Source organism: Streptomyces sp. NPDC088812 (genome assembly GCF_044750285.1).
Classification (GTDB): domain Bacteria; phylum Actinomycetota; class Actinomycetes; order Streptomycetales; family Streptomycetaceae; genus Streptomyces.
Map to the genome: position 1 here is coordinate 296,283 of NZ_JBIVJP010000004.1, position 57,495 is coordinate 353,777.

The window sequence follows — 57,495 nt, forward strand, 5'->3', positions numbered from 1 at the left end:
CCACCGCCCGTGCGCTACGCCTCCGCGGCTGCCCGTGGCCTCCGGAACCCTCCCCGTCCCGGCACCCTCCTCGGCAGGGTGTGCGGCAGCGCCCCGTACCAGAGGCCCGCCACCGTGTAGCCGAAGGCGAGGCAGAGGACGCCGCCCACCGCGTCCAGCCAGAAGTGGTTGGCCGTGGCGACGATGACCACCAGGGTGGCCGCCGGGTAGAGCAGGCCGAGGATCCGCACCCAGGGGAGGGCGGCCAGCGCGAAGACCGTCAGCCCGCACCACAGGGACCAGCCGATGTGCATGGACGGCATCGCGGCGTACTGGTTCGACATGTTCTTCAGGTCGCCCGAGGCCATCGACCCCCAGGTCTGGTGGACCACGACCGTGTCGACGAAGCCGACGCCGTTCATCAGGCGGGGCGGCGCCAGGGGGTAGAGGTAGTACCCGACGAGCGCCACCCCCGTGGTGGCGAAGAGGACCAGGCGGGTGGCCGCGTACCGGCCGGGGTGGAAGCGGTAGAGCCACACCAGGACACCGAGCGTGACGACGAAGTGCAGGGTGGCGTAGTAGTAGTTCATGCCGACGACGAGCCAAGTCACCGAGTTCACGGCGTGGTTGACCGACTGCTCCACCGCGATGCCCACGGTGCGCTCGGCCTTCCAGATCCAGTCGGCGTTGCGCAGTGCCTCGTGCTTCTGTTCCGGGACGGCGTTGCGGATCAGGGAGTACGTCCAGTAACTGACCGCGATCAGCAGGATCTCGAACCAGAGGCGGGGGCGGCCGGGGGTCCGCAGACGTCGGAGCGGACCGGGAGGGGCCGATGCCGTGACGGTGTGTGGAAGGGCCTCTTCCCGGCCTTCCGGTGACGTCACGGTCGATTCACCCATGGACACAGAGTCTGCCAGAAAAGCCTTCTTCCCCGATCATCCTCTGGTCCCCTCCGACCCGCATGTTCTCCGCCGGGGGGACCCCTACGGGACACCGCGCGGGCACTGCCCGCGACGGCCCGTCCCCGGCGTGCGGACGACGGCGTTCACGCCCCCCTGCGGACGGTGGCGTGCCCTACCCGCGATGGCGCTCCCCGGGCGCCGAGGCCGTCGAGCCGCGGACGACGAGTTCCGGCATGAAGACGAACTCGCTGTGCGGGGCCGGGGTGCCGCCGATCTCCTCCAGGAGGGTCCGGACCGCCGCCTGGCCCATCGCCGGGACCGGCTTGCGGATCGTGGTCAGCGGCGGGTCGGTGAAGGCGATCAGCGGGGAGTCGTCGAAGCCGACGACCGAGATGTCCTGCGGGACCGCCAGCCCGCGCTGCCGCGCCGCCCGTATCGCGCCGAGGGCCATCATGTCGCTCGCGCAGACCACCGCCGTGCAGTCGCGGTCGATCAGGGCCGTCGCGGCCGCCTGACCGCCCTCCAGGGTGTAGAGGGAGTGCTGGACGAGGTCCGACTCGATCGTCTCCGGGCTCAGGCGCAGCTGTTCCTGCATCGCGCGGACGAAGCCCTCGATCTTGCGCTGGACCGGCACGAAGCGCTTCGGGCCGAGGGCCAGGCCGATCCGGGTGTGCCCCAGGGAGGCGAGGTGGGTGACCGCGAGGGCCATCGCCGCCCGGTCGTCGGGGGAGATGAAGGGCGCCTGGACCTTCGGGGAGAAGCCGTCCACCAGGACGAAGGGCACGCCCTGGGCGCGCAGCTGCTCGTAGCGCTGCATGTCGGCCGTGGTGTCGGCGTGCAGGCCGGAGACGTAGATGATGCCGGCGACCCCGCGGTCGACCAGCATCTCGGTCAGCTCGTCCTCCGTGGACCCGCCGGGGGTCTGGGTGGCGAGGACCGGGGTGTAGCCCTGGCGGGTCAGCGCCTGTCCGATGACCTGTGCCAGGGCCGGGAATATCGGGTTCTCCAGCTCGGGCGTGATCAGGCCGACCAGACCCGCGCTGCGCTGCCGCAGGCGGACCGGGCGCTCGTAGCCCAGTACGTCGAGGGCGGCGAGGACGGACTGGCGGGTGGTGGCGGCGACGCCGGGCTTCCCGTTGAGGACGCGGCTGACGGTCGCTTCGCTCACCCCCGCCTGCGCAGCGATGTCGGCAAGCCGTGTGGTCACAGGTGTGGACTGTACCGGCCAGGTGTCACCTTGCACACCAATCGGACGCCTTGGGCGACCTGTGATGCGGCCCGCCCGGGGCTGCTGCGTCATCGCACTCCCTCGTGAAATCGATGGCAAGAGTTTGCAGAGTCTTGCACAAGCGCCGTGCTCCTTGGGGCGCGGGCCCCCGACCATGGCAACAACGGTCTCACGGCGGTTGTCATCAGGTCACGCCCGGATAACTTCGGAGATCTCTTGCACTTTTTTTCTGCAAGGTCTTTCGCGCCGCTTACATCGCTGTTACGTTCACGTCGCCCGGCAGCCGCCGCAACGGCGCAGTCGGCAAGTCGACAGGGACGGTGGACGGGACCGCCCCCTGTAGCTACACGGGCTTTCACCCTCAAGGAGAACTCATGCGGCGTGGCATAGCGGCCACCGCGCTGGTGGCGTCCCTCGCCCTCGCGGCGACGGCCTGCGGCGGAAGCGACAGCGGCGACTCGGCCGACGGCCCGGTCACCATCACCTGGTGGGACACCTCCAACGCCACCAACGAGGCGCCGACGTACCAGGCCCTGGTCAAGGAGTTCGAGGCCGCCAACAAGGACATCAAGGTCAAGTACGTCAACGTCACCTTCGACCAGGCGCAGAACAAGTTCGACACCGCCGCCGGTTCCAAGGGTGCCCCCGACGTGCTGCGCTCCGAGGTCGGCTGGACTCCCGCCTTCGCCAAGAAGGGCTACTTCCTGCCGCTGGACGGCACCGAGGCCCTCGCGGACCAGGACAAGTTCAAGTCCAACCTGATCGAGCAGGCCCAGTACGAGGGCAAGACGTACGGCGTGCCGTTCGTCACCGACACCCTCGCGCTCGTCTACAACAAGGCGCTGTTCGCCAAGGCCGGCATCACCGAGGCGCCGAAGACCTGGGACGACCTGAAGACGGCCGCCGCCACGATCAAGGCCAAGACCGGCGTCGACGGCTACTGGGGCTCCACCCAGGCCTACTACGCCCAGTCCTTCCTGCACGGCGAGGGCACCGACACCGTCGACGCCGACGCCAAGAAGATCACCGTCAACTCGGCGGCGGCGAAGAAGGCGTACGGCACCTGGCTGAGCCTGTTCGACGGCAAGGGCCTGCACAAGGCGGACACCACCGCCGACGCCTACGCCCACATCCAGGACGCCTTCGTCAACGGCAAGGTCGCCGCGATCATCCAGGGCCCCTGGGAGATCACGAACTTCTACAAGGGTTCGGCGTTCACGGACAAGACCAACCTCGGTATCGCCACCGTCCCGGCCGGCTCCACCGGTAAGGCGGGCGCCCCGACCGGCGGCCACAACCTGTCGGTCTACGCCGGCTCCGACGCGGCGCACCAGAAGGCCGCGCTGAAGTTCGTCAACTTCATGACCTCCGCGACGACCCAGGCGACCATCGCGCAGAAGAACTCCACCCTGCCGACCCGCGACGACGCCTACACCGCCGCGGTCACGGCCGACCCGGGCATCGCCGGCTACCAGACCGTGCTGTCCGCCGCCCAGCCGCGCCCGGAGCTGCCGGAGTACAGCTCCCTGTGGAGCCCGCTCGACGACGAACTGCCCGAGATCGCCGGTGGCAAGGAGACCCTCGACGAGGGCCTGAGCAACGCCGAGACCGCCATCGCCAAGCTGGTTCCGGACTTCAGCAAGTGAGTCCCGGGTGGCCGCCGGATCACCCTGTCCCCGGGGGAGTGATCCGGCGGCCACCGGCCTGTGCCCGCCCGGCCCCGCCCTCCGAACCTCAGCTCCTCCAGAAGGTGTCGAACCATGACAGTCGCCATCGACCGCGCGACCGGCAAGCGCCGCGGTGACGCGCCGCGGCCCGGGCTGGGCCAGCGCCTGAAGCACTCGTACCGCAAGCACTGGTACGCCTACGCGATGATCACCCCGGTGGCCGTCGTCCTCGGCGTCCTCGTGCTGTACCCCCTGGGATACGGCCTCTACCTCACCCTCACCGACGCCAACAGCCTCAACACGGCCCGCACCATCGGCGTCAACGAGATCGAGGCCACCTACAAGTTCATCGGCCTCGACAACTACGCCGACATCCTGTGGGGCGAGACGGCCTACGACCGCTTCTGGTCGCACTTCATCTGGACCATCGTGTGGACGGCGGCCTGCGTCGGCCTGCACTACGGCTTCGGCCTGGGCCTCGCGCTGCTGCTCAACCAGAAGCTGCGCGGCCGCACCTTCTACCGGCTGGTCCTGGTCCTGCCCTGGGCCGTGCCCACCTTCGTCACCGTCTTCGGCTGGCGGTTCATGCTCGCCGACGGCGGCGTCATCAACACCGCCCTGGACGCGCTGCACCTGCCGGCGCCGCTGTGGCTGGAAGACACCTTCTGGCAGCGGTTCGCCGCGATCATGGTGAACACCTGGTGCGGTGTGCCGTTCATGATGGTCTCCCTGCTCGGCGGCCTCCAGTCCATCGACGCCTCCCTCTACGAGGCCGCGGAGATGGACGGCGCGAACGCCTGGCAGCGGTTCCGCTACGTCACCCTGCCGGGCCTGAGGTCCGTCAGCTCCACCGTCGTCCTGCTCGGCATCATCTGGACCTTCAACCAGTTCGCCGTGATCTTCCTGCTGTTCGGCGGCACCGCCCCCGAAGCCCAGATCCTCGTCACCTGGGCGTACTACCTCGGCTTCGGACAGCAGCCGCGTGACTTCGCTCAGTCGGCCGCCTACGGCATCCTGCTGCTGGCCATCCTGATCGTCTTCACCTCGTTCTACCGCCGCTGGCTGAACCGCAACGAGCAGCAGCTCGCGATCTGAGGCAGGAGTCCCCATGAGCACCACCACCGTCGAGACCCCCGCCGACGTGACCGGGCACGGTTCCGCGGACGCCCCCCGCACCACCCGCGGACGCGGAAGGCGCCGGCCCCTCGCCGCCCTCGCGTCCCACGGCGTCCTGACCGTCGCGTGCCTCGTCGCGCTCTTCCCGATCGCCTGGCTCGTCTTCCTCTCCCTCGGCCCGGACAAGGACGACTACCTCCACCCCGGACGCATCTGGTCGAAGATGACCTTCGACAACTACGCGTTCGTCCTCCAGCACACGAACTTCTTCGACTGGCTCAAGAGCTCACTGATCGTCTCGCTGGGCACCACGGTCATCGGCGTGCTGATCGCCGCCACGACCGGATACGCCGTGTCCCGCATGCGCTTTCCCGGCTACCGCAAGTTCATGTGGGTGCTGCTGGTCACCCAGATGTTCCCGATCGCCGTGCTGATCGTGCCGATGTACCAGATCCTGTCCGAGCTCCAGCTCATCGACACCTACCTCGGCCTGATCCTCGTCTACTGCTCGACCGCGGTGCCGTACTGCGCCTGGCTGCTCAAGGGCTACTTCGACACCATCCCGTTCGAGATCGACGAGGCCGGACGCGTCGACGGCCTGACCCCGTTCGGCACCTTCACGCGGCTGATCCTGCCGCTCGCCAAGCCGGGCCTGGCGGTCGCCGCGTTCTACAGCTTCATCACCGCCTTCGGCGAGGTCGCCTTCGCCACGACGTTCCTGCTGGACGACCAGAAGTACACGCTCGCCGTCGGCCTGCAGAGCTTCGTCAGCGAGCACGACGCCCAGCGCAACCTCATGGCCGCCACCGCGGTGCTGATCGCGATACCCGTCTCCGCGTTCTTCTACCTCGTGCAGAAGAACCTGGTGACCGGCCTGACCGCGGGCGGCACCAAGGGCTGAGCGCCCCGAGGCGCACCCGACCCCCGCGCGCATGCGCGCGGGTGGCGGCCGCGGTGTCCTTCCGACCCCGCCGGCACCGCGGCCGCCGCGTCACCCGCGCCGTCGTACCCATGACCCCATGACCGCACCTTTCTTACGTACAAGGACGCCATGAGCCAGCAGCACTCCGCCGCCCCGGCCCCCGCCTCCCGGCCCGACACGGCCCTCGCCACCGTCGCCCAGCGCCGCGACTGGTGGCGGGACGCGGTGATCTACCAGGTGTACCCGCGCAGCTTCGCCGACAGCAACGGCGACGGCATGGGCGACCTGGAGGGCGTACGCTCCCGCCTCCCGTACCTGCGCGACCTCGGCGTGGACGCCGTGTGGCTCAGCCCCTTCTACGCCTCCCCGCAGGCCGACGCCGGCTACGACGTGGCCGACTACCGGGCCGTCGACCCCATGTTCGGCAACCTCCTCGACGCCGACGCGCTCATCCGCGACGCCCACGGGCTGGGCCTGCGGATCATCGTCGACCTGGTGCCCAACCACTCCTCCGACCAGTACGAGTGGTTCAAGCGGGCCCTCGCGGAGGGCCCCGGCTCGCCCCTGCGGGAGCGGTACCACTTCCGCCCCGGCAAGGGCGAGGACGGCGAACTGCCGCCCAACGACTGGGAGTCCATCTTCGGCGGCCCCGCCTGGACCCGGGTCACCGAGCCCGACGGCACCCCGGGCGAGTGGTACCTGCACCTCTTCGCCCCCGAGCAGCCCGACTTCAACTGGGAGCACCCGGCCGTCGGCGACGAGTTCCGCTCCATCCTGCGGTTCTGGCTCGACATGGGCGTCGACGGCTTCCGCATCGACGTGGCGCACGGCCTGGTGAAGGCGGAGGGCCTGCCGGACCTCGGCTCCCACGAGCAGCTGAAGCTGCTGGGCAACGATGTCATGCCGTTCTTCGACCAGGACGGCGTCCACGACGTCTACCGGCAGTGGCGCCGGGTCCTCGACGAGTACGCCGGTGAGCGGATCTTCGTCGCCGAGGCGTGGACCCCGACCGTGGAGCGCACCGCCCACTACGTGCGCCCCGACGAGCTGCACCAGGCCTTCAACTTCCAGTACCTGGGCTCCGCGTGGAACGCCGAGGAGCTGCGCGAGGTCATCGACCGCACGCTGGAGGCGATGCGCCCCGTCGGCGCCCCCGCCACCTGGGTCCTGTCCAACCACGACGTCACCCGGCACGCCACCCGCTTCGCCAACCCACCCGGCCTCGGCACGCAGATCCGCACCGCCGGCGACCGCGCGCTGGGCCTGCGCCGGGCCCGGGCGGCCACCCTGCTGATGCTGGCGCTGCCCGGTTCGGCCTACGTCTACCAGGGCGAGGAACTGGGGCTCCCGGACGTCGTCGACCTCCCGGACGAGGTGCGCCAGGACCCGGCGTACTTCCGCGGCGAGGGCCAGGACGGCTTCCGCGACGGCTGCCGGGTGCCGATCCCGTGGACGCGCACGGGCTCGTCGTACGGCTTCGGCGGCGGGGGCAGCTGGCTGCCGCAGCCGGAGAACTGGGGCGACCTGAGCGTCGAGGCGCAGGACGGCGTGCCGGGCTCTACGCTGGAGCTGTACCGCTCGGCGCTGACGGTCCGCCGGGAGCGGCCGGACCTCGGCGCCGGCGACGCGGTGGAGTGGCTGCGCGCCCCCGAGGGCGTCCTGGCCTTCCGGCGCGGGGAGTTCGTGTGCGTCGCCAACACCACCGGCGAGTCGGTGACGGTCCCGGCGTACGGCCGGGTCCTGCTCGCCAGCGGTGAGCCGGCGGAGGCGGACGGCGAGGCGAAGGTCCCGGCGGACACCACCGTGTGGTTCGCCGGAGCCTGACGGCCCCTCACCCGGCTCCGGACGGCCCGCCTCCACACCAGGGGGCGGGCCGTCGCCGTGCCCGGAGCGGTCGCTGAAAATCCTTTCCGTGACTTGCAGGACTCTTGCTGTAAGCGTTTCGTCGGCGATACGGTCGCGCGGGCGCCCGGCGAAGCCGACCAGGCCGTGCCGCGGCGCAGGGGTCGGACCCACCTGAGCCGTAATCGCAAGGAGTTCCCGCCTGTGATACCGAGATGGCCGGCGCCGCGCACGCGCCGTACCGCCCACGCCGGAAGGGTCGCGGCCGTCACCGCCGCCGCCCTCGCCGCCGCCCTCCTGCCACCGCTCGCCGCGCGGGCGGACACCCCGCCCGCGCCCCCGTCGGACGCGGAGCTCGCCGCCGAGCCCGCCCGGAACGACGCCACCCGGGAGCAGTTCTACTTCGTCCTCCCGGACCGCTTCGCCAACGGCGACACCGCCAACGACCGGGGAGGGCTGACCGGCACCCGCCTGACGACCGGTTACGACCCCACCGACAAGGGCTTCTACCAGGGCGGCGACCTCAAGGGCCTGACGAAGCGCCTCGACTACATCAAGGGGCTCGGCACCACCGCGCTGTGGATGGCGCCGATCTTCAAGAACCAGGCCGTCCAGGGCACCGGCGCCAACGCCTCGGCCGGCTACCACGGCTACTGGATCACCGACTTCACCCAGGTCGACCCGCACTTCGGCACCAACGAGGACCTGGAGACCCTCATCTCCAAGGCGCACGCCAAGGGCATGAAGGTCTACTTCGACGTCATCACCAACCACACCGCCGACGTCGTCGACTACGAGGAGAAGTCCTACGGCTACCTGTCCAAGGGCGCCTTCCCGTACCTGACCGAGGACGGCGAGCCCTTCGACGACGCCGACTACGCCGCCGCGGAGGACTTCCCCGCCACCGACGCCGACTCCTTCGCGTACACGCCGACCGTCGCCGCGGACAAGAAGGACGCCAAGGTCCCGTCCTGGCTCAACGACCCGACGATGTACCACAACCGCGGCGACTCCACCTGGGCCGGCGAGTCGACCACCTACGGGGACTTCACCGGCCTCGACGACCTGTGGACCGAGCGTCCCGAGGTCGTCGAGGGCATGGAGAAGATCTACCGGCGGTGGGTGAAGGACTTCGACATCGACGGCTTCCGGATCGACACCGTGAAGCACGTCAACATGGAGTTCTGGACCCAGTGGGCGACGGCCCTGGACGCCTACGCCGCGAAGCAGGGCCGCGACGACTTCTTCATGTTCGGCGAGGTCTACTCCGCCGACACCGCCGTCACCTCCTCGTACGTCACCGAGGGCCGCCTGGACGCCACGCTCGACTTCCCGTTCCAGGACGCCGCCCGCGCCTACGCCTCGCAAGGAGGCAGCGCCCAGAGGCTGGCGGCGGTCTTCGGCGACGACTACACGTACACGACCGACAAGGCCAACGCCTACGAGCAGGTCACGTTCCTCGGCAACCACGACATGGGCCGCTTCGGGTACTTCCTGAACCAGGACAACCCGGACGCCACCGACGCCGAGCTGCTCGCCAAGGACGAGCTGGCCAACGAGCTGATGTTCCTCAGCCGCGGCAACCCGGTCGTCTACTCCGGCGACGAGCAGGGCTTCACCGGCTCCGGCGGCGACAAGGACGCCCGCGCGCCCCTGTTCGCCTCCCGCGCCGCCGACTACCTCGACGACGACCGGATCGGCACCGACGCGACCCACGCGAGTGACGCCTACGACACCAGCGCGCCGCTCTACCGGCAGATCAGCGCCCTCGCCAAGCTCCGCAAGGCCAACCCGGCCCTGACCGACGGCGTCCAGACCGAGCGGTACGCCGCTGACGGCGCCGGCGTCTACGCCTTCTCCCGCACGGACCCGACGACGAAGACCGAGTACGTCGTCGCCTTCAACAACGCCGACGAGGCGGAGACGGCGACCTTCGCGACCGGCTCGGCGAACATGACCTTCCGGGGCATCTACGGGACCACCGACTCGGTGAAGAGCGACGCCGGCCAGAAGGTCACCGTCACCGTCCCGGCCGGCTCGGCGATCGTCCTCAAGGCAGCCGGCAAGCTCCCCGCGCCCACCGCGAAGCCGTCCGTCACCCTCACGGCCCCCGCCGCCGGCGCCACCGGCACCGTCGAGCTGACGGCCGACGTCGACGGCGGACAGCTCAACCGGGTCGTCTTCGCCGCCCAGACCGGCGACGGCGCCTGGCAGACGCTCGGCTCCGCCGACCACGCCCCCTACAAGGTCACCCACACCGTCGGCGAGGACGTACCGGCCGGCACCGCCCTGCGCTACAAGGCCGTCGTGATCGACTCGGCCGGGCGGACCGCGAGCGCCACGGCCGCGAGCACCACCGGCACCCCGCCCGCCGAGGAGATCCCCACCGCCACCTCCCGCGACTACGCGATCGTCCACTACCAGCGCACCGACGGCGACTACGACGACTGGGGCCTGTACGCCTGGGGCGACCTCGCCGACGGCGAGTCCACCACCTGGCCCGACAGCCACCCCTTCACCGGCCGCGACGCCTACGGCGCCTTCGCCTACGTCAAGCTGAAACCCGGCGCGTCGAACGTGAACTTCCTGGTGATCGACGAGGACGGCGACAAGGACGTCTCCGCCGACCGCACCATCGACGTCACGAGCACCGGCGAGGTCTGGATCAAGCAGGGCGAGGCCGAGGTCCTGACCGAACGGCCCGAGTACCCGGCGCAGGACACCACCAAGGCGGTCGTGCACTTCCACCGCGCCGACGGCGACTACGACGGCTGGGGCCTGCACGTGTGGACCGGCGCCGCGAACCCCACCGAGTGGTCGAACCCCCTGGAGCCGGTGAAGACTGATCCGTATGGCGCGGTCTTCGAGGTACCGCTCACCGAGGGTGCCACCAGCCTCAGCTACATCGTCCACCGGGGCGACGAGAAGGACCTGTCCGCCGACCGGTCCCTCGACCTCACGGCCGACGGCCACGAGGTGTGGCTGATGAGCGGGGAGGCCAAGCACCTGCTGCCGCAGCCCGCGGGCTCCGCGGCGGCCCTGGACCTCACCACCTCCGAGGCCGTCTGGATCGACCGGGACACGGTCGCCTGGAACGGCTCCGAGGCGGCCGTCTCCACCCAGCTGCTGTCCTCCCGCAGCGGCTCGATCGCGGTGAGCGACGGCGTGCTGACCAGCGACGACGAGCGGTGGCTGCGGCTGACGAAGACCACCCTCACCGACGCCCAGAAGGCGCAGTTCCCGCACCTGAAGGACTACACCGCCTGGTCCGTCGACCCGCGCGACCGCGACCGGGTGCGCGAGGCGCTGCGCGGCCAGGTCGTCGCCTCCCAGCGGGCCGCGAACGGCGCCGTCCTCGCGGCGACGGGTGTGCAGACCGCCGGCGTCCTGGACGACCTGTACGCCGGCGCCACGAAGGCGGACCTCGGCCCGACCTTCCGCAACGGCCGCCCGACCCTGGCGGTCTGGGCACCGACCGCGCAGAGCGTCTCCCTGGACCTGGACGGCACCACCGTGCGGATGAAGCGCGACGACACCACCGGCGTCTGGTCCGTCACCGGCCCGAAGTCCTGGAAGGGCAAGCCCTACCGGTACGTGGTGAAGGTCTGGGCGCCCAGCGTCCGGAAGATCGTCACTAACGAGGTCACCGACCCGTACTCGGTCGCCCTCACCGCCGACTCCGAGCGCAGCCTGGTCGTCGACCTGGACGACGCCTCCCTCGCCCCGAGCGGCTGGACGTCACTGGAGAAGCCCGCGGCCGTACCGCTGAAGGACGCCCAGATCCAGGAACTGCACGTCCGGGACTTCTCCGTCGCGGACAGCACGGCCGACCACCCCGGCACCTACCTGGCCTTCGCCGACCAGGACAGCGACGGCTCCGAGCACCTGCGCGAGCTCGCCGCGTCGGGCACGTCGTACGTGCACCTGCTGCCCGTCTTCGACATCGCCACCGTCCCCGAGAAGAAGGCCGACCAGGCGACCGTCGACTGCGACCTCGCCTCCTACCCGGCCGACTCCGACCAGCAGCAGGCGTGCGTGGCGAAGACGGCCACGAAGGACGCCTACAACTGGGGCTACGACCCGTACCACTTCACGGTCCCCGAGGGCTCCTACGCCACCGACCCGGACGGCACCGCCCGCACGGTCGAGTTCCGTCAGATGGTCAAGGCGCTGAACGAGGACGGCCTCAGGGTCGTCATGGACGTCGTCTACAACCACACCACCACCAGCGGACAGGCGGCCACCAGCGTCCTCGACAAGGTCGTGCCGGGCTACTACCACCGGCTCCTCGCCGACGGCTCGGTCGCCAACAGCACCTGCTGCGCCAACACCGCCACCGAGAACGCCATGATGGGCAAGCTCGTCGTCGACTCGGTCGTCACCTGGGCCAAGGAGTACAAGGTCGACGGCTTCCGCTTCGACCTCATGGGCCACCACCCGAAGGCCAACATCCTCGCGGTGCGCAAGGCGCTCGACGCCCTGACCCTGGAGAAGGACGGCGTCGACGGCAAGAAGATCATCCTCTACGGCGAGGGCTGGAACTTCGGCGAGGTCGCCGACGACGCCCGCTTCGTGCAGGCCACCCAGAAGAACATGGCCGGCACCGGTGTCGCCACCTTCTCCGACCGGGCCCGCGACGCGGTGCGCGGCGGCGGCCCCTTCGACGAGGACCCCGGCGTCCAGGGCTTCGCCTCGGGGCTGTACACCGACCCCAACGGCTCGGAGAACAACGGCACCGAGGCCGAGCAGAAGGCCCGCCTGCTGCACTACCAGGACCTGATCAAGGTCGGTCTCTCCGGCAACCTCAAGGCGTACACCTTCACCGACACCAGCGGCGAGCAGGTCACCGGCGCCGGGGTCGACTACAACGGCGCCCCCGCCGGCTACGCGGACGCACCCGGCGACGCCCTCGCCTACACCGACGCGCACGACAACGAGTCGCTCTTCGACGCCCTCGCCTACAAGCTGCCGTCGTCGACGAGCGCCGCCGACCGGGCCCGCATGCAGGTCCTCGCCATGGCCACGGCCACCCTCTCCCAGGGCCCGGCGCTCTCCCAGGCCGGCACCGACCTGCTGCGCTCCAAGTCCCTGGACCGCAACTCCTTCGAGAGCGGCGACTGGTTCAACGCCATCCACTGGAACTGCGCCGACGGCAACGGCTTCGGGCGCGGACTGCCGCCGGCCGCCGACAACGCCGCCAAGTGGCCGTACGCCCAGCCGCTGCTGACCGGGATCAAGGCGGTGGGCTGCCCGCAGATCCAGGGCGCCTCGGCCGCCTACCAGGACCTGCTGAAGATCCGTACGACGGAGAAGGCGTTCTCCCTCGACACGGCGGCGCAGGTCCAGTCGGCGCTCTCCTTCCCGCTGTCCGGCACGGACGAGACACCCGGCGTGATCACCATGGAACTCGGTGACCTGGTCGTCGTGTTCAACGCGACGCCCGACGCGCAGGAGCAGCGGGTCGCCGCGCTCGCCGGGACGGGCTACCGCCTGCACCCGGTCCAGGCGGCCGGCGCCGACGCCACCGTCAAGAAGGCGGCGTACGCGACGGAGTCCGGCACCTTCGCCGTTCCGGCACGGACCGTCGCGGTGTTCACCCGCACCGCCTGACCCGCACGGCCCCCGGTGGAGCAGACCTGTCGCCCGGTCTGCTCCACCGGTGTGTCCGGCGCCACCGGCCACGCCACGCCGCCCGTGCTGCGACCAAGGCCTGTCCGGCGGATCAGGTTGCGGGATGTCGTCGGTGCCCAGCCCCGCGTCCGCGGCATGATCCGCCGGACAGGCCTTAAGGTGAAACCGTCCCCGCCGTAGAACAGGAGTGCCCATGCCGCAGATCACGGTCGACTACTCGGCCACCGTGGAGACCGCCTTCGACCGCGCCGGCTTCGCCCGGGCCCTGCACGAAGCCGTGGTGGAGATCGCCGCCGCCAAGCCGGAGGCCTGCAAGACCCTGTTCCGCCCGGCGAACCTCACCGCGTTCGCCTACGAGGAGGAGGGCCACGCGATCGTCCACGTCACCCTCGGCCTGCTCGCCGGACGCACCGAGGAGACGAAGGCGAAGCTGACCGAGGCCGTCCTGGAGCTGCTGCGCACCCACGTCGAGGACGGCGGACCCGCCCTGCACGCCTCCGCGGAGGTACGGGACCTCGACCCGTCGTACCGCAAGTTCGAGAGCTGAGAGCCGCTCCTTCAGGAGACCAGGGCGAGCAGCCGGGCCACCAGGTCGCCGAACGGGCCGTCGGCCGGTTCGGCGGCGAGCACGGGCCGCAAGCGCGCCCGCAGCTCCTCGTCGTGCGCCGCGCTCACGGCCGTCAGCGCGGCGAAGTCCTGCACGAGCTGCACCTCCAGCTCCGCGCGCGGAATCCGCCGCCCGTCCAGCCAGAGCAGCGCCGTCGACTCGGCGAGGGAGATCCAGGAGCGGACCACCAGCTCCAGCCGGGCCGGCGGGTCGGTGACCTCCAGGTGCGCCAGGATCTGCTCGTAGGCCGCCTGGCGCACGGAGTCGATGAGCGCGTTGGTGGTCGAGGAGCCCACCGCCGGGCCGCCGCGCATGAGGGCCGAGAAGCCGGGGCCGTGCTCGTCGACGAAGTCGAAGTACCGGTGCATCACCCGCAGCAGCCGCGCCCCCAGCGGCCCCTCGTGCGGCTCGGTGAACCGGCCCGCCAGATCCTCCGACGCCCGCTTCAGAGCGGCTTCGTACAGGCTGAGTTTGCCGGGGAAGTAGTGGTAGACGAGCGGCCGCGAGATGCCGGCGGCCGCCGCTATCTCGTCGATGGAGACCTCGTCGGGCGAGCGACGGGCGAACAGGTCGAGGGCGACGCCGATCAGCTGCTGCCGCCGTTCCTCGACTCCCATCCTGCGACGAACCCCGGTAGTCATACGAACACCTTACCGATCGAATCCGGACGTGAACGGACCGGATCGGTCACGGGGTTGGCTCAGCGGAGCCCGCCGATCGACCGGCCGTCCTCCAGGGTGCCCTTCAACTCCGCCCGGGCCCCCTGCTCGGTGCGCACGGCCAGCAGGTTGTCGTCGGCCGAGCCGCTCACCCCGCCCGTCGCCCGCACGGACCCGGTGTCCTTGTCCCCGGCGGCGAGCAGGTACCAGGAGCCGCCCTTCGACCTCCACAGCACCCCGGCCAGCACATGCGGATCGCGCGGACCGCACGCCGGGACGTCCCCGGCCTTCGCCACCGCCGCCCCGAACAGCCCGCCCGGCACCCGGAACTGCGCCAGCACCCGCGTCCCGTCGCCCCGCCAGGTCTCGGCCCGTGTGCACACCCACGACGCCGACCCGCTGTCGTCGGGCAGCGACTGCCGCGCGTACGCCCACGCGTTGACCGTACGGACCCCCTGGCCGCGCACGTCGCCCAGCGAGCAGGCGAACGGCGCCCAGGTGCGCAGCGCCTCCGCGCCCGTCGCCTCCTTCGGCCTGGTCGGCCGGCCCGCGGTGAGGCGGGCGGGGACCAGCTCGCCGAGGTCGCTCACCAGGTACGAGCCGGCGGCGTCGGTCAGCTCCAGCACGTTCCACGTGGTGCAGGCGCCGGGCCGGGTGGCGGGGCTGGCCAGCGGTGAGGTGATGCCGTCGGTCAGCGTCAGGTCCATCAGCCCGGCACCCGGCTTCGACAGGTCCCGCTCCGCCGCCTCCGTCACCCAGGGGGCGGTCAGGTAGCGGACGTTGCCGTCGGCCCGGTCCAGGACCACCGCGGCCGCCTCGGCGCCGGTCGCCCCGTCCACGCGCGCGAAGTCCAGGGCGGCCCCGGCGGTGCCCTCCCTCGGCTCGGCGTAACGGGCGATCCGCAGCCCGTCGTAGAGAATCACCACGCGCGCGGTGTCGGCGTCGCCCGCGAACAGCAGCTGGGGCGGGCCGGACGGACCGCCGGTCGGGGTGCCGGGGGTGGCCGAGACGCGGACGCTCGCGCCGGGCCGGGCCCAGACGGCGAGGGCGCGGCGCAGCAGCGCGCGGTCACCGGTGAGGTCGCCGCGCGCCGGCCAGACGGAGAAGTCGGTGCGGGCGGAGGTCTTCCAGGCGGCGGGGGAGGCCTTGACCAGCCGGCCCGGGTCGAGCGCCGCCTCCGCCGCCGGGTTCCGCGCGTACACCGGGGCGGCCGCGCCGTCGGCACCCCAGCCGCCGTCCGGCAGGGAGGCCAGGGCGCCGCAGACGGCGAGCGCGGCCGCGGCGGCCAGCGCGGCCCTGCCGTGCCGGCGGCGGCGCATCAGGTCGGTGGGGCGGGCCTGGAGCGCGCAGGGGTCGAACTCGGGGGAGTCGAGCAGCGCGTACCGCGCGCTGAGGGAGTCCGCCTCCCGCAGTGCCGCCTCCGCGTCGTCGACCCCGGCGCCGCCGAGCACCTCGCGCACATCGCCGTCGGGGAGCTTCTCCAGACCACGCAGGACACAGACGGCCCGGGCCGGTCCGGACAGGACGGCCAGCTCCTGGTCCAGGGCGAGCTCGTCGGCACCGCCGGCGTGGGGGAAGAGGCGCAGCCCCCACACCTGGGGCAGCAGCGCCGGCAGCTGCGCCCGCTTGGGCCACGCGCGGCGCCGCAGCGGCAGGCCCGCCTCCAGCGCCGTCCGCACCACCTGGAGACGGACGTAGGCGTAACCGGGGCCGCCGTCGCGGGCGGTGGACTGGGCCGGGATGACGGGCGCCGAGGAGCGGCCGCGGGGCAGGGCGCGCTGGACGAGGGCGTGGGCGGTCAGCACCCGGCGGTCCCGGCCGAGACCGGGCGGCAGCACCAGGTAGGCGAGCCGGACCAGACGCGGATAGTGCTCGACGAGCGCGGCCTCGGCCTGCTCGACGTCGACGGCCCGGTCGGCGGGGGAACCGGGTGCGGGGCGCGGGGCGACATCCTGTGACTGCACGCCCAGCCAAACGAGCCGACCGGCCGATGGTCACCGGCCCTGCGGCGGGGCGGTCCGCCGGAGCGGGGGGCGGGGCCCGTGATGCCGGAGAACACCGCGCTGTTTGAGCGGACCGGGCGCGGGAGCCGTATCCAGGACGAGGCTCTTGCAGGGAGGACAGATGAAGGTGACCCGACCCATGCTCGCGGTGGCCGGCGCCGCCGCGGTGCTCGTGCTGACCGGCTGCGGCTCCGACGGGGGCACGCGGGCCGTCCCGGAGACGGCCACCGGCAGCCTGGAGCACCTCGCCGCCGAGGTGGAGTGCACCCCCGACATGCAGATCGACGCCGACGAGATCCGCCAGGCCGTCTGCAAGGACGCCGACGGCAGGTTCATCCTCGCCACCTTCGCCACCGACCGCGGCCAGCGCGAGTGGATCAACGGGGCGAAGGACTACGGCGGCCACTACCTCGTCGGCCGCAAGTGGGTGGCCGTCGGCGAGACCGGCACGGTGACCGCGCTCCAGCGGACGCTCGGCGGCGACATCGAGGAGGGCACGGACCACTCGGCGCACACCGCGCACGAGTCGTCGGACAGCACCAGCACCGCGCACTCCGGTCACTGAAGCCCGCCGCACCCGGACGGCACGAAGGCCGGCGGTGAGGACCCCTCGGGGATCCCTCACCGCCGGCCTTCGGTCGTCGGGGCGGGCCGGGCCGGGCCCGCCCCGACAGCCCGTCACTTGCAGCGCTTGCCGGTGTTGATGCAGTTGACCATCTTGTTCATCAGGTTCGTCGAGAAGAAGTTGATGAAGTCGTTGTGGTCGGTGATCGGCTTGTGCAGCTGCTCGGGGAAGGTGTCCACCGCGTACGGGTTCACCACCTGGCCGTTCTCGATCGTCGGCGCGGGGACGTCGTAGACGAGACGGACCTGGAGCTGGGGGATCGCCTTGAAGCCGCCCGCGCAGGTGCCGTCGGCCTGGACGAACGCCACGTGGGTGCGGTGGTTGGCGCTGTCGATGTTCTGGCCGTCCCAGCAGCTCTGGAAGTTGGCCGTGCGGACCACCTTGCTGCCCTCGGGGCAGATCGGGTACTGCTCCTTCAGCTGCACCTTGTTCTCGAAGCCGGTGCAGCTCCAGTTCACGTTGGCGTTGGCGGTGCCGTTGACGAAGGCCTTGGCGTCACCGGTGATGATGCGCAGGGCGGTCGGCATCGCGACGACCGGGCCCGCCTTGTTGCCGACGAACGTCAGCTGCGCCTGGGCGGGCTGGAGGATCCGGCCGACGTTGCCCTCGGTGCCGCCGCCGGCGTTGTTCTGGTCGAAGTCCTGCGTGCCGTCCTGGAGACGCAGCACCGGCCAGAAGTACGACGACTTGTCGCCCTGGTTGCGGCAGCTGGTCTCGGCGGCCGCGAGCTCCTCGTCGCTGGCGAAGGCGTCGTTGTTCTGGTTGCCGACGTAGTCGTGCAGGTGGTGGGCGCCGTTGGTGACACCGGGGGCGACGATCACGTTGTCCGTGTTGTGGTTGTCGTTGCCGTTGGTGCCGCAGCTCGTGGTGAAGGTGCCCCGGGAGCCCGACCGGCCGTTCGCGGCGAGACCGTTCGCGCCCACGCCCAGCTGGGCGTTGGACTGGACCGTGGTGATGTCCACGAAGTCCGCCGCCACCGGGCCGTTGCCGCCCTGGCCGCCGTTGCCCTGCTCCTGGCCGTCGTCGCCCGTCTGGCCGTCGTCGCCCTGCTCCTGGCCGTCGTCGTTCTGCTGGTCGTCGTCGTTCTGACCGCCGTTGTTCTGACCGCCGTTGTCGCGGCCGCCGTTGCCGTCGCCGGCGTTGGTCTGCGGGTCGGCGGTCTGCGGGGTGCAGGTGGCGAGCTGGCTCAGGTTCTGCGCCTGGCCGCCGACGCGCTGGATGCTGATGCGGATGCGGTCGATGGTGGCCGACCGCTTCTCCGTGAGCGGGCCGAGGATCGCGTTCTGGACGAAGTTGGTGTCCTGGGCCTGTGCCTGACGCGTCGAGGCGAGCCGGGCGTAGGCCTCGGTGATCTGCTTGTCGAGGTTCGCCAGCTCCTTGTCGACACCCGAGCGCGCCCGGTCGGGCACGTCGGTCAGCTGCTGCCCGACGTCCGGGCACGAGATGGTCGCCACCTGTGTGGCGGCGGCCTTGGTCCGGTTCTGCGCCGAGTTCTTCGACTCGTGCGCCGAAGCGTAGAAGTTCGCCCAGATCAGCCCGCCCCCACCGAGCGCTAGGGCCGCCGATGCGGCTATGGCCTTGGTGGCCATCGACGAACGGCGTTTACGTGTGTTGCGTCCCATGGAACTCCTCTGACTTCCTTGCGGGGCAGCATCGAGGCGCCCGACAGGAGTGAAGCGGCTCCCTCCCATACGCACGCCGCCCCGGAGGTGTTCAGCCGTCCCGGGAATCGATGAGGGTTCCGTGGAGCAATTCGGCCCCAACGCCCACACACGTGACCCGCATGGCAACCGCCATGTGTCGCAAGGGAGTTGAGTGGATCACCGGTCGCGGTCCAGGGAGGCGAGCACCCTGGCCTCGACCTCGGGGGCCACGCCCTTGCGGGTCCGGTCGGGCCGCTGCGGCGCCGTGCCCCCGAGGCCCCGGAGCCACCGCCAGGTGTCGGTGACGGTGTCCTCGACGGGCCGGCAGGACAGCCCGGCCGCCACCGCCCGGGAGACGTCCGCGGAGTGCAGCGCGTCGTGCAGGTCGCTGTCCGGCGGCACCCACACGGGCAGCTGCGTCCACGGCTCGATGCCCGCGTCGAGGATCACCCGCGGCGCGGCCCAGCGCAGCTCGGCAGCCGAGCCGGTGGCCCGTACGCACGCGTCCAGCAGCCCGCCCATGGTGGCGTGCCCCTGGGGGCTCATCAGGTTGTACGGTCCGCTCGCCCCGCGCTCCACCGCCCCGAGGATCCACTCGGCCAGGTCGCGCACGTCGACGTACTGGAGGGGGAGGTCGCGCGGGCCGGGTGCCAGGACGGGACCGCCGCGGGCGATCCGGTTCAGCCACCAGGGCAGCCGGCCGACGTTCTCGTACGGGCCGAGGATCAGCCCGGAGCGGACGAGGAGGGAGCCGTCCGTGCCGAAGGCACCGACGGCGGCCAGCTCGCCGCCCCGCTTGTCGCGCGGGTAGTCGGTCTGCTCGCCGTCGGCCTCGGCGCCCTCGACCACGGGCGCGTCCTCGGTGTACCCGGCGGGCGGGGCCCAGGTGTAGACCGAGCAGCTCGACACGTACACGTACCGGCCGGCGCGGCCCCGCAGCAGCCGCGCCGCCTCGTGCACCGCGCGCGGGGCCGACGACCAGGTGTCGACGACGGCGTCCCACTCGCCCCCGGCGAGGGCGGCGAGCCCGTCCGGCGCGGTGCGGTCGCCGGCCAGCGACCGCGTGCCGGGGACGGCCGCCTGCCGCCTCCCCCGGTTGAAGACCGTCACCTGCCAGCCGCGTCCGAGGGCCGCCTCGACGACGGCCCGCCCCGCGAACTCCGTACCGCCCAGCACCAGAAGTCTCATGCCGGTGACTGTGCCCGGTCGGGGCGGGAGAGGGAAGCGTCCTCTGCCGTCGGCAGAGGACGTCCCTCCCGCTGCCGGCGGTGCAGGCCGGCCGGGGGTCAGCGGGCGGTCGGCGGGATGTACTTGTAGCCCACCCGGCGCACCGTCTGGATGCTCTGGCGGTGGCCCGCGCCCAGCTTGCGCCGCAGCCGGGCGATGTGGACGTCGACCGTACGGCCGTCGCCCACGTGGCCGTAGCCCCAGACGGTGGTGACGAGCTGGTCGCGGGTGTGCACCCGGTGCGGGTGTCCCACCAGGTGCGCGAGCAGCTCGAACTCCAGGTACGTCAGGTCGAGTTCGCGCTCGCCGACCCAGGCGGTGCGCTGCACGGTGTCGATCCGTACGAGCGGTTCGCCGGCGTCGTCGGAGGCGTCGGCGACCTCGTCGTCGGGCCGGTCGACCACCGCCACCGGCGGGAACGGCGGCTGCTGGTCGGCCGGGACCAGCACCAGGTAGCCGATCATGGGCGGCTGTCCCGGGAGGGTGGGCAGGGTGTGCGGGGGAGCGGGCAGCCAGGTGGCGCCCGGCGGCAGGAAGTCCGCGACGTCCACCACCTCGTCCCGGTCCACGGCCCGCAGTCGGTGGCGGGCCGGGGTGGAAGGGGCGGTGCGGGGGGCGGCGGAGAGGGAGCGAGTGGTCGCCATGGAAGGTCAGCTCTTTCGCGCGAGGAGTTCGTCGGACGGGACACGACGGCCGCGAAGGGTGGGCGGGCTCGTCGAGGGACGTACGTCGTTCGCGCCGGCCGAAGGCCGGGGTGGGGCTTTAGAGGGCCGGCGCGTTCATCGCGCGGCAACACACACGGTCGAAGTCGTGGTGCTGACGGGAAGGCCAGAAGGGCTCGAGGTCATGGCGACCCGTCGCGAGGTACTTCCGGAAGCTGGCCATGCTCCCATTGAAGCAGACACCCGCTCGGCACAGGAGAGTTCTCTCACTGCTTGGACGCTTCCGGGGGGTCGGGGACGCCCCGGAGCAGGGGGTGGGAGCCGCCCCGACGGGGCGTCAGGGGGTCGTTTGCGGTACACGGAAAGGCGTCGGGGACACCCCCTCCGAAACACGGAAAGGGGCGCCCGCCGAGTCGGCGGGCGCCCCTTCACGGGACCGTGGGGGATCAGACCTGGCCGGCCTTCTCCAGCGCGGAGCAGCAGGTGTCCACCAGCAGGCGGGTCACCACGTACGGGTCGACGTTGGCGTTCGGACGGCGGTCCTCGATGTAGCCCTTGCCGTCCTTCTCGACCTGCCACGGGATACGGACCGAGGCGCCGCGGTTGGAGACACCGTAGGAGTACTCGTTCCACGGGGCGGTCTCGTGCAGACCGGTCAGGCGGTCGTCGATGCCGGCGCCGTAGTTCTTGACGTGGTCGAGCGGCTTGGAGCCCTCACCGAGCGACTCGGCGGCGGTGATGATCGCCTCGTAGGTCTCGCGCATCGCCTTGGTGGAGAAGTTGGTGTGCGCGCCGGCGCCGTTCCAGTCGCCCTTGACCGGCTTGGGGTCCAGGGTGGCGGTGATGCCGAAGTCCTCGGCAGTGCGGTAGAGCAGCCAGCGGGCCACCCACAGGTGGTCGGAGACCTCCAGCGGGGAGACCGGACCGACCTGGAACTCCCACTGGCCGGGCATGACCTCGGCGTTGATGCCGGAGATGGCGAGACCCGCCTCCAGGCAGTTCTCCAGGTGCGCCTCGACGACGTCACGGCCGAAGATCTCGTCGGCGCCGACACCGCAGTAGTAGCCGCCCTGCGGGGCGGGGAAGCCGCCCTTGGGGAAGCCGAGCGGGTAGCCGTCCTGGAAGAAGGTGTACTCCTGCTCGATGCCGAAGATCGGCTCCTGGGCGGCGAACTTCTCGGCGACCTCGGCCAGCGCGGCACGGGTGTTGGACTCGTGCGGCGTCATGTCGATGTTGAGGACCTCGCACAGGACGAGGACGTCGTTGCCGCCGCGGATCGGGTCGGGGCAGGTGAAGACCGGCTTGAGGACACGGTCCGAGGAGTGGCCCTCGGCCTGGTTCGTGGAGGACCCGTCGAAGCCCCAGATCGGCAGCGCGTCGAGCCCGGCGGGCTCGCCTGCGATGATCTTCGTCTTGGAACGGAGCTTCGCCGTCGGCTGGGTGCCGTCGATCCAGATGTACTCAGCCTTGAAGGTCACGGGCCACTTCCTTCGGGGGTGTGTCTGACGCACTGCGGGTGCTGCGGCGCTGCGGCACTGAGGCGCCGCTGTTGTCTGCTCGGCAGCCTGTCAACCGGCGATTTCCCGGTCATTGCTCGAATGTGAACCCCGTGTTACCTGGTGGTTCTGTGGCGCGTCTCACGCTGTGAGGCGTCCGCCCGGCCCGGGGTCGCCGTTCGCGGTCGCGCACGCGCGGGGGAACGCGCGCGGACGGCGGCTCGTATGCGATGGGAATGACGAGGACACGCCGGGGCAGAAGTCGCCGGTCAGTCCGCCCCGGCCGCCGCCTCGCGCACCCCCTCCAGGAAGCCCCGGACCGCGGCCAGCTCCCGCTCGTCGTATCCCCGCAGCAGCTCCACCGCCCGCCCGATGAGCGGCCCGAAGAACTCCTGCCCGAGGGCGACGGCCCGGTCGTCCACCTCGACCACCACCTGCCGCCGGTCCGCCCGGCCGCGCACCCGCCGCACGTGCCCGGCGCGTTCCAGCCGGTCGATCACCGAGGTCGTGCCGGCCGAGTTCAGCCCCAGCGTGCCGCCCAGCCGCCCCGCGGTGGTCTCCTCGCCCGCCCGCCGGGCGTCCATGAGGGCGATGAGGGCGCGGACATCGGTCGGGTGCATCGCGTTCCGGTTCGCGAAGCGGGCGCTGTGCAGGCCGAGTTCGACCGTCACCGCCCGCAGCAGGTGGACGATCTCCATCTCCGGACCCTCGGTCGGCATACGGCACCCTCCGGCTATCATCTCGCTCATCGAACATCTCGCTCGGCGAGATGATAGCCGGGAGGATCAGGGAGGCGGGCGATGAGCACGTACGACGGCGATGCCTTTCGGGCGGCCTACGACCGGGTCCTGGCCAAGTGGCCCGCCGACCGGGAGGCGGTGACCGTCCCCACCCCCTACGGGCCCGCCCACGTCAACGCCTGCGGCCCGCGCGACGCGCCCCCGCTGGTGCTTCTGCCGGGCGGGGGAGGGGCGACCTCGGCGTCCTGGTACCGGCAGGCGGCGGAGCTGGGCCGGCGACGGCGGGTGTACGCCGTCGACCTGGCCGGCGCGGCGGGCCGGAGCCGGACCGACGGCGGACCGGGGCCCCGGACGGCCGCCGACCTGGTCGTCTGGCTGGACGCCGTGCTGACCGGGCTGGGTGTGGAGCGGGCCGACGTGGGCGGCCACTCGTACGGTGCCTGGATCGCCCTGCACCACGCCCTGCGCTCGCCCGGCCGGGTGCGCCGGCTGTTCCTCCTCGACCCGACCGGGTGCTTCGCCGGATACCGGGCCGCGTACCTGCTCCACGCCCTGCCGATGCTGCTGCGGCCCACCCCGCGCCGGGTGCGGGCCTTCCTGGAGTGGGAGACCGGGGGAGCGGCGCTCGACCCCGACTGGCTGCGCCTCCAGGAGGCCGCCGCGGGCTTCCCGTCCGCGAAGCCGGTGACCGGCCCGCGTCCGGCGCCCGAGGCGCTGCGGGCCCTGGACATGCCGGTCCTGCTGCTCGTGGCCGCGAACAGCAGGACCCATGACACCCGCGAGGTGGTGTCCCGGGCGGGCGAGGTGCTGCGGGACGTCGTGACCGTCGTCCTCCCGGACGTCTCGCACCACGCGCTGCCGCAGTCCGCGCCCGCCGCGCTGGGCGGCCACCTCACGGAGTTCCTGTCCTGAGCCTCACCCCACCTTCTCGATCACGGCCCGGCGGATCAGGAACTTGCCGGGCTCACGGACCTGCTCGAAGGCGGCGTCGTTCAGCAGCACGCAACTGCCCGAGACCGACGTCACCTCGACCGTCGTGGACTTGCCGTTGTCCAGGTTGGTGACCTTCAGCCGCGTCCCGGCCGGGAACCGGTCGCTGGACGCGGCCGGGGCACCCGCCTCACCGGACAGGGTGACCGTGGAGCCGGTGCAGACCTGCTGACCGGAGACCGCGCCGGTGTCCCCGGTGCCGTCCCCGGCGCTGTCCCCGGTGTCGTCCCCCATCTCTCCGGCGGAGGCGCTCCGGGCCAGCTGCGAGGGCCGCGCCGGCTGGGGGGCCGTCGTCCGGGAGTCCTGAGCCGACTCCCCGACGACGCACCCGGACGCCTCCTGCTGCACCTCGATCTGTGCGATGACCGCCTCACGGTTGGCGATCCGGGCCGCGGACTGCGCGTCCGGGGCGGTCCGCTGGCCGTCGATGAACCGCTGGTTGTTGCCGAGGGCGGTGGCCAGCCCCTGACAGACGGACGACTCGGCGGCCGTCCGCGGGGACTGGGCGGCGTTCGAGGTCGCCGCCATGACGAAGGCACCGCCGCCCGCCACCGTCGCGGCGCTCACCAGCAGGGCGAGCTTCTTCTTCGGGCCGAGGGTTCTCCTGCGCGACATGCGCGCCTCCTGGGGGGTAGGGGAGCGTACGCCGCTCTGTACGAGATGCCGAACGAGGTCACTCAACCGTCACAGGAGCCGAGGGAAGTGGCGCGCATCACACGACAGCCGCTCCCGCTCCGCTCCCGCTCCGCTCCCGCTCCGCTCCCGCTCCGCTCCCGCTCCGCTCCCGCTCCGCTCCCGCTCCGCTCCCGCTCCGCTCCCGCTCCGCTCGCCGGTCAGGCCCTTACGGGTCAGTCCCTAACGGGCCAGGGCGTCCCGTACGGCTTCCTCCGTGCGGGCCACGACCGCCGTACCGTCGTCGGCCGTGATGATCGGTCGTTGGATGAGCTTCGGATGCTCGGCGAGGGCCGTGATCCAGCGCCCGCGCGCACCGGCGTCCCGCGGCCACTCCTGCACGCCCAGCTCCCTGGCCGCGGCCTCCTGGGTGCGCGTGATGTCCCACGGCTCCAGGCCCAGCCGGTCGAGTACGTCCCTGATCTCGTCCTCGCTCGGCACGTCCTCCAGGTAGCGGCGGACGGTGTAGTCGGCACCCTCGGCGTCGAGCAGACCGATCGCGCTGCGGCACTTGGAACAGGCGGGGTTGATCCAGATCTCCATGCCTCTCACGGTATCCGGCCGTCTCCGCGATGCCCGGAAACCCGTTCTCCCCGTGCGTCACTGCGACCCCGAAAACCCTTGTGGCCAGGGGCTTTTGTCAGTGGTGGGCAGTAGAATGGAAGCAGTGTTCGAGGGTTCCGCCGGAGGTTCCGGGACGGGGCCCTGACCGCGACAGGAGGATGCCCGTGCCCGCTGCCGCACTCCGGCCGAAGCCGCTGCCGACCCAGTCCACCGCGAAGCGTCCCGTCCAACTCGACCTGCCGTACGTACCCGTGGAGAAGCGGCCGCTGCCCGCCGGCCGCCCGCGTGAGTGGTACGTCACGCACAACCGCCGCCTCAAGGCCATGCGCCTGGCCATCGCCCTTCTCGACTCGGGCGTCTACCTGCCGCGCCAGGCCCGCAACGAGAAGATCCGCAGCACGGCCCGGCTGATCGGCGTCCACCCGCCGTCGGACTCGACGTGCCACATGGTGCGCGCGCTGATGCGGTACTCGAGGTGAGCGGGCGCCGGGTGCCGTGCCCGCGCACGGCACCCGGCGCCTGCCGCCCGACAGGGTCTACCCCGCCAACTCCCGCTCCAGCGGCGTACGGAACCGGGGCGTCACCCTCGTCGTCCCCACCCAGTCCCGCAGCCGCTCCGCCTCCGCCGCGATCGCCGTCTCCGCCTCCCGCCCCACCCCCTCGCCGTCCAGGACGCGCCAGACGATCTCGCCGTCGGGCCGCTGGGCCCACCCTCCGACCACCCGTCCGTCCCACCACACCGTCGGTCCCACGTTCCCGCTGCCGTCGAACAGCGCCGGCCGCAGGCCGGGGGCGAGATACCAGTCCCGCGCCTGCCATCCCATCGCCGTCGGGTCGAGGCCGGGCAGCAGCGCCGCCCACGGCCCGCCGGGATCGGCCACGGGACCGACGTCGTCCGCGGTCACGTACCCCGTGCCCTCGTCCAGCGACACCGTCCGCGCACCGATCGCCGCCAGCGCCCGCCGTACGTCCGTCACACGCCACCCCGTCCACCACCTCAGGTCGGCCTCGGTGGCCGGCCCGCAGGCGGTGAGCCAGCGGCGCAGCAACTCCGCCTGGGCCCCGGCCACATCGAGTTCGGGATGCCCGGGGGCCGGCGCCCAGAGGAACTGACTCGACGTCCACGAGCCCAGCGGACGGCCGCGCACGACCTTCCCCTCGACACCCAGCACCTTCAGCAGCCGCGTCGAGACGGTGTGGACCCCCTCGTAGCGCTTGCCGGCCGCGTACACGAACCGCTCCCGCAACCGCGGCTCCTCCCGCGCCAGTTCGGCCGCCGTCGCCTGCCCCAGCCGCTCCAGAGCGGCCAGTGCCGACTCCTCGACCTCCTTCAGCCAGGCCGCGTCCGGCGCGCCGGCCTTCTCCATGTCCTTGAGGAGCGTCGCCCGTTCCCGTGCGGCGACCGCGAGGCCGGTCGAGGCGTGCACGACCGCCGTCAGCTCTGCGGGGAACACGAAGACCGTGTGCCGCATGCCGTGCATACGCACCAGCGCCCGGTCGTCGCCGCGCGGCGCTCGGTCATCGGCGCGCGACGCCCGGTCGTTGTCGCTGTGCGAGGCCCGGTGGTCGCCGAGTACCCCGTCCTCGCCGCGCGGTACCCGGTCCGCGCCGTACAGTGCCCGGTCGGTCTCCGCCACCGTCCCCGACGGGTCCGCGAGCCGGGCGCCGACCGCCAGGTACACCGTCGCCGGATCCGAGCCGTGCAGCGCGACCAGCGCCTCGGCCACCCGCTCCGGGCGCACCGCACGTGCCTGGGGCGTCAGCCGGTGCCGCAGGGCCAGCCGGGCCCGCCGCTCCGCCACGCCGATGTACCGCTCCCCGCCGTCCATCCCCGCCTCCGCCCCTCGCCTGTTCCCTGCCACCATCCTCCACGACCCCACTGACAACGGGCGGTTCGTGCAAGCACGACGGCGGCGGTGGCCGCTCCCGGGCCACCGCTGCCGGCGCCGTACCCACCGCTGAGGCGCTCACCGTCGTACACGTGCGGGAAAGCGGAGAGCTGGGTCGTCTCCCCGTTCAGGCACGGCACTCACGCCGCTCGGGCCGCCTGGGCCGCCTTGATCGCCTCGCGCAGGTGCTCCTCCTCGGCCTGGCTGAGCGAGGTCTGCACCAGCTGTCCGCCGAACGGCGCGATCTGCGGGACCACCTTGTCCCCGGCCGCGTGCTTGACCAGGACGAAGAGGGCGGCGGCGCCCGGACGCAGGTTCTGGCCGAGGTCCCGCATGAAGGAGTCGTTGATGCCGGTGTCGGTGAACGAGCCCCCGGCCGCACCGGCGGCCGCACCCACCGCCGCGCCCAGCAGCGGCGCCAGGAAGAGCAGCCCGATCACCCCGCCCCACACGGCACCGCCCGCGGCGCCGACCGCCGTGTGGTTCACCGCCTGGTGCAGCTTGATCTTCCCGTCGTCGCGCCGCTCGACGACGACCGCGTCCTCCAGCTCGACCAGATGTTGCTTGGACAGCTCGAACAGCTTGTCGCGCACCTGGCCGGCGGTGGCGAGGTCGTCGTAGGCGAAGACGAAGAGATTGCTCATCCAGCACACCCCTTATGGCCGTATGGACACGCTATGTATCGCTCCGGTCGACTCCAGGTCCGGGAAAAAGAAGGTGCACCTCGAGTGACCGCCTCCCTACGCTGAGAACACCACCCCACCCCCGCAACCCCACCTGATACAGCCGTGTCCTGCCCAGGAAGGAGGCACCCCATGGGCACCGTCGTCCTCTCCGGGACCGCCGTCCTGGTGGTCCTGGGTTTCGGGAACCACCTCTACTGGCTCGCCGCGGTCGCCGTGCTCTGCCTGTACGTGCGCTACGGCCGCGTCGCCACCTCGGCGCCCGCGCCCGGCCCCGCCGCGAGCCCCGCGCCGACCACCTACAAGGCCTACCGCGCCCGCCGCGACCAGCAGGCCGAGTGGGAGCGCCGCTACCGCCGCGAACGCCCCCTGGAGTCCCGCCGCCAGGACCGCGAGCGCGGAAAGTAGCCGGGCCGGCCCCCGGTTCTCAAGAACCGGGGGCCGGCCCGTACGTGAGACCGGCGACAGCACCGCGCCCCCGCGGCCCCTTTTGCGGTGCGGCTAGTACGGCGCCCGCAGCTGCGCGTACCCCAGCAGCAGGATCACCGCGGCCACGCACCCCAGAACGATCGCGGTCGACACCCACGACGACCGCCGGGGCGTCACCGGATCGGGACCGGCCCGGAAGGGCTGCGGCTGCGGCGGGTTCTCCCTCCAGCGCGCGGCCAGCATCCGCGCCCGCGCCGAGGGCTCCTTGTGCTCGGCGGCGTCCGCCCATCGGAGGTCGAACTCCCGCTCCCCGTCGTCCTGTTCGCCCATCCCCGTCTCCCCCGTCACCGCTGTCGAACACCAGTGCCGGAAACGATACGACGATGTCGCGCCGACGGCGCCACGGGCCGTGCCGCACGGGACGTCGGACACGCGACGAGGGCCGCTGCCCCGATCACGGGTAGCGGCCCTCGCAGCGGGTTTTCTCACACGTCGAAGTACAGCTCGAACTCGTGCGGGTGCGGGCGCAGCTGCAGCGGAGCGATCTCGTTCGTGCGCTTGAAGTCGATCCACGTCTCGATCAGGTCCGGCGTGAAGACGTCGCCCTGGAGGAGGAACTCGTGGTCGCGCTCGAGCGAGTCGAGGACGGCCGGGAGGGAGGTCGGGACCTGCGCGACGTTCGCGTGCTCCTCGGGAGCGAGCTCGTAGAGGTCCTTGTCGATCGGCTCGGCCGGCTCGATCTTGTTCTTGACACCGTCCAGGCCCGCGAGCAGCAGGGCCGAGAAGGCCAGGTACGGGTTGCCGGAGGCATCGGGCGCGCGGAACTCGACGCGCTTGGCCTTCGGGTTCGAACCCGTGATCGGGATACGCATGGCCGCGGAGCGGTTGCGCTGCGAGTACACCAGGTTGACCGGGGCCTCGAAGCCCGGGACCAGGCGGTGGTAGGAGTTCACCGTCGGGTTGGTGAAGGCCAGCAGCGACGGGGCGTGCTTGAGGATGCCGCCGATGTAGTAGCGGGCCATGTCGGACAGGCCCGCGTAGCCGGCCTCGTCGTAGAACAGCGGGGAGCCGTTGCTCCACAGCGACTGGTGGACGTGCATGCCCGAGCCGTTGTCACCGAAGATCGGCTTCGGCATGAAGGTCGCGGTCTTGCCGTTGCGCCAGGCGACGTTCTTCACGATGTACTTGAAGAGCTGGAGGTCGTCGGCCGCGGCGAGCAGCGTGTTGAACTTGTAATTGATCTCGGCCTGGCCGGCGGTGCCCACCTCGTGGTGCTGGCGCTCGACCTGGAGGCCCGACTTGGCCAGCTCCAGGGAGATCTCGGCGCGCAGGTCGGCGAAGTGGTCGACCGGCGGGACCGGGAAGTAGCCGCCCTTGTAGCGGACCTTGTAACCGCGGTTGTCCTCCAGCGCACCGGTGTTCCAGGCGCCGGCCTCGGAGTCGATGTGGTAGAAGGACTCGTTCTCCGAGGTCTTGAAGCGCACGCTGTCGAAGACGTAGAACTCGGCCTCGGGGCCGAAGTACGCGGTGTCGGCGATCCCGGTCGACGCCAGGTACGCCTCCGCCTTCTTCGCCACGTTGCGCGGGTCACGGGAGTACTGCTCGCCCGTGATCGGGTCGTGGATGAAGAAGTTGATGTTGAGGGTCTTGTCGCGGCGGAAGGGGTCCACCCGCGCGGTCGACAGGTCGGCGCGCAGGGCCATGTCGGACTCGTGAATGGCCTGGAAGCCACGGATCGACGATCCGTCGAAGGCGAGCTCCTCGTCCGGGTCGAACGCCTCGACGGGCAGCGAGAAGTGCTGCATGACGCCCGGCAGGTCGCAGAACCGGACGTCGATGAACTTGACGTCCTCGTCCGCGATGAACTTCTTGGCCTCGTCGGCGTTCTGGAACATCCAGCTCCTCCTACTCCCGGCCGGCGGGCCGGGGTGGTAGTTCGTTCGTGCGGCCAGTGCGGTGGCACACGCTGTCGTCGACCCTAGGGACGGGTGATTTCTCGTGCGTGACCCATTTGTTTCGCAGAAGTTAACCAGCTTGGGTTCCACGGTAGCTCGGTCACACGGTCCCGCCCCCCTCCGTCCGCCGGGCATATGGGTGCGCAGTACCGTGGACGGGTGGACAACAGGCAAGCAATCGGATCGTGGCTCTCCGGCCCGCGCGCGGCCATGGAGGAAGCCGGTGCCGACTTCGGATACCGGGGCGAGCAGCTGGGTCTGCCGGAGGAGGGACCGGGCTCGATCGCCCGTCCGGGCCGGCGCATCGGCGCCCTTGCGGTGGACTGGGGCCTGTGCCTCTTGATCGCATACGGTTTGATCACGGACGGCTACGGCCCCGCCACCGGCAATTGGGCCCTGCTGGTCTTCCTCGTGATAAGTGTGCTGACGGTGGGTACGCTCGGTTTCACTCCGGGCAAGCGCCTGTTCCGGCTGCGCGTGGTCGCCCTGGACACCGGCACCGTCCACCCCGTCCGCTCCGCCGTGCGCACGGTCCTGCTCTGCCTCGCCGTCCCCGCGCTGATCTGGGACCGCGACGGCCGCGGCCTCCACGACCGGCTGGCCCGCACGGTCGAGGTGCGCATCTAGGCGGTGCCCGTCCGGGACGACGTACGACGACGGAGACGACGTACGACGAAGGTCATGGCGTACGACTAAGGGGGCGCCCGGAGTGATCCGGGCGCCCCCTTCGGGTGTCGCGGGAGTTCAGCGGGCCTTCCCGCCCTTCGGCAGGCGCATGCCCTTGGGCATCGGCCCCTTCGGCAGCGGCATGTTGCTCATCAGGTCGCCCATGGCGCGCAGCCGGTCGTTGGTGGTGGTCACCTGCGGGCCGGTCAGGACGCGCGGCAGCTTCAGCATGGTGGTCCGCAGCTTCTTCAGCTCCACCTGGCCCTCGCCGGTGCCGACGATCAGGTCGTGCACCGGGACGTCCGCCACGATGCGGTTCATCTTCTTCTTCTCGGCGGCCAGCAGGCTCTTCACCCGGTTCGGGTTGCCCTCGGCGACCAGCACGATGCCGGCCTTGCCGACGGCCCGGTGCACCACGTCCTGGCTGCGGTTCATCGCCACCGCAGGGGTCGTCGTCCAGCCCCGGCCGACGTTGTCCAGTACGGCCGCCGCCGCGCCCGGCTGGCCCTCCATCTGGCCGAAGGCGGCCCGCTCGGCCCTGCGGCCGAACACGATCGCCGTCGCGAGGAAGGCGAACAGGAGGCCCAGGATGCCGAGATAGATGGGGTGGCCGATCAAGAAACCGATCGCGAGGAAGACACCGAAGGTGACGATTCCGACAGCCGCGAGTACAAGACCGATCTTCTTGTCGGCCTTGCGGGTCATTTTGTAGGTCAGGGCGATCTGCTTCAGTCGCCCGGGGTTCGCGGCGTCTGCCGCCGTGTCCTTCCTCGCCATGTCACGCAGTCTACGTGTCCCCGGGAGGACCTACGACGGCAGTGCCCGGGAGCGAGGGGCCGGGGGCGGTCAGGGACGGGCGGAGCCGACGCTGACCGCTTCGAGGACGCGCTGCGCCTCGACACGGTCCTTGGCGCGGCGACGGTCCTCCAGGACGGAGTTCCAGGCGTTGCGCCGGGCGGTGCGCTGACCGCCGCTCATGAGCAGGGACTCGACGGCGCGCAGGGCGTCGGTGAAGGAAGGGATCGCGGTGGCGCGAACGGGCGCGGCCTGCATGATGGGGGTCCCCCTCGGGCGGCATGGGTCACGGGCTGTACGTGGTGTGATACCAACGTCACTGATTGGTGTTACCAGGGCGTGACCGACCGGTCAAACACCGATGAAGCCTGGATGTGAGGGGCCGAAATGCTGATGCGGCCCGGACGGGCGCCCTCATCAGGGAGGACGGTCGGGGCCGCATCGTCTCGGCCACTACTGGCGAGTAGCCGCTTGTGCGCGAATTCACACGCGCCCCGCTGTCGGTGCGGGGCGCGGCGGGTGACGGAGTGTCAGACGGCCTGGGCGGCGATGAAGGAGCCACGCTTCTCGACGGCCATCTGGTACAGGCGCCCGGCGCGGTAGGAGGACCGTACCAGCGGGCCGGACATCACGCCCGAGAAGCCGATCTGCTCGGCTTCCTCCTTCAGCTCGACGAACTCCTGCGGCTTGACCCAGCGCTCCACGGGGTGGTGCCGGACGCTCGGGCGCAGGTACTGGGTGATGGTGACGAGCTCGCAGCCGGCGTCGTGCAGCTGCCGCAGCGCCTCGCTGACCTCCTCGCGGGTCTCGCCCATGCCGAGGATCAGGTTGGACTTGGTGACCAGACCGACGTCGCGCGCCTCGGTGATGACCTTCAGCGAGCGCTCGTAGCGGAAACCGGGGCGGATCCGCTTGAAGATCCGCGGGACGGTCTCGACGTTGTGCGCGAACACCTCGGGCCGGGCGGAGAAGACCTCCGCCAGCTGCTCCGGGACGGCGTTGAAGTCGGGGGCCAGCAGCTCCACCTTCGTGCGCCCGCCCTCGCGCTCCGCCGTCTGCCGGTGGATCTGCCGCACGGTCTCGGCGTACAGCCAGGCGCCGCCGTCCTCCAGGTCGTCCCGCGCCACGCCGGTGATGGTGGCGTAGTTCAGGTCCATGGTGACGACCGACTCACCGACGCGCCGCGGCTCGTCCCGGTCGAGCGCCTCGGGCTTGCCGGTGTCGATCTGGCAGAAGTCGCAGCGCCGGGTGCACTGGTCACCGCCGATGAGGAAGGTGGCCTCGCGGTCCTCCCAGCACTCGTAGATGTTGGGACAGCCGGCTTCCTGGCATACGGTGTGCAGCCCCTCGCTCTTCACGAGGTTCTGCATCTTCGTGTACTCGGGACCCATTTTCGCCCGGGTCTTGATCCACTCGGGCTTGCGCTCGATGGGGGTCTGGCTGTTCCGGACCTCCAGGCGCAGCATCTTGCGTCCGTCGGGTGCGACTGCGGACACATCGGCTCCCTGTAGCTTCGATTCTTCGGCGTCCCCCAGGGTACGCCCGTACGTTTTCGGCCCCCGCGGTGGGCAACCCGCCGGGCCGGGGGAGCATTCCCCCGCGACCCCGGCGTGACGGGGAAGACATGCCCGGCTAGGCCGAGGTCCGCTCCACCTCCCGCGGCTTCAGGTCAGCGTTCCCCAGGACGTCGGCGAGGTGGCGTTCGACGACCGGCAGGACCTCCTCGATGGTCACGTCCCGGCCGAGCTCGCCGGCGAGCGAGGCGACCCCCGCGTCCCGGATCCCGCACGGGATGATCCGGTCGAACCACTTGTTGTCGGGGTTCACGTTCAGCGCGAAGCCGTGCATCGTGACGCCCTTGGCCACCCGGATGCCGATCGCGGCGATCTTGCGGTCCTCGCGGCGCTGGCCGGCGTTGGAGGGGGCGTACTCCGGGCCGTTCAGGCGCGGGTCGAACTCCTCGTCGGTGAGCCGGGGGTCGAAGTCCAGCGAGAGACCGCCGAACGACGGCCGCTGCTCCACCGGGTCACCGAGCACCCACACCCCGCTGCGGCCCTCGACCCGGGTGGTCTCCAGGCCGAACTCCGCGCAGGTGCGGATGAGCGCGTCCTCCAGGCGCCGGACGTGCGCCACCACGTCCACCGGGCGCGGGAGCTTCTGGATGGGGTAGCCCACGAGCTGGCCCGGGCCGTGCCAGGTGATCTTGCCGCCGCGGTCCACGTCGATCACCGGCGTGCCGTCCAGAGGGCGCTCGTCGTCGGCGGTGCGCCGGCCGGCCGTGTAGACCGGCGGGTGCTCCAGCAGCAGCACGGTGTCGGGAACCTCGTCGGCGAAGCGCGCCGCGTGCACCCGGCGCTGCTCGTCCCACGCCTCCTGGTACTCGACCGCGTCCGCTCCGAATCCCCTGCGGACGAACCGCACCTCACTCACGGCAAGCGCCTCCCTCGGCAACGGGTGTATCGGGCACGCAGCGCGCCCCCGCCACTGTACGTCCGGCCCGCGCGCGTCAGCTTGAGAGTCGATCCTCACACGATCGGATGAATGAATGTCGAGATATGCAATCGCCCGCTTACGCTCCGCTACATTCGCGCCGTTCACGAGGCCATTAGGGCTGCTCACAGGCAATCCAGGCACTTCAGGGGCCTGGAAGGCAGGAGACCGCACCGCAGATGACGGAACGACCCGCGCAGCGCACTCCCAACCGCCAGCTCGCCGCGCTCATCGCAGAAGCGGGCTTCTCCAACGCGGGTCTGGCCCGGCGCGTCGATCAGCTCGGCCTCGAGCACGGGCTGGATCTCAGATACGACAAGACGTCCGTCACCCGATGGCTCCGCGGTCAGCAGCCCCGCGGCACCACCCCCGCCCTCATCGCCGAGGTCTTCACCCGCCGCCTGGGCCGCCGCCTGACCGCGCAGGACCTCGGCCTGGACGCGTGCGCCCCCGTGTACGCGGGGCTGGAGTTCGCCGGCACCCCCGAGGAGGCGATCGACATCGTCGGCGGGCTGTGGCGCAAGGACTCCGGCAGCCACGCCGAGCTGCGCAAGATCGCCTTCACACCGGCCGGTCTCGTCGTGCCCAGCCGGGACTGGCTGATCGGCCGGGCCGACGAGAAGGTCGCCCGCGCTCCCGGGGAGCCCCCCGCCCGGGTGCCCGCACAGGCCCGCCCGTCCGGCCAGACCGCGTCGGCCGGGCAGCCGGGCTCCGGCAGGGCCGTCCCGCCCAGGCCGCCGGCCCCGTCCGGCCACGGCGCGCCCGGCGTGCCCCGGCAGCGCGCCACCACCGAGCGCGGCCCCGGCCAGCGTGTCACCGGCGGCGACATCGCCGCCCTCCGCTCGGTGGGCGAACTCTTCCGCACCCTCGACGACATGTACGGCGGCGGCCACGCCCGCCAGGCCCTCGTGCGCTATCTGGAGCACGAGTGCGAGCCGATGCTGCGCGGCACCTACGGCGAGCAGGCCGGCCGCCGTCTGTTCGGCGCCGCCGCCGACCTCACCCGCCTCGCCGGCTGGACCTCCTTCGACATCGCCGCGCACGGCCTGGCCCAGCGCTACTTCGTGCAGGCCCTGCGGCTCTCCCAGGCCGCCGCGGACCGGGCGTACGGCTCCTTCGTCCTGGTCACCATGAGCCGCCAGGCCGTCTACCTCGGCCACGGCCGCGAGGCCGTGCAGCTCGCGCGCGTCGCCCAGCAGGGCGTCGGCACGAACGCCCCGCCCGTCGTCCAGGCGCTGCTGCACGCCGCCGAGGCCCGTGGGCACGGGGTGCTGGGCGAGGTGCGGGCCTGCACCGCGTCCCTGGTGCGGGCCGAGCGCGCGCTGGACGCGGCCAAGGCGGGGGACGAGACGCCGTTCTGGGCGCGGTTCTTCGACGAGGGACAGCTCGCCGACGAGTTCGGGCACTGCCACCGGGACCTCCAGCAGTTCCGTGCCGCGGCGCAGCACGCGGAACGGTCCCTCCAGCTCCGTCCCGCGGCCTACGCCCGCAGCCGCCTGTTCTGCCGGGTCGTCCTCGCCTCCGCCCGCCTCGGCCTCGGCGAGCTCGACCAGGCGTGCCATCTCGCGGCGGAGGCGGCGGGACAGGCGGCGGAGATGCGCTCGGTGCGGGCGGTGGAGTACGTCAAGGACTTCGAGCGCCGGCTGGAGCCGTACAAGGACGCGGCCCCGGTGCGGACGTACCGGGACAAGGTGGCCGCGCTGGGGTAGCCGGCGGGGGCTCTTCCCGCCCCCGCCGCCCCGTCCCGCCCCTTCCAGCCCTTTCCCGTCCCCGGGGGCTGCCGCACCCGGACCCCCGCATCGGCCCTGGACGGGCCTCGTCCTCGAACTCCCCCGGAGGGGGTGTCCCCAGACGGGCCGGGTGGTGGCGTCGGGCGGCTCACGCCGCCCTGCGCTCCGTCGGCAGGGGATCCGCGGAGTGCATCGGCCGGGCCGCGCCGAGGTCGGACAGGATGGCCGCCGACGCGCGGTGGGCCGAGTGGAGGGCGCCCTGCACGGTGCTGGTGTCGCGGTGGTCGCCGCAGACGTAGAGGCCCGCCAGCAGGCGTACCGGGCGGCGCAGGTCGTGCGGGGCGCGCATGGTGGGGACGGCCTCGGGGGTGTGGTGCACGGCCAGCGTCTCCCAGCGGGCGGTCGAGGTGCCGTAGAGGCGGGCGAGGTGCATGCGGACCGCGGTGTCGACGCCGGGCGGGGGCGTGCCGAGGACCGTGGAGGAGACCAGGGTCCGGCCGGCCGGGGCGCGGCTCGGGTCGACGCGGCTGGTCACCGTCGTGTGGGCGACGGGGCCGCCGCGGTCGGCGTCCAGGAGCAGCGAGGCGCCGGTCGACGGCGGCTCGTCGGTGGTGTGATGCAGGACCGTCACCGGGTGGAAGCCGGGCACCCGCAGCCCGGGCAGCAGTTCTGCGGCGGTGCGCGCGTCGGTGGCGACCAGGACCGCGCGGCAGCGGAACGTGCCGTGCTCGGCGGTGGTCACCGAGGTCGTGGAGACCGAGGTGACCCGTACCCCGGTGTGCACGGTGCCCGGCGGCAGGGTCCGGGCGAGCAGGTCCGGCAGGACCTCGGCCCCGCCCTCCGGCAGGCACAGCCGTCCGGCCGCGAAGGCGCGCAGCGCGAGGTCCGCGCACCGGCTCGAGGTGGTGAGGTCCGGGTCGCAGAGCAGGGCGGCGAGCAGCGGCCGCAGGAAGCCGTCGATCGTGCGGGCGGGCAGCCCGCGGGTGGCGAGGGCCTCGGCGGCCGGTGCCTCCCGGCGGCGCAGCAGCCGTTCGGCGGGGGTGGCCGCGAGCCGGGTCAGCGCCGCACCGAGCCGGGCCTGGTCCACGGCGGTGCCCAGCGGGGCGCCCGCCCGGACGCGCGGCGGGACCACCGTCTGCCGGGGCGCGCCCGGCCGCCTGCCGGGCAGCGTGACCACGCGGGAGGCTCCGGCGCGCGACCTGGGCAGCGACCCCGGCCTGGGGGCGCTTGCGAGGGCGCGTACGGCATGCAGTGCGCCCCTCGCGCCTCCCGCGCCCGTCGGTGCGCCCGCGCGGTGGTGGTGCCCGTCGCTGTGCAGCAGCACCCCTGGGGCGAACGGGCGCAGGACGAGCGCGCTCAGCCCCGGGGTCAGCGCCAGCTCGGGATACGCCGTGGACAGCAGCTGTCCGATGCGGTCGAGCCGGAAGCCGTCGACCTTCTCGGTCGCCATGCGGCCCCCCACGCAGGGGGCGGCCTCCAGGACCACCGTCGTCACTCCTGCGCTGTTCAGCCGTTGGGCCGCGGAGAGGCCGGCGACCCCGGCTCCCACCACGACGACGTCTGCCTGGTACGCGGGCTCAAGCACGTGCCCCTCCTCGCCTCGAGGTTGCGCGGCCGGTGGAGACGTGATGCCCCCATCGGGCGTCCGGAATACCCGAGTTCGGATCGAGGGTAGGGCCGTGATCGGTCGGGAACAGTCGCGCATGGGCAGGGCACGGTCGCACAGCGGTCGCATGCGGTCCCGGCGGGGCGTCAGGCGGCCCGCAGGGCGTCCTCGATCCCGGGGAACGCAAAGGTGAACCCCGACGTCAGCAGCCGCTCGGGCACCACCCGCGCACTGCCCAGCACATCCCCGGCCATCTCGCCGAGCACCGTCCGCAGCACCGGCGCCGGCACCGGGAACAGGGTCGGCCGGTGCAGCACCCGCCCCATCGCGGCGGTGATCTCCCGGTTCGTCAGCGGCTCGGGAGCGGTCAGGTTGAACGGTCCCGACAGGTCGTCGCGGTCCAGGAGGTGCCGGACCGCCGCGACCTCGTCGTGCAGCGAGATGTACGACCAGTACTGCCGCCCGTCCCCCATCCGCCCGCCCAGACCCGCCCGGAACAGCGGGAACAGCCGCCCCCACGCCCCGCCGCCCCGCGCCACGACCAGCCCGGTCCGGGGGAACACCGTCCGTACGCCCGCCTCCCGCGCCGGAGCCGCGGCCGCCTCCCACTCCACGCACAGCTCGGGCAGGAAGCCGCTCCCGGCGGGGGCGCTCTCGTCGACGACCCGGTCGCCGGTCTCGCCGTAGATGCCGATCGCGCTGCCGTTGACGAACACCCGTGGCGGCCGGTCCAGCGCGGCGGCCGCCCGCGCGAGCGCCGCCGTCCCGTGCACCCGGCTGTCGTGGATGCGCTTCTTGTACTCCTCCGTCCAGCGCCGGTCGCCCACCCCGGCGCCCGCCAGGTTCACCACGGCGTCGCACCCGGCGAGCCCGGCCGTCTCCACCCGCCCCCGCTCGGGGTCCCAGCGCACCTCATCCGAGCCCCGGGCCGCCCGGCGCACCAGGCGCACCACCTCGTGCCCGTCGGCGGTCAGGGACCGCACCAGGGCGCTGCCGATGAGACCGGACGCGCCGGCCACCGCGATTCGCGAACGTTCCATGCCGCCATCCTGCCCGCCGACCCCGGCGGACCCGTGCCGGGACCCGCTGTCCGAGCCGCGGGGTGACCCCTCTGCCCCGGGCCGGGATCCGACGGCCCCGCACGCGTGCGCCGCCCCCGCCGCGCGCGCGACGGCCCCGGGCCTCGACGTCGCCGACGAAACCCGGGCCGGGCCGGCGCCGACGAGGCCCGGGGCCGGGATGTCCGGCGCGTGCTGCCGTCGTGACCCGCCGGCGGGTCACGACGTGACCGGCTCGCCCGTGTCCACCGCGGCCGTCGCCGTCGCCGCCCGCTTCGCGTCGCCGGCGACCTCGGCGGCCGTCAGCACGTACCCCGTCTCGTCGTCGGAGGTGGAACGGGCGAAGACGACGCCGTACACCCGGCCGTCGGTGGTCAGCAGCGGACCGCCGGAGTTGCCGGGGCGGACGAGGGAACGGATCGCGTGGATCTCCCGGGTGACGGTGGCGTCGTTGTAGATGTTCCGGCCGGTCGCCTCCACCCGGCCCGCGACGGTCGCCGCCCTGAGGTCGAGGTCGCCGTCCTGCGGATACCCGGCGACGACCGCGGCGTCCCCGCGGGAGGCCGTGTCGTCGAACCGCAGCACCGGAGCGCTCATCCCGGCCACGTACAGCACGGCCACGTCCCTGTCCGGGTCGAACAGCACCACCCGCGCCGCGTAGGAGCGGCCCACGCCGCCGACCCGCACGGTCGGCTCGTCCATGCCGGCCACCACATGGGCGTTGGTCATCACCCGCTCCCGCGCGTACACGAACCCGCTGCCCTCACGGCCCTGGCCGCCCGAGACGCCCTCGACCTTCACCGTGCTCAGCCTGGCCGCGTTCGTCGCGCTCGCCGTGACACTGTCACCGGTGGGCTCGGCGACCTGGGCCGTCGACTCGTTCTCGAACGGGTTGAAGACCTGCGGGAAACCCGCCTCGGTCAGCGCGGACGTGGCCCGCGAGAACCACCCCGGAGTGGTCTGCGGCATCACCTCCTGCACCGCTTCCAGCAGCCGCGAGTCCCTGATCGCCGACGTCACGACGGCCGACGAGGACACGCCCAGCACACTGGCCGCCACCCACGCCACGATCAGCACCGCCACCGCGTTGGCCGCCGCGCCGCCGGCCCCGTCCGCCACCCGCAGCGGACCCCGGTCGATCTCCCGGCGCAGCCGCAGCGCCAGCCGCCCCGCCAGTTCGTGCCCCACCGCCGCCGGGGCCAGCACCGTCAGCACCGCGGTGACCGTGGCCGCCGTGGTCCCGGCCGTCACCAGGTCCATCACCCACGGCAGCACCCACACGCCGACCACCGCGCCGCCCACGAACCCGGCCAGCGAGACACAGCCGGCCACCAGACCGCGCCGGTACCCGGAGCCGGCGTACGCCAGGGCCACCAGCACCAGCAGGATGTCGAGCAGGTCCACTCGGCCGCCTTCCTCTCGTACCCTCCCGTACGTACGGGACGGCCCCGCTGATCAACTGTCCGTCGCACCCATCCGCGTGACCGCCCGCACCCGCGTGTCCGGACCGGCCCGCCCCGCGTGCCCGTACCCCGAGAACGCCGCGGAACGGGACATCGGTTCCGCCAGGTGGCACAGCACACATCGCGGGGGGAGCGGAACCGGCCGACAGTGGGCACCATGCGTGCCATCCGACAGGTCCTCCGCCGCGCGCGGGAGACGCGGGCGCGGCGCCCGGTGCCGGGCCCCCTGCTCGTGCTCCTGGCCTGCCTGCCCGGCCTCTCCGCCGGCGCGGCCCTGGCGCTGTGCGCGCACGGGGTCGAGCGCACCGCCACGGCGGCCCTGGCCGCCCGCACCGCCCCGCCGTCCGGGAACCGCCCCGCGAACCCGCACACCGCCGCCCGGCCCCGCATCGTGCCCCGCGCGGCCTGGCTCGCCGAGCTCTCCCGGCGCGCACAGCCGCCCCCGCGCTACGACGACCGGGTCGTCGCCGTGTTCGTCCACCACACCGACTCGCCCAACGGCTACGACTGCGCCGACGCGCCCCGCATCATCCGCCACCTGTACGCGGGCCAGACCGGCGTCCGCGACTGGGACGACATCGGCTACAACTTCATCGTCGACCGCTGCGGCACCGTCTACGAGGGCCGGGCCGGCGGCCTCGAGCGCCCCGTCACCGGCGCGCACACCCAGGGCTTCAACCACCGCACGGCCGGCGTCGCCGCGCTCGGCACCTTCACCGCGGGCATGCCGGTCCCGCAGGCGATGGTCGACGCGATCGCCGCCGTCGCCGCCTGGAAACTCGGCCTCTCCGGCGTCGACCCGCGTGCCGACGTCCGCCTGACCTCCAGCAACAGCCACAGCCGGTACGCCGCCGGAGCCACCGCGGCCCTGCCCGCCCTCGCCGGGCACAAGGACGGCTTCATGACGAGCTGCCCCGGCGCGGCCCTCAGCGCCCGCCTGCCGGAGATCCGGGAGACGGCCGCCCGGCTCCAGGGCAGGACGGCCCGGACGGCCCGCACGCCCCGGACGGCCCGCGCGTTCACAGGAACGCCTTAGACGGCGTTCAGACTCCTCCCATCACCGCGTCCTACCGTCGAGTACGAACACGAACAGAACCGACTGGAGGCGGGGACCATGAACAGCAGTCGTACGGAGGGCAGCACGCGGACGACCGCCGGGACCGCCGCGCGGGTCACCGGCTGGACCCGGGCCGTCCGCAGCCCGTGGACGGTGGTCTGCGCCGTCGCCGCGGTCGTCCTGGGGCCGGCCGCGGCCACCGCGTCCGCCCTGGAGCAGGCCAACAACGCGCCGCTGCACCACACGGCCGAGGCCTCGAAGCAGCAGGCGTACATCCCGGCGGACGCCACCACCCGCCGCCGCGCCGCGGCCTGAGCCCGGCCGGCTCGGGCGGCCGGCTCGGGCGGCCGGACTCACTCCTTGAAGCGCTCCCACAGCCGCGGGTACCGCTCGGCGAGCGCCCGCTCCTGCTCGAAGTCGACCGGCGTGCCCTCGGGCTCCGCCGGGGCCGGCGCGATCCCCAGGTCCGGGGCGACGGTCCCGGTGAGCTGCTCGTAGGCCTCGTCGGCCGCGTAGCCCAGCTCCTCGCCGTCGCCGTCGATCTCCTCGTCGAAGTCGCCCAGCAGGTCCGCGAGCGCGTCCGGATCGTGCACGGCCCCCTCGTAGACCTCACGGCCCTGCCCGATGAGCCAGCACCGGAAGTAGTCGAAGGCGTCGTCGCTGGCCCCGTCGAGCAGCACCCAGGCGGCGCCCCAGAGGTCCCAGGTGTACGCCCGGTTGTAGCGGGCCTCGAAGTGACGGGCGAAGTCCAGGACCATGTCCGGTTCCAGCCGCAGGAGCCGGTCCAGGAGCAGGTCGGCCTGCTCCTCGGGGTCACCCCCGGCGGCCTCCCGCGTGGCGTCGACCAGCTCCCAGAACTCCGTCTCGTCCATCACGCGTCCCAGCATCCTGCCTGCACGGGCACCCCGCACCCGGAGTACCCGCACCCACCGCACCCGGCATCCCACACCCGGTGATGCCGCCCGGACCGATCGGCCCGCCGGTACGGAAACGGGGAAGGGGTACGGCGGCCGCCGTACCCCTTCCCCGGAACCTCGGGAACCTCAGGACCCTCGGTGACTACAGCCCGTACTTCTCCCGGGCCTCCTTCACCGCCGTCGCCTTGACCTCGCCGCGCTTCGCGAGCTGGGCCAGGGCCGCGACGACGACCGACTGCGCGTCGACGCCGAAGTGACGGCGGGCCGCCTCACGGGTGTCCGACAGGCCGAAGCCGTCGGCGCCCAGCGACGAGTAGTCCTGCTCGACCCACTGCGCGATCTGGTCCGGGACCTGCCGCATGTAGTCGGTGACCGCCAGCACCGGACCCTCGGCGCCCTGGAGCGCCTGACGGACGTACGGCACCCGCTCCTCGCCGCGCAGCAGGGCCGCGTCGGCCTCCAGCGCGTCGCGGCGCAGCTCGGTCCAGGAGGTCGCGGACCACACGTCGGCGGCCACGCCCCACTCCTCGGCGAGCAGCCGCTGCGCCTGGAGCACCCAGTGGATCGCCGTGCCGGAGCCCAGCAGCTGGATCCGCGGGGCGTTGGCGGCCGGGGCGAGCGCCGCCGACTCCGCCGTGTTGAAGCGGTACAGGCCCTTGACGATGCCCTCGTCGATGCCGAGCCCGGACGGCTTCGCCGGCTGCGGCATCGGCTCGTTGTAGACGGTCAGGTAGTAGAAGACGTTCGGGTCCTCGCCCGGGGCCGCCTCGCCGTACATGCGGCGCAGACCGTCCTTGACGATGACGGCGATCTCGTACGCGAACGCCGGGTCGTACGTCAGAGCGGCCGGGTTGGTCGCGGCGATGACGGGGGAGTGGCCGTCGGCGTGCTGGAGGCCCTCACCGGTCAGCGTGGTGCGGCCGGCGGTGGCGCCGACGAGGAAGCCGCGGCCGAGCTGGTCGCCGAGCTGCCACATCTGGTCGGCCGTGCGCTGCCAGCCGAACATCGAGTAGAAGATGTAGAACGGGATCATCGTCTCGCCGTGCGTCGCGTACGACGTCGAGGCGGCGATGAAGTCGGCCATCGAGCCGGCCTCGGTGATCCCCTCGTTGAGGATCTGGCCGTTCTTCGCCTCCTTGTAGTACATCAGCTGGTCGCGGTCGACCGGCTCGTACGTCTGGCCCTTGGGCGAGTAGATGCCCAGGGACGGGAAGAGGCTCTCCATGCCGAAGGTGCGCGCCTCGTCGGGGACGATCGGCACCCAGCGCTTGCCGCTCTCCTTGTCGCGGACCAGGTCCTTGACCAGGCGGACGAAGGCCATCGTGGTCGCCACGCTCTGCGCGCCGGAGCCCTTGTCGAAGGAGGCGAACGCCTTCTCCGCCGGGGCGGGCAGCGGGGCGACGGGGTGCACCCGGCGGGCCGGGGCCGGGCCGCCGAGGGCCGCGCGGCGCTCCTGGAGGTAGCGGACCTCGGGGGAGTCGGCGCCGGGGTGGCCGTAGGGGACGACCCCGTCGACGAACTGCGCGTCGGAGATCGGCAGCTCCAGCAGGTCGCGCATGGTCTTGAACTCGTCCACCGACAGCTTCTTCATCTGGTGGTTGGCGTTCTTCGACGCGAAGCCCTCACCGAGGGTGTGGCCCTTGACGGTCTGCGCCAGGATCACGGTCGGCGCGCCCTTGTGCGCCAGCGCGGCACGGTAGGCGGCGTAGACCTTGCGCGCCTCGTGACCACCGCGGGAGAGGTGGAAGCACTCGAGGATCTTGTCGTCGCTCAGCAGCTTCGCCATCTCGACGAGCGCCGGGTCGGCGCCGAAGAAGTCCTGGCGGATGTAGGCGGCGTCACGGGTCTGGTACGTCTGCACCTGCGCGTCGGGTACCTGGCGCAGACGGCGTACGAGCGCGCCCGTGGTGTCGAGCCGGAACAGCTCGTCCCAGGCGGTGCCCCACAGCGTCTTGACCACGTTCCAGCCGGCGCCGCGGAACTGCGCCTCCAGCTCCTGCACGATCTTGAAGTTCGCGCGGACCGGGCCGTCGAGGCGCTGGAGGTTGCAGTTGATGACGAAGGTGAGGTTGTCCAGCTCCTCGCGGGCGGCGAGCGCGAGGGCCGCCGTCGACTCGGGCTCGTCCATCTCGCCGTCGCCGAGGAACGCCCACACGTGGGAGGCGGAGACGTCCTTGATGCCGCGGTTGGTCAGGTAGCGGTTGAAGCGCGCCTGGTAGATCGCGGAGAGCGGGCCGAGGCCCATCGACACCGTCGGAAACTCCCACAGCCAGGGCAGCCGCCGCGGGTGCGGGTAGGACGGAAGGCCGTTGCCGCCCGCCTCCTGGCGGAAGTTGTCCAGGTGGCTCTCGTTCAGCCGGCCGTCGAGGAAGGCGCGGGCGTAGATGCCGGGGGAGGCGTGGCCCTGGATGTAGAGCTGGTCGCCCGAACCGTCGGCCTCCTTGCCCCGGAAGAAGTGGTTGAAGCCGGTCTCGTACAGCCAGGCGGCGGAGGCGAAGGTGGCGATGTGGCCGCCGACGCCGTACTTGGCGCCGCGGGTGACCATCGCGGCCGCGTTCCAGCGGTTCCAGGCGGTGATCCGGGTCTCCATCGCCTCGTCACCCGGTACGGCGGGCTCGGCGGCGGTGGGGATGGTGTTGACGTAGTCGGTCTCGAGCAGCTTGGGCAGCGCGATGCCGTTGCCCTCGGCACGCTCCAGCGTGCGCCGCATCAGGTACGCGGCACGGTGCGGCCCGGCCGCCTTGGTGACCGCGTCCAGTGAGGCCTGCCATTCGGCGGTCTCCTCCGGGTCACGGTCGGGAAGCTGGTCGAGCGCGCTCGGCTGGATGGCGTTGGGGTCGGTCATGTCGCCGCCTTCCTCAGTCGAAGGGGGTTCCCTCATCTGCAAGGGTTCGGGGGTGCCCTAGGTCTTTGGCAGGACAGGGCGGGGGCTTGGGTGGCAAGCCCGTCGGTGACTGTAACCCCCTGATCGATGATCGATCAAAGGGTTGAGGGACAAAATCTCTCGATAACGAGAAAATAGGCACGCGGTGCCTTCCCCGGTGGCACCGGGTGACGCCGAAATCGGCGGTTTTCGCAGGTGGGGCGGCGTCTGAGCGCGGGCGCGCTCCGGTGTTCCCAGGGGGTTCCAGGGGTGTCCTAGGGGGTCCCAGGGGTGTCCCAGGGGGTGGCTTCAGGAGCTGGGTGCGCCGGAGTGACCGGGCCGGTGCGACCGGTGCGACCGGAGTGACCGGAGCGGCCACCGGCCCGGTGCGGCGCAGCACAGCGCCGCACCGGGCCGGTGGCCGGTGGTCGGTGGCAAAGGGCGAGGGACCCGTCTGGTCGGTGGGAAGGGCGAGGGGACCCGTCTACTCGCCCCCGTGCCGCGGTGCGCAGCCCAGGACGTGGGCCTTGACCAGCTCCGCGATCCTCGGGTCGCGCCGGCGGAACGCCTGCACCAGCTCCTCGTGCTCCTCCGCGTACGACTGCTGGACGGTCCCCAGCCAGCGGATCGACAGGGCGGTGAAGACCTCGATGCCCAGACCCTCCCAGGTGTGCAGCAGGACGGAGTTGCCCGCCGCCCGGACCAGCTCGCGGTGGAAGCCCACGGTGTGCCGCACCTGGGCCGTGCCGTCCGACGCCAGGTCCGCCTCGTACAGCGCCGCCACGTGCGGTTCCAGCGCCGAGCAGTCCTCCGCCAGCCGCTGCGCCGCCAGCTCCGCCGCGATCGCCTCCAGACCGGCCCGGACCGGATAGCTCTCCTCCAGGTCGGCGGCGGTCAGGTTGCGCACCCGTACGCCCTTGTTCGGCGCGGACTCGATCAGCCGCAGCGACTCCAGCTCGCGCAGCGCCTCCCGCACCGGCGTCTGGCTGACCTCCAGCTCGGTGGCGATCCGCCGCTCCACGATCCGCTCGCCCGGCTTCCAGCGCCCGCTGACGATCCCCTCCACGATGTGCTCGCGGATCTGTTCGCGCAGCGAGTGGACGACGGGCGCGGTCATGAGGGCTCCTTAGGGAGGGGCCGCCCATCGGCCCCTAGGGCGTTTGACGTTTAGACAATAAGGCCGACGGCTGCTCCCGGAGGGGCGCTGGGGGTGCTTTCCCGCAGGTGAGACGAGACTTACACGACGCCGAAACGCGCGGAGCCCCCGCCCGGAGGCCCGAGGGCTCCGAACGGGGGCGCCGTACAGCCGTACGGCCAGGAGGCGTGCCGTGCGATCCCGACGTCGTCGGGGTCCCGGCCCGGTGCGGGCCGACGGGTCAGAGGCCGAGCTCGACCTCGAACTCGCCCGCCTCCAGGATCGCCTTGACCGCGGTCAGGTAACGCGCGGCGTCGGCGCCGTCCACCAGACGGTGGTCGTAGGACAGGGTCAGGTACGTCATGTCGCGGACGCCGATGACCGTGCCCTCCTCCGTCTCGATGACGGCCGGACGCTTGACCGTGGCACCGATGCCGAGGATCGCGACCTGGCCCGGCGGCACGATGATCGTGTCGAAGAGCGCACCGCGCGAACCGGTGTTGGAGATGGTGAAGGTCGCGCCGGCCAGCTCGTCCGGGCTGATCCGGCTCGCCCGGACCTTGCCCGCGAGGTCGGCCGTGGCCTTGGCGATCCCGGCGATGTTCAGGTCGCCGGCGCCCTTGATGACCGGGGTCATCAGGCCCTTCTCGGAGTCCACCGCGATACCGATGTTCTCGGAGTCGAAGTAGGTGATCGTGCCCTCGGCCTCGTTGATCTTGGCGTTGATGACCGGGTGGGCCTTCAGCGCCTGGGCCGCCGCCTTCACGAAGAACGGCATCGGGGAGAGCTTGACGCCCTCGCGCGCGGCGAAGGAGTCCTTGGCCTGGGCGCGCAGGCGCATCAGGCGGGTGACGTCCACCTCGACGACCGAGGACAGCTGGGCCTGCTCGTGCAGGGCCTTGACCATGTTGTCGCCGATGACCTTGCGGATGCGCGGCATCTTGACGGTCTGGCCACGCAGCGGAGAGACCTCGAGCTTCGGGGCCTTCTTCGCGGCGGCCGGGGCGGCCGCGGCCGGAGCCGGGGCGGCGACGGCGGCCTTCGCGGCCTCGGCCGCGGCGACGACGTCCTGCTTGCGGATGCGGCCGCCGACGCCGGTGCCCTTGACGGACGCCAGGTCGACGCCGCTCTCGGCGGCGAGCTTGCGCACCAGCGGGGTGACGTAGGCGCCCTCGTCGGTGGCCTGCGCGGCGACGGGCGCCGCGGCGGCCGGGGCCGGGGTGACCGGGGCCGGAGCGGCCGGCGCGGGCGCCGGGGCGGCGGGCTGGACCGGGGCCGGAGCGGCGGCGGCCGGGGCGGCCGGGGCGGCCGGAGCAGCCGGGGCCGGAGCCGGAGCCGGAGCGGCGGGCGCGGCCGGAGCGGGGGCAGCGGCGGCGGGCGCCGGAGCCGGGGCCGCGGGGGCCGGGGCGGCCGCCGGAGCGGCACCCGGCGCGCCGATGACGGCGAGCTTGGCGCCGACCTCGGCGGTCTCGTCCTCGCCGACCGTGATCTCGAGCAGCACACCGGAGGTGGGCGCGGGGATCTCGGTGTCGACCTTGTCGGTGGAGACCTCGAGCAGCGGCTCGTCGGCCTCGACGCTGTCGCCGACCGACTTCAGCCAGCGGGTGACGGTGCCCTCGGTGACGGACTCGCCGAGCGCGGGCAGGACGACGTCCGTGCCCTCGGCGGAGCCGGCGCCGGCGGCGGCCTCGGCGGTGGGAGCCGGGGCCGGGGCGGCCTGCTCGGCGGACGGCTGGGCGGCCGGGGCCGGCTCGGGGGCCGGCGGGGCGACCTGCTCGGCGGCCGGGGCCGGAGCGGCGGCGGGCGCGCCGGTGCCGTCGTCGATGACGGCCAGCTCGGCGCCGACCTCGACCGTCTCGTCCTCGGCGACCTTGATGGAGGCCAGGATGCCGGCGGCCGGGGAGGGGATCTCGGTGTCGACCTTGTCGGTGGAGACCTCGAGCAGCGGCTCGTCGGCCTCGACGCGCTCGCCCTCGGCCTTCAGCCAGCGGGTGACAGTGCCCTCGGTGACGCTCTCACCGAGCGCCGGAAGGGTTACGGAAACCGCCATGGTTTCGGTTGCTCCTTACGAATTGCGGAAGTCTGTGTCGTCGCTTCGACGTGTTGCGACCGAGGGTCAGTCGTGCGCGTGGAGAGGCTTGCCCGCGAGGGCCAGGTGAGCCTCGCCGAGTGCCTCGTTCTGCGTCGGGTGGGCGTGGATGAGCTGGGCCACCTCGGCCGGCAGCGCCTCCCAGTTGTAGATCAGCTGGGCCTCGCCGACCTGCTCGCCCATACGGTCGCCGACCATGTGGACGCCGACCACGGCACCGTCCTTGACCTGGACGAGCTTGATCTCGCCCGCGGTCTGGAGGATCTTGCTCTTGCCGTTGCCCGCCAGGTTGTACTTCAGAGCGACGACCTTGTCCGCGCCGTAGATCTCCTTGGCCTTGGCCTCGGTGATGCCCACGGAGGCGACCTCCGGGTGGCAGTACGTCACCCGCGGGACACCGTCGTAGTCGATCGGGACGGTCTTCAGACCGGCCAGACGCTCCGCCACCAGGATGCCCTCGGCGAAGCCGACGTGCGCGAGCTGGAGCGTCGGGACCAGGTCGCCGACGGCGGAGACGGTGGGGACGTTCGTCCGCATGTACTCGTCGACCAGGACGTAACCGCGGTCCGTCGCGACGCCCTGCTCCTCGTAGCCGAGACCGGCGGAGACCGGGCCGCGGCCGACCGCGACCAGCAGGACCTCGGCCTCGAACTCCTTGCCGTCGGCGAGGGTGACCTTGACGCCGTCGGCGGTGTACTCGGCCTTCGAGAAGAAGGTGCCCAGGTTGAACTTGATGCCGCGCTTGCGGAACGCGCGCTCAAGAAGCTTGGAGGAGTTCTCGTCCTCGACCGGGACGAGGTGCTTCAGACCCTCGATGACGGTGACGTCCGAGCCGAACGACTTCCACGCGGAGGCGAACTCCACGCCGATGACACCGCCGCCCAGGATGATCGCGGACTTCGGCACGCGGTCCAGGACGAGGGCGTGGTCGGAGGAGATGATCCGGTTGCCGTCGATCTCCAGGCCCGGCAGCGACTTCGGCACGGAGCCGGTCGCCAGCAGGACGTGGCGGCCCTGGATCCGCTGACCGTTCACGTCGACGGAGGTGGGGGAGGACAGCCGGCCCTCACCCTCGATGTACGTCACCTTGCGGGAGGCGACGAGACCCTGGAGGCCCTTGTACAGGCCGGAGATCACGCCGTCCTTGTACTTGTGGACCCCGGCGATGTCGATGCCCTCGAAAGTGGCCTTGACGCCGAACTGCTCGCTCTCGCGGGCCTGGTCGGCGATCTCGCCCGCGTGCAGCAGGGCCTTGGTGGGGATGCAACCCCGGTGCAGGCAGGTGCCGCCGACCTTGTCCTTCTCGATCAGGGCGACGTCCAGGCCCAGCTGCGCCCCGCGCAGGGCCGCGGCGTAACCGCCACTACCACCGCCGAGGATCACTAGGTCGAAAACGGTGCTGGCGTCGTTCGCCACGTCACGTCCTCCATGCATGTGCGCCACGCCGGTCGTCGGTGACCGGTCGGCGGCTGGTGTCCGGCCGCTCTTCGTTCGGCCCTGTGGTGGGGCCCTGTCCTGCCGAGCCCCATCTTCGCACCTGCGGGAGGCGGACGGGACGCGGGGCCGGGGTGTGAGACGCCCCACGCTCACGTGTGACGGGGGGAATCGGTCCCGCCGGGGGCGCGGGAAACCGCGCGACCAGCCACATACGGTTCGCACCCGCTGCGCAACGGACACGACCCGAGTGACCAGGCGCACAGTCCCCCGCTCCGGAGGAGCTAGCCGAGATCACCCGCGGCGGTCAGCTCCGCGAGGCGCACCAGCGTCCGCACGGCCGTACCGGTGCCGCCCTTGGGCGTGTAGCCGAAGGGGCCGCCCTCGTTGAACGCCGGGCCGGCGATGTCCAGGTGCGCCCAGGCGATCCCCTCGCCCACGAACTCCCGCAGGAAGAGGCCGGCGACCAGGCCGCCGCCCATCCGCTCACCCATGTTGGCGATGTCGGCGACGGAGGAGTCCATGCCCTTGCGCAGGTGCTCGGGCAGCGGCATGGGCCAGGCCGGCTCGCCGACCTCCTCCGCGGCCTCGAACACCGTGGAGCGGAACGCCTCGTCGTTCGCCATGACGGCGAACGTGCGGTTGCCCAGCGCCAGCATCATCGCGCCGGTCAGCGTGGCGACGTCCACGATGGCGTCCGGCTTCTCCTGGGAGGCGGCCCACAGGGCGTCGGCGAGCACCAGCCGGCCCTCGGCGTCGGTGTTGAGGACCTCGACCGTCTTGCCGCTGTACATGCGCAGCACGTCACCCGGGCGGGTGGCGGATCCGGACGGCATGTTCTCCGCGAGCGCCAGCCAGCCGGTGACGTTCACCTCCAGGCCGATGCGCGCCGCGGCGACCACGGCCGCGAAGACGGCGGCCGCGCCGCTCATGTCGCACTTCATCGTCTCGTTGTGACCGGCCGGCTTCAGCGAGATGCCGCCCGAGTCGTAGGTGATGCCCTTGCCGACGAAGGCGAGGTGCTTCTTCGCCTTGGACGAGGTGTACGTCAGCTTCACCAGGCGCGGGGCCGACGCGGAACCGGAGCCGACGCCGAGGATGCCGCCGTAGCCGCCCTTGGCCAGGGCCTTCTCGTCCAGGACCTGCACCTTGATGCCGTGGTCCTTGGCCGCGGCCTGGACGAGGGTGGCGAAGGCCTCCGGGTCGAGGTCGTTCGGCGGCATGTTGATCAGGTCGCGGGCGCGGTTGAGCTCCTCGGCGACGGCGGCGGCGCGGGCGAGCGCGGCCTTGTGGGCGGCGTCGCGCGGCTTGCCGCCGAGCAGGACGGCCTCGGCGAGCGGCGCCTTGCCCTTCTTCGCCTTCGCGGCGTTCTGGGCGCTGTTCTTGTAGGCGTCGAAGGAGTACGCGCCGAGCACCACGCCCTCGGCGACCGCGCCGACCCCGGCGCCGTCCGCCAGCGGCAGGGCGAAGGCGGCCTTCTTGGTCCCGGTCAAAGTGCGGGCGGCCACGCCGGCCGCCCTGCGCAGGGCCTCGGCGTCGTACGAGGTGTCCTTCTCGGGCTCCCCGCCCAGCCCCACCGCCAGCACGAGCGGTGCCTTGAAGCCGGCCGGGGCGGGCAGCTTCGTCACCTCGCCCTCGGCGCCGGTGGCGCCGAGGGTCTCCAGGACGCCGGCGAGCCGGCCGTCGTAGGCCTTGTCCACGGCTTCGGCGCCCGGGGCGACGACCAGGTCACCGGAGCCGGGTGCAGTGCCCTTGGCGACACCGATCACGATCGCGTCGGCCCGCAGGCCGGGCGCCGCGGCGGTGCTGAGAGTGAGAGCAGTCACGGTGGTGAATTCTCGCTTCCGATGTGAAGTTGCTGTGGCCGGAAATGTGTGGGTCGACCGGGCCCGACAGCCGACCCTGGATCCGGGTCGAGGGTGCGGTCGCAACCGAGGCCGGCCGCACCGGCGCGGCGAACCGGCACGGCGAACCCCGCAACGAGCGTACGCGCGCGTGTGCAATCGCTCACGCACACGCGTCCTCACCTGTCGGTTGGCGTCGTGGCCACGGCCCGATCCTCGCACCCCATGACTCGAGTCACACGCGCCGGGTCGGCATGGCGGCGTCGGGGACGCCGGCTCGGGCGGGTCCCGGTGACCGGCGGTGCCGTCGGACCCCCCGGCACCGGCGCGCCCGCTTCCGGCCTGCGGCCCGCTTCCGTCCGGTTCGCGGGATTCCGCCGGGCCGTCGGGTTCGGGGGTGATCCGCCGGGCCGTCGGGTTCGCGGGGTTCCGCCGGGCCGTCGGGTTCGGGGGTGATCCGCCGGGCCGTCGGGTTCGGGGGGTGATCCGCCGGGCCGTCGGGTTCGGGGGTGATCCGCCGGGCCGTCGGGTTCGGGGGTGATCCGCCGGGCCGTCGGGTTCGGGGGTGATCCGCCGGGCCGTCCTGGACGCGACCCGCCGGGATCGTCTCGCGGGGTGTCCTGCGGGGCTGTCCGGGCCGGGCGGGCAAGCGGCAGGGCGGGCGAGTGACCGGGCGGCAGGGCGGGCGAGTGGCCGGGCGGGCGAGTGACCGGGGGGCGGGTGACCCGCAGCGCGGGCGGTTCGCGGGATGGTCCGGGGGACGGGGTGGTCCGGGGACGGGTGGTCCGTGGGGCGGGTGGTCCGGGGGACGGGGTGGTTCGTGGGGCGGGGTTCAGCCGCCCAGGCAGAGTGCCACGAGCGCCGTCGTCGTCGCGGTTTCCGCCAGGCCGCCGAAGACGTCGCCGGTGACCCCGCCGAAGCGCCGTGCGCAGCGGCGCAGCAGGAGTTCGGCGCCGGCCAGGGCGAGGACGACGGCGAGGGCCGTGCGGACGGCGTCGTACGGGCCGATGAGCGCGCCGGCGGCCGCCGCGGCGGCGGTGACGGCGGCCACCGCGGCCCACGCCGCCCGCACCGGCACCACCCCGGCCACGGCCGCCCCCAGCCCCTCGGGCCGGGCGGCGCCGACCCCGGCCCGGGCGGCCAGGGTGAGCGCCAGCCGCCCCGCGACCGCCGCGACGACGGCGGCGAGCGCGCCGCGCGCCCAGGAGGCGCCGTACAGCTGCGCCAGCGCCGCCGCCTGGGCGAGCAGGACGAGGACCAGGGTGAGCACACCGAACGGCCCGATGTCCGACTGCTTCATGATCCGCAGCGCGTCCTCGGCGGGCCTGCCGCTGCCCAGCCCGTCCGCGGTGTCGGCCAGCCCGTCGAGATGCAGCCCACGGGTGAGTACGGCGGGTACGGCGACGGAGGCGACGGCGGCGAGCAGGGGGCCCGCGCCCAGCAGCAGCGCCGCCAGCCCGGCCCCGGCCGCGCAGCCGCCGACGACCAGCCCGGCCACCGGGGCGCCGAGCATGCCGCCGCGCGCGGCCCGCCGGTCCCAGCGGGTCACCCGGACCGGGAGCACGGTGAGCGTGCCGAAGGCGAAACGGAGTCCGTCGAGACGGGAGGGCGCGGGGAGCGGGGGAGGCGGGGTCGTGGACACCGGCGCAGGTTACCCGGAGGTCGGACGGGCACCTCCGGGAGACGGGGATGAGAATGCGCTTATGGGGCATTGGGTGCAGCGGAACATCGTCGAGCCGGGCAAGCTCCCGCTGCTCCTCGCCCTCGCCGCCTTCGTCCTGACCTTCCTGGTCACCCGTGCCGTCACCCGTCTGATCCGCGCCGGCCGGGGCCCGTTCGGCAACGTCAGCGCGGGCGGACTGCACGTCCACCACGTGGTCCCGGGCGTCCTCCTGACCGTGCTCGGCGGGTTCGGCGCGGTGGCGAGCGGCCGGCAGGGCTTCGGCTCGGCCGCCTTCGCGATCGTCTTCGGCGTCGGCGCCGGGCTCGTCCTGGACGAGTTCGCGCTGGTCCTGCACCTCGACGACGTGTACTGGACGGAGGCGGGCCGCAAGAGCGTGGAGGTCGTCGTCCTGACGGCCGCCCTGGTGGGGCTCGTCCTGGTGGGTTTCTCGCCGTTCGGCGTCAACGACGTGAGCCCGGACGAGCGGCAGGACCGGGGGAGCGTGATCTCGACCGTGGTGCTCAACTTCCTGTTCGCCCTGGCGGTCCTGAGCAAGGGCAAGGGCCGGATGGCGATCTTCAGCGTGATCGTCCCGTTCGTCGGCCTGATCGGCTTCGTCCGCCTCGCCCGCCCCGGCTCCTGGTGGGCCCGCCGCTTCTACCGCCGGCGCCCCCGGGCGCGCGCGAGGGCGGCGCTGCGCGCCTACCGGCACGACCGGCGGTGGGCGCGGCCGAGGCGGGTGGTGGGGGACTGGCTCGGCGGCAAGACGGACGCGGAGCTGCGCTCCGCCGGGCGGGGGTGAGGGCGTTCGCCGGGCGGGGCGGGGCGCTCGTCGGGCGGGGTGAGGGCGCTCGTCGGGGGCGGGGCGAAGGCGTGCCAGACGAGGTGAGGGTGTGCGGTGAGGGTGTGCCGGGTGCCGCGGGTGCGCGGCGGGCACCAGGCGTGCCGCCGGTGCGCGGCGGGCGCCGGGCGCCAGGCGAGCACCAGGTGGCACCAAGGCGGTGACGAAGGGGCCTGTCCCCACCGTCTCGCGATCCCCCCGCGCGCCTGCGAGGAGCCGCCCGTCAGGGGCGCCGCGCCGCCCCGCGCCCCGGCGGCACCGCCCGCGGGCCGCGCCGTCCCGCCCGTACGACCCCGCAGCCCACCACCACGCCCGCGATGGCCGCCAGGTGCTCCTTGCCGGCCAGGTTCGCCTTCAGGAGCACCTCGACGACCATCGCCACGACGACCGCGCCGGCCGTGGCGTGCGCGTGGTACCGGTGGCCGAGGAGGACCGCGAGACCCACCACCGCCGCCGAGGGGCCGGTGTCGACCACCTGGGCGTCGGAGGCGGGCAGGCCCAGGAGGCGGCCCGGGCCGAGGGCGACGCCCACGCGCGCGTACAGCGAGCCGGCGAGGGTGGCGGCGTACGCGACGAGGAGGGTCGGCCGCCGGCCCAGGCAGATCTCCGCGAGGCCGAAGACGCACAGGACCTGCGCGAGGGCGCCCCAGACCGGCAGGTCCGGCGCGGGCACGAACAGCGACAGCGGGGTGCGCAGCAGGGCCGCCCCCAGCGGGTCCCCGGCCCGCACCACACCCACGGACCGCACGAACGCGTGGCCCCAGCTCTGGTTCTGCACGACGTGCAGGGCCGCCGTCAGGCACACCGCCCCGAGCGTCATCGGGACCGCCCGCCACCGCAGCGCCACGAGGGGCCCGCGCACGGCGGCGCCGAGCGGCCCCCACTCGGTGCGGGCCCAGAGGGCGAGCGGGTTCACCGGCGGGCCGCCAGGCGGGTACGGCGCGGTCGCCCGGCCGGCGCCGGCGGCTCCAGGAAGCCCTCCGCCCGCGCCGACGCCAGGCCGATGCGGAGCAGGTCCGCGCTCTTCTCGAAGAGCAGGAAGCGGGGCTCCCAGGCGGGCCGGTACTTGGCGTTGGCGCGGTACAGCGACTCGATCTGCCACCACCGGGAGAAGAAGCCGAGCAGCGACCGCCACAGCCTCAGCACCGGCCCGGCGCCCAGGCGGGAGCCGCGCTCGAACACCGACCGGAACATCGCGAAGTTCAGCGAGACCTGGGTGACGCCGAGGCCGCGGGCGCGCCGCAGCAGCTCGATGACCATGAACTCCATCAGTCCGTTGTCGGAGTCCCGGTCCCGCCGCATCAGATCGAGCGACAGCCCGTGCGGCCCCCACGGAACGAAGGACAGCAGGGCCCTGAGCCGGCCCTCGGCGTCGGTGCACTCGACCATCACGCACCGCCCGTCCTCCGGGTCCCCGAGCCGCCCCAGCGCCATGCTGAACCCGCGCTCGGTCGCCCCGTCCCGCCACTCGTCGGCGCGCCGCACCAGGTACGCCGTCTCGTCGGCGGCGATGTCCTCGTGCCGCCGGACGCGTACGGCGTACCCGGCCCGCCGCACCCGGTTGTGGGCCTGCCGGACCGTCCGCATGGCCCGCCCCTCCAGGGTGAACTCGGCGACCTCCACGACCGCCTCGTCGCCGAGTTCGAGGGCGTCCAGCCCGTGCCGGGCGTAGACCGTCCCGGCCTCCTCGCTGGCCCCCATCACCGCCGGGATCCAGCCGTGCGAGCGGGCCTCGGCGAGCCACGGCCCGATCGCCCCGGGCCAGGCCTCGGGGTCCCCGAGCGGGTCCCCGGACGCCAGGGACACCCCGCCGACCACCCGGTAGGCGACGGCGGCCTTCCCGGTGGGCGACCAGCGCACGCTCTTCTCCCGGCGCAGCGCGAAGTAGCCCAGCGAGTCCCGCTCCCCGTGCCGGTCGAGCAGTTCCCGCAGCCGTTTCTCGTCGTCCGCGGTGAGGGGGTCGACGGCCCGCCGGGAGCGGAAGGCGGCGTACAGGACGGCGAGGACGAGGAGCGTGCTGAGGACGTTCACGGCGACGTCGACCCAGGTGGGCGGGGAGATCCCGGGGAACAGGTGGTCGTCGGCGACCGAGACCAGCCGCAGCGCGCCGTAGCGCCAGCGGTCGAGGAAGGTGGACGGTCCGGGGGCCCGGTCGGTGAGGGTCACCAGCAGCGCGGCCAGCAGCGAGGCGCCGAGCAGCCCGCCGGCGCCGACGGCCGCGGCGAGCCTCGGATTGGCGCGGTCGCCCTTGGCGTAGAACTCCGCGCGTCCGACGAGCAGCGCGGCGACGAAGGCGGCGGTCAGGGCGAGGGAGACCCAGTTCTGGGGATACCGCCGGATCTCCGGGAACGCCATGGCGGGGCCGAGCAGCGCGAGGAACGCGCCGCTCAGCCCGAGGTTGAGGATCCACGCGGCCCGTTTGCGGCGCCGCATGGTGACGGCCAGGAACGCGGTGAAGACACCGGGGGCGAACCCGGCCGTCAGCAGGTAGGGGGTGAAGAAGTCGGCCTGGTTGTGCCGGCGCACGTCCTGCCCCAGGGAGACCCATACCGCGCTGAGCAGGTTGACGAAGGCGACGGCCCGCAGATACCAGACGGTGAAGGCGGCGGCCCGACGGGAAGCGATCCGGACATCTCCCATGACATGTGATCATATGGGCGCCGATCCGGCGAACCGCTCTTTTGCCGCCTCCGCCGGTGCCGCCCCGTCGGCCGTCCGGCCCACGCCCGCGCGGCTCCGGTCAGAACGCCGAGGACGCCTCCGATGCCTTGGCCCCCGGCTGCCTCCGGTCCCCCTGTCCTCCTCCGTCTCGGTGCCGCCCCCGCTCCGGCTCCTCCGTCTCGGTGCCGCCCCCGCTCCGGCTCCTCCGTCTCGGTGCCGCCCCCGCTCCGGCTCCTCCGTCTCGGTGCCGCCCCTGCCCCGGCACCGCCACCGCGGCCGCCTCCTGCTCCTCTCCTCCGTCGCCGCGGCCTCCTGCTCCTCCTCCGCCGCCTCCTGCTTCTACTCCTCCGTCGCCGCGGCCGCCTCCGGCTCCTCCGACTCCTCGGGCTCGTCCGGCGTCTCGGGCTTCGCCTGCTTCTCCGGCAGCTCGGCGGCCAGCGCCGCCGCGGCCTGCACCAGGGGCAGCGCGAGCAGGGCGCCCGCACCCTCGCCCACGGTCACGCCCTGGTCCAGCAGCGGCTCCAGCGCCATCCGGTCCAGCGCCTTGGCCTGCCCCGGCTCGCCGCTGCGCTGCCCCGCCAGCCACCAGTCGGGCGCCCGGAAGGCGATCCGCTGCCCGACCAGCGCGCAGGCCGCCGTCACGACCCCGTCCAGGACCACGGGCACCTTCCGTACGGCGCACTGGAGCAGGAAGCCCGTCATCGCGGCCAGGTCGGCGCCCCCGACGGTCGCCAGCAGCTGCAACTGGTCCCCGAGCACCGGCCGGGCCCGCCGCAGCGCGTCGCGGATCGCCGCGCACTTGCGCATCCACGCCAGGTCGTCGATCGCCTCCCCGCCCCGCCCGGTCACCACGGACGCGTCGGTCCCGCACAGCGCGGCGACCAGCACGCCCGCCGCCGTGGTGCCGCCCACGCTCACATCCCCGAGCACGACCAGATCCGTACCGGAGTCGGCCTCCTCGTCGGCGACGGCGACCCCGGCCAGGAAGGCGGCCTCGGCCTCCTCGGCGGTCAGCGCGTCCTCGACGTCGATACGGCCGCTGCCGCGCCGTA

47 protein-coding genes (1 of these 47 cut by a window edge) are annotated in these 57,495 nt (G+C 72.7%); 15 read left to right on the plus strand and 32 right to left on the minus strand.

Annotation, left to right across the window (positions count from 1 at the left end):
* Positions 1–14 precede the first annotated feature (14 nt).
* Both ACIP67_RS09695 and ACIP67_RS09700 read right to left on the minus strand, forming a co-directional pair.
* The gene (locus ACIP67_RS09695) at positions 15–878 is read right to left on the minus strand and encodes a phosphatase PAP2 family protein (protein WP_401689995.1); all 864 of its coding nucleotides are present in this window, start codon (positions 876–878) and stop codon (positions 15–17) included.
* Positions 879–1,053: 175 nt separating this feature from the next.
* The gene (locus tag ACIP67_RS09700; RefSeq protein WP_401689998.1) at positions 1,054–2,088 is read right to left on the minus strand and encodes a LacI family DNA-binding transcriptional regulator; all 1,035 of its coding nucleotides are present in this window, start codon (positions 2,086–2,088) and stop codon (positions 1,054–1,056) included.
* Positions 2,089–2,483: 395 nt separating this feature from the next.
* Between ACIP67_RS09700 and ACIP67_RS09705 the strand changes: the two genes are divergently transcribed.
* The 6 genes from ACIP67_RS09705 (at position 2,484) to ACIP67_RS09730 (ending at position 13,834) form a co-directional block, all read left to right on the plus strand.
* Positions 2,484–3,755: an extracellular solute-binding protein gene (locus ACIP67_RS09705; RefSeq protein ID WP_401690001.1), complete on the plus strand. Its 1,272-nt coding sequence runs from the start codon at positions 2,484–2,486 to the stop codon at positions 3,753–3,755.
* A gap of 114 nt (positions 3,756–3,869) precedes the next feature.
* Complete coding sequence (locus tag ACIP67_RS09710; protein ID WP_401690004.1) at positions 3,870–4,871, plus strand: carbohydrate ABC transporter permease; 1,002 nt, start codon at positions 3,870–3,872, stop codon at positions 4,869–4,871.
* Between the two features lie 13 nt (positions 4,872–4,884).
* Positions 4,885–5,793: a sugar ABC transporter permease gene (locus tag ACIP67_RS09715; RefSeq protein ID WP_401690007.1), complete on the plus strand. Its 909-nt coding sequence runs from the start codon at positions 4,885–4,887 to the stop codon at positions 5,791–5,793.
* A 150-nt stretch (positions 5,794–5,943) separates the two neighbouring features.
* The gene (locus tag ACIP67_RS09720) at positions 5,944–7,638 is read left to right on the plus strand and encodes a glycoside hydrolase family 13 protein (RefSeq protein WP_401690010.1); all 1,695 of its coding nucleotides are present in this window, start codon (positions 5,944–5,946) and stop codon (positions 7,636–7,638) included.
* Between the two features lie 222 nt (positions 7,639–7,860).
* Positions 7,861–13,266, plus strand: a complete 5,406-nt coding sequence (pulA, locus tag ACIP67_RS09725; protein WP_401690013.1) for a pullulanase-type alpha-1,6-glucosidase — start codon at positions 7,861–7,863, stop codon at positions 13,264–13,266.
* Positions 13,267–13,480: 214 nt separating this feature from the next.
* Positions 13,481–13,834, plus strand: coding sequence for a 5-carboxymethyl-2-hydroxymuconate Delta-isomerase (locus ACIP67_RS09730; RefSeq protein WP_401690016.1), 354 nt, complete (start codon positions 13,481–13,483; stop codon positions 13,832–13,834).
* Positions 13,835–13,845: 11 nt separating this feature from the next.
* Here ACIP67_RS09730 and ACIP67_RS09735 read toward each other — a convergent pair whose 3' ends face one another.
* Positions 13,846–14,535: a TetR/AcrR family transcriptional regulator gene (locus ACIP67_RS09735; protein WP_401690019.1), complete on the minus strand. Its 690-nt coding sequence runs from the start codon at positions 14,533–14,535 to the stop codon at positions 13,846–13,848.
* Positions 14,536–14,594: 59 nt separating this feature from the next.
* Positions 14,595–16,517, minus strand: coding sequence for a hypothetical protein (locus ACIP67_RS09740; RefSeq protein ID WP_401690022.1), 1,923 nt, complete (start codon positions 16,515–16,517; stop codon positions 14,595–14,597).
* A gap of 160 nt (positions 16,518–16,677) precedes the next feature.
* Here ACIP67_RS09740 and ACIP67_RS09745 point away from each other — a divergent pair, with 160 nt between their 5' ends.
* Positions 16,678–17,121 (plus strand): hypothetical protein, encoded by a 444-nt coding sequence (locus ACIP67_RS09745; protein WP_401690024.1) that lies wholly within the window; start codon positions 16,678–16,680, stop codon positions 17,119–17,121.
* Positions 17,122–17,234: 113 nt separating this feature from the next.
* On the opposite strand, the gene ACIP67_RS09750 is transcribed toward ACIP67_RS09745, so the two are convergent.
* From ACIP67_RS09750 to ACIP67_RS09770, 5 genes are all read right to left on the minus strand, one after another.
* A complete protein-coding gene (locus ACIP67_RS09750) occupies positions 17,235–18,803 on the minus strand; it encodes a DUF1996 domain-containing protein (protein ID WP_401690026.1) in 1,569 nt (522 codons plus the stop codon).
* Between the two features lie 198 nt (positions 18,804–19,001).
* Positions 19,002–20,012, minus strand: a complete 1,011-nt coding sequence (locus ACIP67_RS09755; protein WP_401690029.1) for an NAD-dependent epimerase/dehydratase family protein — start codon at positions 20,010–20,012, stop codon at positions 19,002–19,004.
* A gap of 98 nt (positions 20,013–20,110) precedes the next feature.
* A complete protein-coding gene (locus ACIP67_RS09760) occupies positions 20,111–20,695 on the minus strand; it encodes a winged helix-turn-helix domain-containing protein (RefSeq protein WP_401690032.1) in 585 nt (194 codons plus the stop codon).
* Positions 20,696–21,159: 464 nt separating this feature from the next.
* Positions 21,160–22,191, minus strand: a complete 1,032-nt coding sequence (gene glnII, locus ACIP67_RS09765; protein ID WP_401690035.1) for a glutamine synthetase — start codon at positions 22,189–22,191, stop codon at positions 21,160–21,162.
* 287 nt (positions 22,192–22,478) lie between these two features.
* On the minus strand, positions 22,479–22,928 hold the full coding sequence (locus ACIP67_RS09770) for a MarR family winged helix-turn-helix transcriptional regulator (RefSeq protein WP_401690038.1): 450 nt from the start codon (positions 22,926–22,928) through the stop codon (positions 22,479–22,481).
* Positions 22,929–23,009: 81 nt separating this feature from the next.
* Here ACIP67_RS09770 and ACIP67_RS09775 point away from each other — a divergent pair, with 81 nt between their 5' ends.
* Positions 23,010–23,861 (plus strand): alpha/beta fold hydrolase, encoded by an 852-nt coding sequence (locus ACIP67_RS09775; protein WP_401690040.1) that lies wholly within the window; start codon positions 23,010–23,012, stop codon positions 23,859–23,861.
* A 3-nt stretch (positions 23,862–23,864) separates the two neighbouring features.
* On the opposite strand, the gene ACIP67_RS09780 is transcribed toward ACIP67_RS09775, so the two are convergent.
* Both ACIP67_RS09780 and ACIP67_RS09785 read right to left on the minus strand, forming a co-directional pair.
* On the minus strand, positions 23,865–24,554 hold the full coding sequence (locus tag ACIP67_RS09780) for a hypothetical protein (protein ID WP_401690043.1): 690 nt from the start codon (positions 24,552–24,554) through the stop codon (positions 23,865–23,867).
* A 240-nt stretch (positions 24,555–24,794) separates the two neighbouring features.
* The gene (locus tag ACIP67_RS09785; protein WP_401690046.1) at positions 24,795–25,154 is read right to left on the minus strand and encodes an ArsC/Spx/MgsR family protein; all 360 of its coding nucleotides are present in this window, start codon (positions 25,152–25,154) and stop codon (positions 24,795–24,797) included.
* Between the two features lie 185 nt (positions 25,155–25,339).
* Between ACIP67_RS09785 and ACIP67_RS09790 the strand changes: the two genes are divergently transcribed.
* Positions 25,340–25,654 (plus strand): hypothetical protein, encoded by a 315-nt coding sequence (locus ACIP67_RS09790; protein ID WP_401690049.1) that lies wholly within the window; start codon positions 25,340–25,342, stop codon positions 25,652–25,654.
* Between the two features lie 57 nt (positions 25,655–25,711).
* Here the strand turns inward: ACIP67_RS09790 and ACIP67_RS09795 are convergent, their stop codons facing one another.
* Together ACIP67_RS09795 and ACIP67_RS09800 are read right to left on the minus strand one after the other, a co-directional pair.
* The gene (locus tag ACIP67_RS09795) at positions 25,712–27,004 is read right to left on the minus strand and encodes a winged helix DNA-binding domain-containing protein (protein ID WP_401690052.1); all 1,293 of its coding nucleotides are present in this window, start codon (positions 27,002–27,004) and stop codon (positions 25,712–25,714) included.
* Between the two features lie 200 nt (positions 27,005–27,204).
* Entirely contained in the window at positions 27,205–27,708 is a 504-nt protein-coding gene (locus tag ACIP67_RS09800) for a DUF1269 domain-containing protein (protein WP_401690055.1), read from the minus strand.
* A gap of 171 nt (positions 27,709–27,879) precedes the next feature.
* On the opposite strand from ACIP67_RS09800, the gene ACIP67_RS09805 reads away from it, so the two are divergent.
* Positions 27,880–28,155 carry a hypothetical protein gene (locus ACIP67_RS09805; RefSeq protein ID WP_401690058.1) on the plus strand — a complete coding sequence of 92 codons (276 nt, stop codon included), beginning with the start codon at positions 27,880–27,882 and terminating at the stop codon, positions 28,153–28,155.
* Between the two features lie 93 nt (positions 28,156–28,248).
* Here the strand turns inward: ACIP67_RS09805 and ACIP67_RS09810 are convergent, their stop codons facing one another.
* Both ACIP67_RS09810 and glnA read right to left on the minus strand, forming a co-directional pair.
* Positions 28,249–28,506 carry a hypothetical protein gene (locus tag ACIP67_RS09810; RefSeq protein ID WP_401690061.1) on the minus strand — a complete coding sequence of 86 codons (258 nt, stop codon included), beginning with the start codon at positions 28,504–28,506 and terminating at the stop codon, positions 28,249–28,251.
* A gap of 155 nt (positions 28,507–28,661) precedes the next feature.
* On the minus strand, positions 28,662–30,071 hold the full coding sequence (gene glnA, locus ACIP67_RS09815; protein ID WP_401690064.1) for a type I glutamate--ammonia ligase: 1,410 nt from the start codon (positions 30,069–30,071) through the stop codon (positions 28,662–28,664).
* Between the two features lie 219 nt (positions 30,072–30,290).
* On the opposite strand from glnA, the gene ACIP67_RS09820 reads away from it, so the two are divergent.
* Positions 30,291–30,758 (plus strand): RDD family protein, encoded by a 468-nt coding sequence (locus tag ACIP67_RS09820; protein ID WP_401690067.1) that lies wholly within the window; start codon positions 30,291–30,293, stop codon positions 30,756–30,758.
* Between the two features lie 117 nt (positions 30,759–30,875).
* Here the strand turns inward: ACIP67_RS09820 and ACIP67_RS09825 are convergent, their stop codons facing one another.
* The 4 genes from ACIP67_RS09825 to lipB all read right to left on the minus strand — a co-directional run bounded on the left by ACIP67_RS09825 (position 30,876) and on the right by lipB (position 34,022).
* Positions 30,876–31,574: a DUF4191 domain-containing protein gene (locus tag ACIP67_RS09825; protein WP_401690070.1), complete on the minus strand. Its 699-nt coding sequence runs from the start codon at positions 31,572–31,574 to the stop codon at positions 30,876–30,878.
* Between the two features lie 69 nt (positions 31,575–31,643).
* Complete coding sequence (locus ACIP67_RS09830; RefSeq protein WP_389511681.1) at positions 31,644–31,850, minus strand: hypothetical protein; 207 nt, start codon at positions 31,848–31,850, stop codon at positions 31,644–31,646.
* A 272-nt stretch (positions 31,851–32,122) separates the two neighbouring features.
* Positions 32,123–33,088: a lipoyl synthase gene (gene lipA / locus ACIP67_RS09835; RefSeq protein ID WP_401690074.1), complete on the minus strand. Its 966-nt coding sequence runs from the start codon at positions 33,086–33,088 to the stop codon at positions 32,123–32,125.
* 136 nt (positions 33,089–33,224) lie between these two features.
* Entirely contained in the window at positions 33,225–34,022 is a 798-nt protein-coding gene (gene lipB / locus ACIP67_RS09840) for a lipoyl(octanoyl) transferase LipB (RefSeq protein ID WP_401690077.1), read from the minus strand.
* Positions 34,023–34,261: 239 nt separating this feature from the next.
* On the opposite strand from lipB, the gene ACIP67_RS09845 reads away from it, so the two are divergent.
* Entirely contained in the window at positions 34,262–35,791 is a 1,530-nt protein-coding gene (locus ACIP67_RS09845; protein WP_401690080.1) for a regulator, read from the plus strand.
* Between the two features lie 169 nt (positions 35,792–35,960).
* Here ACIP67_RS09845 and ACIP67_RS09850 read toward each other — a convergent pair whose 3' ends face one another.
* The 3 genes from ACIP67_RS09850 to ACIP67_RS09860 form a co-directional block, all read right to left on the minus strand.
* Entirely contained in the window at positions 35,961–37,397 is a 1,437-nt protein-coding gene (locus tag ACIP67_RS09850; protein ID WP_401690083.1) for an NAD(P)/FAD-dependent oxidoreductase, read from the minus strand.
* A 167-nt stretch (positions 37,398–37,564) separates the two neighbouring features.
* Positions 37,565–38,458 (minus strand): TIGR01777 family oxidoreductase, encoded by an 894-nt coding sequence (locus ACIP67_RS09855; RefSeq protein WP_401690086.1) that lies wholly within the window; start codon positions 38,456–38,458, stop codon positions 37,565–37,567.
* A gap of 237 nt (positions 38,459–38,695) precedes the next feature.
* On the minus strand, positions 38,696–39,880 hold the full coding sequence (locus ACIP67_RS09860) for a MarP family serine protease (protein ID WP_401690089.1): 1,185 nt from the start codon (positions 39,878–39,880) through the stop codon (positions 38,696–38,698).
* Positions 39,881–40,171: 291 nt separating this feature from the next.
* Here ACIP67_RS09860 and ACIP67_RS09865 point away from each other — a divergent pair, with 291 nt between their 5' ends.
* Both ACIP67_RS09865 and ACIP67_RS09870 read left to right on the plus strand, forming a co-directional pair.
* Entirely contained in the window at positions 40,172–40,975 is an 804-nt protein-coding gene (locus ACIP67_RS09865) for a peptidoglycan recognition protein (protein ID WP_401690318.1), read from the plus strand.
* A 78-nt stretch (positions 40,976–41,053) separates the two neighbouring features.
* The gene (locus ACIP67_RS09870; RefSeq protein WP_401690092.1) at positions 41,054–41,311 is read left to right on the plus strand and encodes a hypothetical protein; all 258 of its coding nucleotides are present in this window, start codon (positions 41,054–41,056) and stop codon (positions 41,309–41,311) included.
* A 38-nt stretch (positions 41,312–41,349) separates the two neighbouring features.
* On the opposite strand, the gene ACIP67_RS09875 is transcribed toward ACIP67_RS09870, so the two are convergent.
* From ACIP67_RS09875 to ACIP67_RS09905, 7 genes are all read right to left on the minus strand, one after another.
* Positions 41,350–41,868, minus strand: a complete 519-nt coding sequence (locus tag ACIP67_RS09875) for a DUF4240 domain-containing protein (protein WP_401690320.1) — start codon at positions 41,866–41,868, stop codon at positions 41,350–41,352.
* Positions 41,869–42,055: 187 nt separating this feature from the next.
* Positions 42,056–44,758, minus strand: coding sequence for a pyruvate dehydrogenase (acetyl-transferring), homodimeric type (gene aceE / locus ACIP67_RS09880; protein WP_401690095.1), 2,703 nt, complete (start codon positions 44,756–44,758; stop codon positions 42,056–42,058).
* 502 nt (positions 44,759–45,260) lie between these two features.
* Positions 45,261–45,893 carry a GntR family transcriptional regulator gene (locus ACIP67_RS09885; RefSeq protein WP_401690098.1) on the minus strand — a complete coding sequence of 211 codons (633 nt, stop codon included), beginning with the start codon at positions 45,891–45,893 and terminating at the stop codon, positions 45,261–45,263.
* A gap of 259 nt (positions 45,894–46,152) precedes the next feature.
* A complete protein-coding gene (sucB, locus tag ACIP67_RS09890) occupies positions 46,153–47,961 on the minus strand; it encodes a 2-oxoglutarate dehydrogenase, E2 component, dihydrolipoamide succinyltransferase (RefSeq protein WP_401690101.1) in 1,809 nt (602 codons plus the stop codon).
* Between the two features lie 66 nt (positions 47,962–48,027).
* Entirely contained in the window at positions 48,028–49,416 is a 1,389-nt protein-coding gene (gene lpdA / locus ACIP67_RS09895; protein WP_401690104.1) for a dihydrolipoyl dehydrogenase, read from the minus strand.
* A gap of 302 nt (positions 49,417–49,718) precedes the next feature.
* Positions 49,719–51,260, minus strand: a complete 1,542-nt coding sequence (locus ACIP67_RS09900) for a leucyl aminopeptidase (RefSeq protein WP_401690107.1) — start codon at positions 51,258–51,260, stop codon at positions 49,719–49,721.
* Positions 51,261–52,110: 850 nt separating this feature from the next.
* Positions 52,111–52,920: an adenosylcobinamide-GDP ribazoletransferase gene (locus ACIP67_RS09905; RefSeq protein ID WP_401690109.1), complete on the minus strand. Its 810-nt coding sequence runs from the start codon at positions 52,918–52,920 to the stop codon at positions 52,111–52,113.
* Between the two features lie 61 nt (positions 52,921–52,981).
* On the opposite strand from ACIP67_RS09905, the gene ACIP67_RS09910 reads away from it, so the two are divergent.
* Positions 52,982–53,743: a hypothetical protein gene (locus ACIP67_RS09910; protein ID WP_401690112.1), complete on the plus strand. Its 762-nt coding sequence runs from the start codon at positions 52,982–52,984 to the stop codon at positions 53,741–53,743.
* A 262-nt stretch (positions 53,744–54,005) separates the two neighbouring features.
* Here the strand turns inward: ACIP67_RS09910 and ACIP67_RS09915 are convergent, their stop codons facing one another.
* From ACIP67_RS09915 to cobT, 3 genes are all read right to left on the minus strand, one after another.
* A complete protein-coding gene (locus ACIP67_RS09915; RefSeq protein ID WP_401690115.1) occupies positions 54,006–54,698 on the minus strand; it encodes a hypothetical protein in 693 nt (230 codons plus the stop codon).
* Positions 54,695–56,422: a phosphatidylglycerol lysyltransferase domain-containing protein gene (locus tag ACIP67_RS09920; protein WP_401690118.1), complete on the minus strand. Its 1,728-nt coding sequence runs from the start codon at positions 56,420–56,422 to the stop codon at positions 54,695–54,697. Before ACIP67_RS09920 ends, ACIP67_RS09915 begins: the two co-directional genes overlap by 4 nt.
* A 360-nt stretch (positions 56,423–56,782) precedes the next feature.
* Positions 56,783–57,495, minus strand: the 3' portion of a protein-coding gene (gene cobT, locus ACIP67_RS09925) for a nicotinate-nucleotide--dimethylbenzimidazole phosphoribosyltransferase (RefSeq protein ID WP_401690121.1). 403 nt of this gene lie beyond the right edge of the window; 713 of the gene's 1,116 nt are visible here — the last part of the coding sequence; its start codon lies off the right edge, out of view; it ends in the stop codon at positions 56,783–56,785.

Bases quoted from the DNA above. Each gene is read 5' to 3' on its own strand.
- ACIP67_RS09785 (WP_401690046.1), bottom strand. From the start codon at position 25,154: ATGGAGATCTGGATCAACCCCGCCTGTTCCAAGTGCCGCAGCGCGATC.
- ACIP67_RS09755 (WP_401690029.1), bottom strand. From the start codon at position 20,012: ATGAGACTTCTGGTGCTGGGCGGTACGGAGTTCGCGGGGCGGGCCGTC.
- ACIP67_RS09910 (WP_401690112.1), top strand. From the start codon at position 52,982: ATGGGGCATTGGGTGCAGCGGAACATCGTCGAGCCGGGCAAGCTCCCG.
- ACIP67_RS09795 (WP_401690052.1), bottom strand. From the start codon at position 27,004: ATGGACGGCGGGGAGCGGTACATCGGCGTGGCGGAGCGGCGGGCCCGG.
- ACIP67_RS09730 (WP_401690016.1), top strand. From the start codon at position 13,481: ATGCCGCAGATCACGGTCGACTACTCGGCCACCGTGGAGACCGCCTTC.
- ACIP67_RS09825 (WP_401690070.1), bottom strand. From the start codon at position 31,574: ATGGCGAGGAAGGACACGGCGGCAGACGCCGCGAACCCCGGGCGACTG.
- ACIP67_RS09830 (WP_389511681.1), bottom strand. From the start codon at position 31,850: ATGCAGGCCGCGCCCGTTCGCGCCACCGCGATCCCTTCCTTCACCGAC.
- ACIP67_RS09870 (WP_401690092.1), top strand. From the start codon at position 41,054: ATGAACAGCAGTCGTACGGAGGGCAGCACGCGGACGACCGCCGGGACC.
- ACIP67_RS09710 (WP_401690004.1), top strand. From the start codon at position 3,870: ATGACAGTCGCCATCGACCGCGCGACCGGCAAGCGCCGCGGTGACGCG.
- ACIP67_RS09885 (WP_401690098.1), bottom strand. From the start codon at position 45,893: ATGACCGCGCCCGTCGTCCACTCGCTGCGCGAACAGATCCGCGAGCAC.
- ACIP67_RS09780 (WP_401690043.1), bottom strand. From the start codon at position 24,554: ATGTCGCGCAGGAGAACCCTCGGCCCGAAGAAGAAGCTCGCCCTGCTG.
- aceE (WP_401690095.1), bottom strand. From the start codon at position 44,758: ATGACCGACCCCAACGCCATCCAGCCGAGCGCGCTCGACCAGCTTCCC.
- ACIP67_RS09745 (WP_401690024.1), top strand. From the start codon at position 16,678: ATGAAGGTGACCCGACCCATGCTCGCGGTGGCCGGCGCCGCCGCGGTG.
- ACIP67_RS09805 (WP_401690058.1), top strand. From the start codon at position 27,880: ATGGGCACCGTCGTCCTCTCCGGGACCGCCGTCCTGGTGGTCCTGGGT.
- ACIP67_RS09695 (WP_401689995.1), bottom strand. From the start codon at position 878: ATGGGTGAATCGACCGTGACGTCACCGGAAGGCCGGGAAGAGGCCCTT.
- ACIP67_RS09775 (WP_401690040.1), top strand. From the start codon at position 23,010: ATGAGCACGTACGACGGCGATGCCTTTCGGGCGGCCTACGACCGGGTC.
- ACIP67_RS09810 (WP_401690061.1), bottom strand. From the start codon at position 28,506: ATGGGCGAACAGGACGACGGGGAGCGGGAGTTCGACCTCCGATGGGCG.
- ACIP67_RS09770 (WP_401690038.1), bottom strand. From the start codon at position 22,928: ATGCCGACCGAGGGTCCGGAGATGGAGATCGTCCACCTGCTGCGGGCG.
- ACIP67_RS09735 (WP_401690019.1), bottom strand. From the start codon at position 14,535: ATGACTACCGGGGTTCGTCGCAGGATGGGAGTCGAGGAACGGCGGCAG.
- ACIP67_RS09760 (WP_401690032.1), bottom strand. From the start codon at position 20,695: ATGGCGACCACTCGCTCCCTCTCCGCCGCCCCCCGCACCGCCCCTTCC.
- ACIP67_RS09705 (WP_401690001.1), top strand. From the start codon at position 2,484: ATGCGGCGTGGCATAGCGGCCACCGCGCTGGTGGCGTCCCTCGCCCTC.
- ACIP67_RS09855 (WP_401690086.1), bottom strand. From the start codon at position 38,458: ATGGAACGTTCGCGAATCGCGGTGGCCGGCGCGTCCGGTCTCATCGGC.
- ACIP67_RS09715 (WP_401690007.1), top strand. From the start codon at position 4,885: ATGAGCACCACCACCGTCGAGACCCCCGCCGACGTGACCGGGCACGGT.
- ACIP67_RS09875 (WP_401690320.1), bottom strand. From the start codon at position 41,868: ATGGACGAGACGGAGTTCTGGGAGCTGGTCGACGCCACGCGGGAGGCC.
- glnA (WP_401690064.1), bottom strand. From the start codon at position 30,071: ATGTTCCAGAACGCCGACGAGGCCAAGAAGTTCATCGCGGACGAGGAC.
- ACIP67_RS09720 (WP_401690010.1), top strand. From the start codon at position 5,944: ATGAGCCAGCAGCACTCCGCCGCCCCGGCCCCCGCCTCCCGGCCCGAC.
- ACIP67_RS09750 (WP_401690026.1), bottom strand. From the start codon at position 18,803: ATGGGACGCAACACACGTAAACGCCGTTCGTCGATGGCCACCAAGGCC.
- sucB (WP_401690101.1), bottom strand. From the start codon at position 47,961: ATGGCGGTTTCCGTAACCCTTCCGGCGCTCGGTGAGAGCGTCACCGAG.
- ACIP67_RS09800 (WP_401690055.1), bottom strand. From the start codon at position 27,708: ATGAGCAATCTCTTCGTCTTCGCCTACGACGACCTCGCCACCGCCGGC.
- ACIP67_RS09845 (WP_401690080.1), top strand. From the start codon at position 34,262: ATGACGGAACGACCCGCGCAGCGCACTCCCAACCGCCAGCTCGCCGCG.
- ACIP67_RS09920 (WP_401690118.1), bottom strand. From the start codon at position 56,422: ATGGGAGATGTCCGGATCGCTTCCCGTCGGGCCGCCGCCTTCACCGTC.